At 66.7% G+C, this 54,143-nt stretch carries 57 protein-coding genes, 2 tRNA genes and 1 other RNA gene (2 of these 60 running past the window's edge); 43 read left to right on the top strand and 17 right to left on the bottom strand.

Annotation, left to right across the window (positions count from 1 at the left end; translation table 11 throughout):
• On the bottom strand, nucleotides 1-49 hold the 5' end (the start) of the coding sequence (locus tag PIJ50_RS01740) for an HpcH/HpaI aldolase/citrate lyase family protein (RefSeq protein ID WP_271972150.1). The gene continues 758 nt to the left of window position 1, outside the view; 49 of the gene's 807 nt are visible here — the first part of the coding sequence; its start codon is at nucleotides 47-49; the stop codon falls past the left edge of the window.
• 188 nt (nucleotides 50-237) lie between these two features.
• Here PIJ50_RS01740 and mdh point away from each other — a divergent pair, with 188 nt between their 5' ends.
• The 12 genes from mdh (at nucleotide 238) to PIJ50_RS01680 (ending at nucleotide 13,587) form a co-directional block, all read left to right on the top strand.
• Nucleotides 238-1,200 (top strand): malate dehydrogenase, encoded by a 963-nt coding sequence (gene mdh, locus PIJ50_RS01735; protein WP_271972148.1) that lies wholly within the window; start codon nucleotides 238-240, stop codon nucleotides 1,198-1,200.
• A gap of 269 nt (nucleotides 1,201-1,469) precedes the next feature.
• Nucleotides 1,470-2,663: an ADP-forming succinate--CoA ligase subunit beta gene (gene sucC, locus PIJ50_RS01730; protein ID WP_271972147.1), complete on the top strand. Its 1,194-nt coding sequence runs from the start codon at nucleotides 1,470-1,472 to the stop codon at nucleotides 2,661-2,663.
• Nucleotides 2,664-2,666: 3 nt separating this feature from the next.
• On the top strand, nucleotides 2,667-3,554 hold the full coding sequence (sucD, locus tag PIJ50_RS01725; protein ID WP_271972145.1) for a succinate--CoA ligase subunit alpha: 888 nt from the start codon (nucleotides 2,667-2,669) through the stop codon (nucleotides 3,552-3,554).
• Between the two features lie 52 nt (nucleotides 3,555-3,606).
• Entirely contained in the window at nucleotides 3,607-6,579 is a 2,973-nt protein-coding gene (locus PIJ50_RS01720) for a 2-oxoglutarate dehydrogenase E1 component (protein WP_271972144.1), read from the top strand.
• 1 nt (nucleotide 6,580) lies between these two features.
• Nucleotides 6,581-8,116, top strand: a complete 1,536-nt coding sequence (gene odhB / locus PIJ50_RS01715; protein ID WP_271972142.1) for a 2-oxoglutarate dehydrogenase complex dihydrolipoyllysine-residue succinyltransferase — start codon at nucleotides 6,581-6,583, stop codon at nucleotides 8,114-8,116.
• Between the two features lie 68 nt (nucleotides 8,117-8,184).
• Nucleotides 8,185-8,424, top strand: coding sequence for a hypothetical protein (locus tag PIJ50_RS01710; RefSeq protein ID WP_271972141.1), 240 nt, complete (start codon nucleotides 8,185-8,187; stop codon nucleotides 8,422-8,424).
• A gap of 1 nt (nucleotide 8,425) precedes the next feature.
• Nucleotides 8,426-8,812 (top strand): MAPEG family protein, encoded by a 387-nt coding sequence (locus PIJ50_RS01705; RefSeq protein WP_271972139.1) that lies wholly within the window; start codon nucleotides 8,426-8,428, stop codon nucleotides 8,810-8,812.
• Between the two features lie 21 nt (nucleotides 8,813-8,833).
• Nucleotides 8,834-10,222 carry a dihydrolipoyl dehydrogenase gene (gene lpdA, locus PIJ50_RS01700; RefSeq protein WP_271972137.1) on the top strand — a complete coding sequence of 463 codons (1,389 nt, stop codon included), beginning with the start codon at nucleotides 8,834-8,836 and terminating at the stop codon, nucleotides 10,220-10,222.
• A 35-nt stretch (nucleotides 10,223-10,257) separates the two neighbouring features.
• The gene (locus PIJ50_RS01695) at nucleotides 10,258-11,637 is read left to right on the top strand and encodes a 1-acyl-sn-glycerol-3-phosphate acyltransferase (protein WP_271972135.1); all 1,380 of its coding nucleotides are present in this window, start codon (nucleotides 10,258-10,260) and stop codon (nucleotides 11,635-11,637) included.
• Nucleotides 11,615-11,785: a hypothetical protein gene (locus PIJ50_RS01690; protein WP_271972133.1), complete on the top strand. Its 171-nt coding sequence runs from the start codon at nucleotides 11,615-11,617 to the stop codon at nucleotides 11,783-11,785. Before PIJ50_RS01695 ends, PIJ50_RS01690 begins: the two co-directional genes overlap by 23 nt.
• 36 nt (nucleotides 11,786-11,821) lie before the next feature.
• Nucleotides 11,822-13,354 (top strand): ATP-dependent DNA helicase, encoded by a 1,533-nt coding sequence (locus PIJ50_RS01685; protein WP_271972132.1) that lies wholly within the window; start codon nucleotides 11,822-11,824, stop codon nucleotides 13,352-13,354.
• Nucleotides 13,351-13,587 (top strand): Lrp/AsnC family transcriptional regulator, encoded by a 237-nt coding sequence (locus tag PIJ50_RS01680; RefSeq protein ID WP_271972130.1) that lies wholly within the window; start codon nucleotides 13,351-13,353, stop codon nucleotides 13,585-13,587. Before PIJ50_RS01685 ends, PIJ50_RS01680 begins: the two co-directional genes overlap by 4 nt.
• Here PIJ50_RS01680 and PIJ50_RS01675 read toward each other — a convergent pair.
• Nucleotides 13,584-14,648, bottom strand: coding sequence for a quinone-dependent dihydroorotate dehydrogenase (locus PIJ50_RS01675; RefSeq protein ID WP_271972128.1), 1,065 nt, complete (start codon nucleotides 14,646-14,648; stop codon nucleotides 13,584-13,586). The two genes, PIJ50_RS01680 and PIJ50_RS01675, sit on opposite strands and share 4 nt — an antisense overlap.
• Entirely contained in the window at nucleotides 14,645-14,983 is a 339-nt protein-coding gene (locus PIJ50_RS01670; RefSeq protein WP_271972126.1) for a DUF952 domain-containing protein, read from the bottom strand. Before PIJ50_RS01670 ends, PIJ50_RS01675 begins: the two co-directional genes overlap by 4 nt.
• 97 nt (nucleotides 14,984-15,080) lie before the next feature.
• On the opposite strand from PIJ50_RS01670, the gene PIJ50_RS01665 reads away from it, so the two are divergent.
• The 7 genes from PIJ50_RS01665 (at nucleotide 15,081) to PIJ50_RS01635 (ending at nucleotide 21,970) form a co-directional block, all read left to right on the top strand.
• Nucleotides 15,081-16,640 carry a bifunctional metallophosphatase/5'-nucleotidase gene (locus PIJ50_RS01665; RefSeq protein ID WP_271972124.1) on the top strand — a complete coding sequence of 520 codons (1,560 nt, stop codon included), beginning with the start codon at nucleotides 15,081-15,083 and terminating at the stop codon, nucleotides 16,638-16,640.
• Nucleotides 16,641-16,681: 41 nt separating this feature from the next.
• Nucleotides 16,682-16,755, top strand: a tRNA-Gly gene (locus PIJ50_RS01660).
• Between the two features lie 220 nt (nucleotides 16,756-16,975).
• The gene (locus PIJ50_RS01655) at nucleotides 16,976-18,106 is read left to right on the top strand and encodes an ABC transporter ATP-binding protein (RefSeq protein WP_271972122.1); all 1,131 of its coding nucleotides are present in this window, start codon (nucleotides 16,976-16,978) and stop codon (nucleotides 18,104-18,106) included.
• A complete protein-coding gene (locus PIJ50_RS01650) occupies nucleotides 18,103-19,008 on the top strand; it encodes a carbohydrate ABC transporter permease (RefSeq protein ID WP_271972121.1) in 906 nt (301 codons plus the stop codon). The genes PIJ50_RS01655 and PIJ50_RS01650 overlap by 4 nt, the downstream gene beginning before the upstream one ends.
• Entirely contained in the window at nucleotides 19,008-19,820 is an 813-nt protein-coding gene (locus PIJ50_RS01645) for a carbohydrate ABC transporter permease (protein ID WP_271972120.1), read from the top strand. The genes PIJ50_RS01650 and PIJ50_RS01645 overlap by 1 nt, the downstream gene beginning before the upstream one ends.
• A 20-nt stretch (nucleotides 19,821-19,840) precedes the next feature.
• On the top strand, nucleotides 19,841-21,121 hold the full coding sequence (locus PIJ50_RS01640; RefSeq protein ID WP_271972118.1) for an ABC transporter substrate-binding protein: 1,281 nt from the start codon (nucleotides 19,841-19,843) through the stop codon (nucleotides 21,119-21,121).
• A 48-nt stretch (nucleotides 21,122-21,169) separates the two neighbouring features.
• Nucleotides 21,170-21,970 carry a phosphodiesterase gene (locus PIJ50_RS01635; RefSeq protein ID WP_271972115.1) on the top strand — a complete coding sequence of 267 codons (801 nt, stop codon included), beginning with the start codon at nucleotides 21,170-21,172 and terminating at the stop codon, nucleotides 21,968-21,970.
• A gap of 34 nt (nucleotides 21,971-22,004) precedes the next feature.
• Here the strand turns inward: PIJ50_RS01635 and PIJ50_RS01630 are convergent, their stop codons facing one another.
• Genes PIJ50_RS01630 through fabA form a run of 3 tightly spaced genes read right to left on the bottom strand, consistent with a single transcriptional unit; the run spans nucleotide 22,005 to nucleotide 24,574 of the window.
• Nucleotides 22,005-22,802, bottom strand: coding sequence for an enoyl-ACP reductase FabI (locus PIJ50_RS01630; protein ID WP_271972113.1), 798 nt, complete (start codon nucleotides 22,800-22,802; stop codon nucleotides 22,005-22,007).
• 9 nt (nucleotides 22,803-22,811) lie between these two features.
• Nucleotides 22,812-24,038, bottom strand: coding sequence for a beta-ketoacyl-ACP synthase I (gene fabB / locus PIJ50_RS01625; protein WP_271972111.1), 1,227 nt, complete (start codon nucleotides 24,036-24,038; stop codon nucleotides 22,812-22,814).
• A 26-nt stretch (nucleotides 24,039-24,064) separates the two neighbouring features.
• Nucleotides 24,065-24,574 (bottom strand): bifunctional 3-hydroxydecanoyl-ACP dehydratase/trans-2-decenoyl-ACP isomerase, encoded by a 510-nt coding sequence (fabA, locus tag PIJ50_RS01620; RefSeq protein WP_271972109.1) that lies wholly within the window; start codon nucleotides 24,572-24,574, stop codon nucleotides 24,065-24,067.
• Between the two features lie 126 nt (nucleotides 24,575-24,700).
• Here fabA and irrA point away from each other — a divergent pair, with 126 nt between their 5' ends.
• Both irrA and PIJ50_RS01610 read left to right on the top strand, forming a co-directional pair.
• Nucleotides 24,701-25,117 carry an iron response transcriptional regulator IrrA gene (irrA, locus tag PIJ50_RS01615; RefSeq protein WP_271972107.1) on the top strand — a complete coding sequence of 139 codons (417 nt, stop codon included), beginning with the start codon at nucleotides 24,701-24,703 and terminating at the stop codon, nucleotides 25,115-25,117.
• A gap of 54 nt (nucleotides 25,118-25,171) precedes the next feature.
• Entirely contained in the window at nucleotides 25,172-25,990 is an 819-nt protein-coding gene (locus PIJ50_RS01610; RefSeq protein WP_271972105.1) for a transglutaminase-like domain-containing protein, read from the top strand.
• Here PIJ50_RS01610 and epmA read toward each other — a convergent pair.
• Nucleotides 25,987-27,006 (bottom strand): EF-P lysine aminoacylase EpmA, encoded by a 1,020-nt coding sequence (gene epmA, locus PIJ50_RS01605; RefSeq protein WP_271972104.1) that lies wholly within the window; start codon nucleotides 27,004-27,006, stop codon nucleotides 25,987-25,989. The two genes, PIJ50_RS01610 and epmA, sit on opposite strands and share 4 nt — an antisense overlap.
• An 86-nt stretch (nucleotides 27,007-27,092) precedes the next feature.
• On the opposite strand from epmA, the gene efp reads away from it, so the two are divergent.
• Complete coding sequence (efp, locus tag PIJ50_RS01600; RefSeq protein ID WP_271972103.1) at nucleotides 27,093-27,659, top strand: elongation factor P; 567 nt, start codon at nucleotides 27,093-27,095, stop codon at nucleotides 27,657-27,659.
• A 49-nt stretch (nucleotides 27,660-27,708) separates the two neighbouring features.
• On the opposite strand, the gene PIJ50_RS01595 is transcribed toward efp, so the two are convergent.
• From PIJ50_RS01595 to nudC, 4 genes are all read right to left on the bottom strand, one after another.
• Nucleotides 27,709-28,368 (bottom strand): epoxyqueuosine reductase QueH, encoded by a 660-nt coding sequence (locus PIJ50_RS01595; RefSeq protein WP_271972101.1) that lies wholly within the window; start codon nucleotides 28,366-28,368, stop codon nucleotides 27,709-27,711.
• A 65-nt stretch (nucleotides 28,369-28,433) separates the two neighbouring features.
• A tRNA-Met gene (locus tag PIJ50_RS01590) sits at nucleotides 28,434-28,510 on the bottom strand.
• 56 nt (nucleotides 28,511-28,566) lie between these two features.
• The gene (locus PIJ50_RS01585) at nucleotides 28,567-29,043 is read right to left on the bottom strand and encodes an SRPBCC family protein (RefSeq protein ID WP_271972099.1); all 477 of its coding nucleotides are present in this window, start codon (nucleotides 29,041-29,043) and stop codon (nucleotides 28,567-28,569) included.
• Nucleotides 29,044-29,080: 37 nt separating this feature from the next.
• Nucleotides 29,081-29,929, bottom strand: a complete 849-nt coding sequence (nudC, locus tag PIJ50_RS01580; protein WP_442900696.1) for an NAD(+) diphosphatase — start codon at nucleotides 29,927-29,929, stop codon at nucleotides 29,081-29,083.
• A 230-nt stretch (nucleotides 29,930-30,159) separates the two neighbouring features.
• Between nudC and PIJ50_RS01575 the strand changes: the two genes are divergently transcribed.
• The 9 genes from PIJ50_RS01575 to PIJ50_RS01535 all read left to right on the top strand — a co-directional run bounded on the left by PIJ50_RS01575 (nucleotide 30,160) and on the right by PIJ50_RS01535 (nucleotide 40,214).
• Nucleotides 30,160-31,944: a bifunctional 2',3'-cyclic-nucleotide 2'-phosphodiesterase/3'-nucleotidase gene (locus PIJ50_RS01575; RefSeq protein ID WP_271972096.1), complete on the top strand. Its 1,785-nt coding sequence runs from the start codon at nucleotides 30,160-30,162 to the stop codon at nucleotides 31,942-31,944.
• A gap of 37 nt (nucleotides 31,945-31,981) precedes the next feature.
• Nucleotides 31,982-32,078, top strand: an RNA gene (ffs, locus tag PIJ50_RS01570) — signal recognition particle sRNA small type.
• A gap of 193 nt (nucleotides 32,079-32,271) precedes the next feature.
• On the top strand, nucleotides 32,272-33,702 hold the full coding sequence (locus PIJ50_RS01565) for an amidohydrolase (protein ID WP_271972094.1): 1,431 nt from the start codon (nucleotides 32,272-32,274) through the stop codon (nucleotides 33,700-33,702).
• 45 nt (nucleotides 33,703-33,747) lie between these two features.
• Nucleotides 33,748-35,337: an ABC transporter substrate-binding protein gene (locus tag PIJ50_RS01560; protein ID WP_271972092.1), complete on the top strand. Its 1,590-nt coding sequence runs from the start codon at nucleotides 33,748-33,750 to the stop codon at nucleotides 35,335-35,337.
• Nucleotides 35,334-36,395 (top strand): ABC transporter permease, encoded by a 1,062-nt coding sequence (locus tag PIJ50_RS01555; RefSeq protein WP_271972090.1) that lies wholly within the window; start codon nucleotides 35,334-35,336, stop codon nucleotides 36,393-36,395. Before PIJ50_RS01560 ends, PIJ50_RS01555 begins: the two co-directional genes overlap by 4 nt.
• Nucleotides 36,396-36,404: 9 nt before the next feature.
• Nucleotides 36,405-37,292, top strand: coding sequence for an ABC transporter permease (locus PIJ50_RS01550; RefSeq protein WP_442900695.1), 888 nt, complete (start codon nucleotides 36,405-36,407; stop codon nucleotides 37,290-37,292).
• Entirely contained in the window at nucleotides 37,285-38,133 is an 849-nt protein-coding gene (locus PIJ50_RS01545) for an ABC transporter ATP-binding protein (RefSeq protein WP_271972088.1), read from the top strand. The genes PIJ50_RS01550 and PIJ50_RS01545 overlap by 8 nt, the downstream gene beginning before the upstream one ends.
• Nucleotides 38,130-38,885, top strand: a complete 756-nt coding sequence (locus PIJ50_RS01540; protein ID WP_271972087.1) for an ABC transporter ATP-binding protein — start codon at nucleotides 38,130-38,132, stop codon at nucleotides 38,883-38,885. The genes PIJ50_RS01545 and PIJ50_RS01540 overlap by 4 nt, the downstream gene beginning before the upstream one ends.
• A 9-nt stretch (nucleotides 38,886-38,894) precedes the next feature.
• The gene (locus PIJ50_RS01535; protein ID WP_271972085.1) at nucleotides 38,895-40,214 is read left to right on the top strand and encodes an MmgE/PrpD family protein; all 1,320 of its coding nucleotides are present in this window, start codon (nucleotides 38,895-38,897) and stop codon (nucleotides 40,212-40,214) included.
• A gap of 3 nt (nucleotides 40,215-40,217) precedes the next feature.
• On the opposite strand, the gene PIJ50_RS01530 is transcribed toward PIJ50_RS01535, so the two are convergent.
• Both PIJ50_RS01530 and PIJ50_RS01525 read right to left on the bottom strand, forming a co-directional pair.
• The gene (locus PIJ50_RS01530) at nucleotides 40,218-41,156 is read right to left on the bottom strand and encodes a LysR family transcriptional regulator (RefSeq protein ID WP_271972083.1); all 939 of its coding nucleotides are present in this window, start codon (nucleotides 41,154-41,156) and stop codon (nucleotides 40,218-40,220) included.
• 212 nt (nucleotides 41,157-41,368) lie between these two features.
• Nucleotides 41,369-41,755 (bottom strand): winged helix-turn-helix transcriptional regulator, encoded by a 387-nt coding sequence (locus tag PIJ50_RS01525; RefSeq protein WP_271972082.1) that lies wholly within the window; start codon nucleotides 41,753-41,755, stop codon nucleotides 41,369-41,371.
• Nucleotides 41,756-41,843: 88 nt separating this feature from the next.
• Between PIJ50_RS01525 and PIJ50_RS01520 the strand changes: the two genes are divergently transcribed.
• Nucleotides 41,844-42,911, top strand: a complete 1,068-nt coding sequence (locus PIJ50_RS01520; protein ID WP_271972081.1) for an SDR family oxidoreductase — start codon at nucleotides 41,844-41,846, stop codon at nucleotides 42,909-42,911.
• 101 nt (nucleotides 42,912-43,012) lie between these two features.
• Here the strand turns inward: PIJ50_RS01520 and PIJ50_RS16395 are convergent, their stop codons facing one another.
• Nucleotides 43,013-43,315 (bottom strand): RNA ligase family protein, encoded by a 303-nt coding sequence (locus tag PIJ50_RS16395; RefSeq protein WP_334212712.1) that lies wholly within the window; start codon nucleotides 43,313-43,315, stop codon nucleotides 43,013-43,015.
• A complete protein-coding gene (locus tag PIJ50_RS16390; RefSeq protein WP_334212711.1) occupies nucleotides 43,291-43,731 on the bottom strand; it encodes an RNA ligase family protein in 441 nt (146 codons plus the stop codon). Before PIJ50_RS16390 ends, PIJ50_RS16395 begins: the two co-directional genes overlap by 25 nt.
• Before the next feature lie 65 nt (nucleotides 43,732-43,796).
• Here PIJ50_RS16390 and PIJ50_RS01510 point away from each other — a divergent pair, with 65 nt between their 5' ends.
• The 4 genes from PIJ50_RS01510 to recR all read left to right on the top strand — a co-directional run bounded on the left by PIJ50_RS01510 (nucleotide 43,797) and on the right by recR (nucleotide 47,531).
• Nucleotides 43,797-44,843, top strand: a complete 1,047-nt coding sequence (locus PIJ50_RS01510; RefSeq protein ID WP_271972080.1) for an NAD(P)-dependent alcohol dehydrogenase — start codon at nucleotides 43,797-43,799, stop codon at nucleotides 44,841-44,843.
• A gap of 61 nt (nucleotides 44,844-44,904) precedes the next feature.
• The gene (locus PIJ50_RS01505; protein WP_271972078.1) at nucleotides 44,905-46,590 is read left to right on the top strand and encodes a DNA polymerase III subunit gamma/tau; all 1,686 of its coding nucleotides are present in this window, start codon (nucleotides 44,905-44,907) and stop codon (nucleotides 46,588-46,590) included.
• Between the two features lies 1 nt (nucleotide 46,591).
• On the top strand, nucleotides 46,592-46,933 hold the full coding sequence (locus tag PIJ50_RS01500) for a YbaB/EbfC family nucleoid-associated protein (RefSeq protein WP_271972077.1): 342 nt from the start codon (nucleotides 46,592-46,594) through the stop codon (nucleotides 46,931-46,933).
• 1 nt (nucleotide 46,934) lies between these two features.
• Nucleotides 46,935-47,531, top strand: coding sequence for a recombination mediator RecR (recR, locus tag PIJ50_RS01495; protein ID WP_271972075.1), 597 nt, complete (start codon nucleotides 46,935-46,937; stop codon nucleotides 47,529-47,531).
• On the opposite strand, the gene PIJ50_RS01490 is transcribed toward recR, so the two are convergent.
• The gene (locus tag PIJ50_RS01490; RefSeq protein ID WP_271972074.1) at nucleotides 47,528-48,148 is read right to left on the bottom strand and encodes an exopolysaccharide biosynthesis protein; all 621 of its coding nucleotides are present in this window, start codon (nucleotides 48,146-48,148) and stop codon (nucleotides 47,528-47,530) included. The genes recR and PIJ50_RS01490 overlap by 4 nt on opposite strands.
• A gap of 72 nt (nucleotides 48,149-48,220) precedes the next feature.
• Nucleotides 48,221-49,102 carry a LysR family transcriptional regulator gene (locus PIJ50_RS01485; RefSeq protein WP_271972072.1) on the bottom strand — a complete coding sequence of 294 codons (882 nt, stop codon included), beginning with the start codon at nucleotides 49,100-49,102 and terminating at the stop codon, nucleotides 48,221-48,223.
• Nucleotides 49,103-49,341: 239 nt separating this feature from the next.
• On the opposite strand from PIJ50_RS01485, the gene ffh reads away from it, so the two are divergent.
• The 7 genes in view from ffh to aroA are tightly spaced (at most 46 nt apart) and all read left to right on the top strand, a layout consistent with a single transcriptional unit that may run on beyond the window.
• The gene (ffh, locus tag PIJ50_RS01480) at nucleotides 49,342-50,826 is read left to right on the top strand and encodes a signal recognition particle protein (RefSeq protein ID WP_271972070.1); all 1,485 of its coding nucleotides are present in this window, start codon (nucleotides 49,342-49,344) and stop codon (nucleotides 50,824-50,826) included.
• Entirely contained in the window at nucleotides 50,823-51,356 is a 534-nt protein-coding gene (locus PIJ50_RS01475) for a GNAT family N-acetyltransferase (protein WP_271972068.1), read from the top strand. Before ffh ends, PIJ50_RS01475 begins: the two co-directional genes overlap by 4 nt.
• Nucleotides 51,353-51,649, top strand: coding sequence for a chorismate mutase (locus PIJ50_RS01470; protein WP_271972066.1), 297 nt, complete (start codon nucleotides 51,353-51,355; stop codon nucleotides 51,647-51,649). The genes PIJ50_RS01475 and PIJ50_RS01470 overlap by 4 nt, the downstream gene beginning before the upstream one ends.
• A 37-nt stretch (nucleotides 51,650-51,686) precedes the next feature.
• Complete coding sequence (gene rpsP / locus PIJ50_RS01465) at nucleotides 51,687-52,043, top strand: 30S ribosomal protein S16 (protein ID WP_271972064.1); 357 nt, start codon at nucleotides 51,687-51,689, stop codon at nucleotides 52,041-52,043.
• Nucleotides 52,044-52,089: 46 nt separating this feature from the next.
• A complete protein-coding gene (gene rimM, locus PIJ50_RS01460; protein WP_271972062.1) occupies nucleotides 52,090-52,581 on the top strand; it encodes a ribosome maturation factor RimM in 492 nt (163 codons plus the stop codon).
• Nucleotides 52,578-53,264: a tRNA (guanine(46)-N(7))-methyltransferase TrmB gene (gene trmB, locus PIJ50_RS01455; RefSeq protein ID WP_271972060.1), complete on the top strand. Its 687-nt coding sequence runs from the start codon at nucleotides 52,578-52,580 to the stop codon at nucleotides 53,262-53,264. Before rimM ends, trmB begins: the two co-directional genes overlap by 4 nt.
• 42 nt (nucleotides 53,265-53,306) lie before the next feature.
• Nucleotides 53,307-54,143, top strand: partial view of a 3-phosphoshikimate 1-carboxyvinyltransferase gene (gene aroA / locus PIJ50_RS01450; RefSeq protein ID WP_271972058.1) — the 5' portion only. The gene runs 501 nt beyond the window's last position; only the first 837 of its 1,338 coding nucleotides appear in the window; the start codon lies at nucleotides 53,307-53,309; its stop codon lies beyond the right edge, outside the window.

Genomic DNA, 54,143 nt, shown 5'->3' with positions numbered 1-54,143 from the left:
CGTTCGTGGCCGGAACATACAGCGCCGAACGCAGGGGGCGGATGGGCATGGCGTTCCTCCCTTGAAGGTTGCGGACACTGGACCAGCTTGCCCGACCATCCGCAAGCACTTGCGATGTGAAAGACGGTTGGCTACCAACAACGCCAAGCGGTGGAAGGAGGAGCCCTGCGAACTTGCGCGACCGCAATTCAGGGGCTACCCCATTCAGCGTCAATCCTCATGGACCGGAGACAATTCATGGCCAGACCCAAGATTGCATTGATCGGCGCGGGACAGATCGGCGGCACGCTCGCCCATCTCGCCGCGATCAAGGAACTCGGCGACATCGTTCTGTTCGACATCTCGGAAGGGACGCCGCAGGGCAAGGCGCTGGACATCGCACAATCGGGCCCGTCCGAAGGCTTCGACGCCGTGATGAAGGGCGCCAACAGCTACGAGGACATCGCGGGCGCGGATGTCTGCATCGTCACCGCCGGCGTGCCGCGCAAGCCGGGGATGAGCCGTGACGACCTTCTGGGCATCAACCTGAAGGTCATGAAGGCCGTGGGCGAGGGCATCAAGGCGCACGCGCCGAACGCCTTCGTGATCTGCATCACCAACCCGCTGGACGCGATGGTCTGGGCGCTGCGCGAATTCTCGGGCCTGCCGCACAACAAGGTCGTCGGCATGGCTGGCGTGCTGGATTCGGCGCGCTTCCGTCACTTCCTGTCGCTGGAGTTCAACGTCTCCATGCGCGACGTGACGGCCTTCGTGCTGGGCGGCCACGGCGACACGATGGTGCCGCTGACCCGCTATTCCACCGTGGCCGGCATTCCGCTGCCGGACCTGGTGCAGATGGGCTGGACCACGCAGGAGAAGCTGGACGCGATCGTGCAGCGCACCCGCGACGGCGGGGCCGAGATCGTGGGCCTGCTGAAGACCGGTTCGGCCTTCTACGCGCCCGCCACCTCGGCGATCGAGATGGCCGAAGCCTACCTGAAGGACCAGAAGCGCCTGCTGCCCTGCGCGGCCTATGTCGACGGCGCCTTCGGCCTGAACGGGATGTATGTCGGCGTGCCCACGATCATCGGCAAGGACGGGATCGAGCGGATCGTCGACATCAAGCTGTCGGGTGACGAGCAGGTGATGTTCGACAAGTCGGTGGACGCGGTGAAAGGCCTTGTGGCCGCCTGCATAGAGATCGATCCCTCGCTGGCCTGATCTTCACCAGCCACGATTCTTGGGGCGCGTCCGGTTTTCCGGGCGCGCTTTTTCGTATCAAGCACGCCGCGGTGCGAAAAGCCACGCCGCAGCCACGCCGCGGTGCGAAAAGCCACGCCGCAGCGCAGCGTTTCGTGATCACACATTTTCAGGCTGTGATCACGAAGTGCAGATTCCGGCCATCTTGCGCTCATTCCGCTCGAAATTCGTTTCAACGCGGGCCGGATCCATGTCATCGATGTGACAAATCACCAGCATGGGACATTGCCATGAACATCCATGAATACCAGGCGAAGGCGCTTCTGCGCGAATACGGTGCGCCTGTCTCGGACGGTCGCATCGTGCTCAAGGCAGATGAGGCCAAATCGGCAGCGGGTGAGCTGGGCGGCCCGCTCTGGGTCGTGAAATCGCAGATCCACGCCGGCGGGCGCGGCAAGGGCAAGTTCGTCGAGGCTTCGGCCGGCGAGAAGGGCGGCGTCCGTCTGGCCAAGTCCGTGGCCGAGGCGGAAGAGCTGGCCAAGCAGATGCTGGGCCGCACGCTCGTCACCCACCAGACCGGCCCCGCCGGCAAGCAGGTGAACCGCATCTACATCGAGGACGGTTCGGACATCGAGCGTGAGCTGTATCTCGCGCTGCTGGTGGACCGCGCCACCTCGCGCGTGTCCTTCGTCGTGTCGACCGAAGGCGGCATGGACATTGAGGAAGTGGCCGAGCACACGCCCGAGAAGATCGTCTCCTTCTCCGTCGATCCGGCGTCCGGGCTGTCCGACTTCCACGGCCGCCGCGTCGCCTTCGCTCTGGGTCTGCAAGGCGCGTTGGTCAAGCAATGCGTGTCGCTGGTCAAGCTTCTCTACAAGGCCTTCCTCGAGAAGGACATGGAGATGCTGGAGATCAACCCGCTGATCGTGACGCCCCAAGGCCAGATCAAGGTGCTGGACGCGAAGGTCAGCTTCGACAACAACGCCCTGTACCGCCACCCCGAGATCATGGCGCTGCGCGACGAGACGGAAGAAGACTCCAAAGAGCTGGCCGCCTCCAAGTTCGACCTGAACTACATCGCGCTGGACGGCGAGATCGGCTGCATGGTCAACGGCGCCGGTCTTGCGATGGCCACGATGGACATCATCAAGCTGTACGGCGCGGAGCCGGCCAACTTCCTCGACGTCGGCGGCGGCGCCACGAAGGAGAAGGTGACCGAGGCGTTCAAGATCATCACCTCGGATCCGAACGTCAAAGGCATCCTGGTCAACATCTTCGGCGGCATCATGCGCTGCGACATCATCGCGGAAGGCATCATCGCCGCCGTGAAGGAAGTGGGCCTGCAGGTTCCGCTGGTCGTGCGCCTGGAAGGCACCAACGTCGAACAGGGCAAGGAGATCATCGCGAACTCCGGCCTGAACGTGATCGCGGGCGACAACCTGTCGGACGCGGCGCAGAAAATTGTCAAAGCGGTGAAGGGATAATCCATGGCCGTTCTCGTCAACGAAAACACCAAGGTCATCTGCCAGGGCATCACCGGCTCGCAGGGGACCTTCCACTCGGAACAGGCGATCGCCTACGGCACGAAGATGGTCGGCGGCGTGACGCCCGGCAAGGGCGGTCAGGAGCATCTGGGCCTGCCGGTCTTCGACAGTGTCCATGACGCCATCGCCAAGACCGGCGCGAACGCGTCCGTGATCTACGTCCCGCCGCCCTTCGCGGCCGATTCGATCCTGGAGGCCATCGACGCCGAGATGGAGCTGATCATCTGCATCACCGAAGGCATCCCGGTGCTGGACATGATGAAGGTGAAGCGCGCCCTGCTGAACTCCAAATCGCGCCTGATCGGGCCGAACTGCCCCGGCGTCATCACGCCGGACGCCTGCAAGATCGGCATCATGCCGGGCCACATCCACAAACGTGGCTCCATCGGTGTTGTTTCGCGTTCGGGCACGCTTACCTATGAGGCCGTGAAACAGACATCCGACCTCGGCCTCGGCCAATCCTCGGCGGTTGGCATCGGCGGCGACCCGATCAAGGGCACCGAGCACCTCGAAGTGCTCGACATGTTCCTGTCGGACCCGGAAACGGAAGCCATGATCATGATCGGCGAAATCGGCGGTTCGGCCGAGGAAGAAGCCGCGCAGTTCCTGGCGGACGAGCGTCAGAAGGGCCGCTGGAAGCCGACTGCCGGCTTCATCGCGGGCCGCACGGCCCCCCCCGGCCGCCGCATGGGCCATGCCGGTGCCATCGTGTCCGGTGGCAAGGGCGATGCGGAATCCAAGATCAGCGCCATGAAAGAGGCCGGCATCATCGTCGCCGACAGCCCCGCCCACCTGGGCGAAGCGGTGATGAAGGCGCTCGGTCGCGCATAACCCATAAGCGCCGCCCTTTCGGGGGCGGCGCACCCATTTGTCAGGTGCAGCCATGACGGAACAAAGCCCCAACCAGCAATTCCAAGCCTCCTCCTTCATGGACGGGGCCAACGCCGATTACATCGACCAGCTTCAGGCGCGGTACGCCGCCGATCCTGCGAGCGTCGATCAGCAATGGGCCGAGTTCTTCGCCGCGCTTGGCGAAAGCGACCAGGATGTGAAGCGCGCCGCCGCAGGTCCCAGCTGGGCCCGCGCCGACTGGCCGCCGCAGCCGGTCGACGATCTGACCGCCGCCCTGACGGGCGAATGGCCGATGCTGCCCGCCGCCGATGCCAAGGCCGCCGCGAAGAAAATCGCGGGCAAGGCCGCCGAGGCGGGCGTTCCGGTCTCCGCCGACCAGATTCAGCGCGCCGTGCTGGATTCGATCCGCGCCATCATGCTGATCCGCGCCTACCGGATCCGCGGCCATTTCGCCGCCGATCTGGACCCGCTGGGGATGCGCGACATCAGCACCGCCAACCATCCGGAGCTGGACCCGAAAAGCTACGGCTTCACCGACGCCGACTATGACCGTCCGATCTTCCTCGACAACGTGCTGGGGATGCAGGTGGGCAGCCTCCGCCAGATCCTCGACATGGTGAAGCGCGTCTATTGCGGCACCTTCGCGCTGCAATACATGCACATCTCCGACCCCGAGCAGTCGGCCTGGCTGAAAGAGCGGATCGAGGGTTACGGCAAGGAGATCGCCTTCACCCGCGAAGGCCGTCGCGCTATCCTGAACAAGCTGGTCGAGGCCGAGGGCTTCGAGAAGTTCCTGCATGTGAAATACATGGGGACCAAGCGCTTCGGTCTGGACGGCGGTGAGTCCCTGATCCCCGCGATGGAGCAGATCATCAAGCGCGGCGGCCAGCTGGGCGTGAAGGAGGTCATCGTCGGCATGCCGCACCGCGGCCGCCTGTCGGTCCTCGCCAACGTGATGCAGAAGCCCTACCGCGCGATCTTCAACGAATTCCAGGGCGGAAGCTTCAAGCCGGACGACGTGGACGGTTCGGGTGACGTGAAGTATCACCTCGGCGCCTCGGCCGACCGGTCCTTCGACGGCAATTCGGTCCACCTGTCGCTGACGGCCAACCCGTCGCATCTTGAGGCCGTGAACCCAGTGGTGCTGGGCAAGGTCCGCGCCAAGCAGGACCAGTACAACGACACCGAAAGCCGAATGGCGGTCCTGCCGATCCTGCTGCACGGCGACGCGGCCTTTGCGGGTCAGGGCGTCGTGGCGGAATGCTTCGGCCTGTCGGGCCTGCGCGGTCACCGCACCGGCGGCACGATCCACATCGTGGTGAACAACCAGATCGGCTTCACGACCGCACCGTCGTTCAGCCGTTCGTCGCCCTATCCGACCGACATCGCCCTGATGGTGGAAGCGCCGATCTTCCACGTGAACGGCGATGATCCGGAGGCCGTGGTGCACGCCGCACGCGTCGCGATCGAATACCGCCAGAAGTTCCACAAGGATGTCGTGATCGACATCTTCTGCTACCGCCGGTTCGGACACAACGAGGGCGACGAGCCCATGTTCACGAACCCCGCGATGTATCAGAAGATCCGCAAGCAGAAGACGACGCTGCAACTGTACACCGACCGTCTGGTCGCCGACGGGCTGATCCCGGAAGGCGAGATCGAGGACATGAAGGCGCAGTTCCAGTCTATGCTGAACGGCGAGTTCGAGGCCTCCAAGGACTACAAGCCGAACAAGGCCGACTGGCTGGACGGCCGCTGGAAGAACCTGTCCCGCGAGGGCGAGGAGTATCAGGCCGGCCAAACCGCGATTTCCGCCGACACCATGGCCGAGGTCGGGAAGGCGCTGACCGCCGCCCCGGAAGGGTTCGAGCTGCACAAGACCGTGGCGCGCCTTCTGGAAGCCAAGGGCAAGATGTTCGAGACGGGCAAGGGCTTCGACTGGGCCACGGCCGAGGCGCTGGCCTTCGGATCGCTGGCGGTCGAGGGCTTCCCCGTCCGCCTGTCGGGCCAGGATTCGACCCGCGGCACGTTCAGCCAGCGGCACTCGGCCTTCGTCAACCAGTCCACGGAAGAGCGGTACTATCCGCTGAACAACATCCGCCAAGGCCAGTCGCGTTACGAGGTCATCGACTCGATGCTTTCGGAATACGCGGTGCTGGGCTTCGAATACGGCTATTCGCTGGCCGAACCGAACGCCCTGGTGATGTGGGAAGCCCAGTTCGGCGATTTCGCCAACGGCGCGCAGATCATGTTCGACCAGTTCATCAACTCGGGCGAATCGAAGTGGCTGCGGATGTCGGGCCTGACGATGCTGCTGCCGCACGGCTATGAAGGGCAGGGGCCGGAGCATTCCTCCGCCCGTCTGGAACGCTTCCTGCAGATGTCGGCGAACGACAACTGGATCGTGGCCAACGTCTCGACGCCGGCGAACTACTTCCACATCCTGCGCCGCCAGATGCACCGGACCTTCCGCAAGCCGCTGGTGCTGATGACGCCGAAATCGCTGCTGCGCCATCCGATGTGCATTTCGGACGCGGCTGACTTCACGGACGGATCCACCTTCCACCGCATCCTGTGGGATGACGCGGAACGTGGCCATTCCGAAATGACGCTGCGCCCGGATGCCGAGATCAAGCGCGTCGTCATCTCCTCGGGCAAGGTCTATTACGACCTGCTGGCGGAGCGCGACAAGCGTGGCGCCGACGACGTCTACCTGCTGCGGCTGGAGCAGTTCTATCCCTTCCCGGCGCTGTCGCTGGTCAAGGAACTGGAACGCTTCAAGGACGCCGAGATCGTCTGGTGCCAGGAAGAGCCCAAGAACCAGGGCGGCTGGACCTTCGTGGAGCCGAACCTGGAATGGGTGCTGACGCGCATCGGCGCCAAGCACAGCCGTGCGGTCTATGCCGGGCGCGCGGCCTCGGCCTCGCCCGCGACAGGTCTTGCCTCGCGCCACAAGGCCGAGCAGGACGCGCTTGTGAACGAAGCTTTGACGGTAGGGGGCTGATATGGCGACCGAAGTACGTGTTCCGACACTGGGTGAAAGCGTCTCCGAGGCGACGGTGGCCACCTGGTTCAAGAAGGTGGGCGACAGCGTCGCGGTCGACGAGATGCTGTGCGAGCTGGAAACCGACAAGGTGACGGTGGAAGTGCCGTCGCCCGTCGCCGGCACGCTGACCGAGATCGTGGCGGCGGAAGGCGAAACGGTGGCGGCGAATGCCCTGCTGGCACAGATCGGCGAGGGCGCGGCGAAACCCGCCGCCCCGGCCAAGACGGAGGAGCCCGGCGCGAAGGCCGGTTCGAACGAGGCGAAGATGGTCGATGTGATGGTGCCCGCTCTGGGCGAAAGCGTGTCCGAGGCAACGGTGGCGACCTGGTTCAAGAAACCGGGTGACACGGTCGCGCAGGACGAGATGCTGTGCGAACTGGAAACCGACAAGGTGTCGGTCGAGGTTCCGTCCCCCGCCGCGGGCGTGCTGGGCGAGATCATCGCTAAGGAAGGCGACACTGTTCCGGCCGGCGCCAAGCTGGCCGTGATCCAGGCAGGCGAGGGTGCGGCACCTGCCGCGTCCACTGGCTCCGCCCCGGCCGCCGGTGCACCGGCTCCGGCCTCTTACGGCGCGTCGGCCGAACCGGCCGCCGCCGCGGGCGCTGGGAAATCGGGTGAGGATGCGCCGTCCGCCAAGAAGGCCATGGCCGAAGCCGGTCTGAGCGCCGATCAGGTTCAGGGTACGGGCCGTGACGGCCGCATCATGAAGGAAGACGTGCTGAAGGCGATGAACGCGCCCAAAGCCGCCCTTGCCGCCGCCCCCGCGCCCCGCGCGCCGGTCGCGGCCGACGACGCGTCGCGCGAAGAGCGTGTGAAGATGACGCGCCTGCGTCAGACCATCGCCCGCCGCCTGAAGGAAGCGCAGAACACCGCCGCCATGCTGACCACCTATAACGAGGTGGACATGTCGGGCATCATGGGCCTGCGTAACGAATACAAGGACGTGTTCGAGAAGAAGCACAAGGTGAAGCTCGGCTTCATGTCCTTCTTCGTGAAGGCCTGCTGCCACGCGCTGAAGGAAGTGCCCGACGTCAACGCCGAAATCGATGGCACCGACGTCATCTACAAGAACTACGTCCACATGGGCGTGGCCGTGGGCACGCCCTCGGGCTTGGTGGTTCCGGTTGTCCGCGACGCCGACCAGATGAGCTTCGCCGCGATCGAGAAGAAGATCGCCGAACTGGGCGCGCGCGGCCGTGACGGCAAGCTCTCCATGGCCGAGATGCAGGGCGGTTCGTTCACCATCTCCAACGGTGGCGTCTACGGCTCGCTCATGTCCTCGCCGATCCTGAACCCGCCGCAGTCGGGGATCCTCGGGATGCACAAGATCCAGGAACGCCCCGTGGTCGTGAACGGGCAGATCGTCATCCGTCCGATGATGTATCTGGCGCTGTCCTACGATCACCGCATCGTCGACGGCAAGGGCGCGGTGACCTTCCTTGTCCGCGTCAAGGAGGCGCTGGAAGATCCCCGTCGCCTGCTGATGGACCTGTAAGCGCGGTTCACGGTTGATCCCGAAAGGGCGCGCGATCCCCGCGCGCCCGTCATGGGAAAGGCACCACGATGCAGCTGCTTCTTCAGATCGACACGCCGGACTATGAAGGCTGGAAAGCCGCTTGGGACGACGGCGCGGAAGACCGCGCCAATTCCGGGCTGACCCAGCTGCAGCTGTGGCGGGCCGTGGACCATGGCGCGGCCTTCGCGCTGATGGAGGTCCACAATCCGGCCAACGCCAAGGCGTGGCTTGAAAAGGAAACCGCCTTTGGCGGCGCGACCACCGCAACCTTCCTGAGGACCGCATAACATGGCCGAGATCATCGTTCTTTGTCTGTCGGCGCTGCTGTATGTCGCCATCATGCTGTTCACGTCCCGTCTTCAGGACCGCGACATGGGGCACGAATACAACCTCAGCCCCCGCGATGCGGAGCCGAGCTATGCGACCGACACCGGTCGCATGCAGCGCGCCATGCGCAACCACCTCGACAACTTCGTGCTGTTCTCGGCGGCGGCGCTGGCGGTGTATGTCACCGACAGCGACTTCTGGCTGACGGACCTGTGCGCCTGGATCTACCTTCTGGCCCGGCTCGCCTATGTTCCGGCCTATTATCTGGGTCTGGCGCCCTGGCGCTCGATCTTCTTCATGTGCGGCCTCGTGGCGACGCTCGTCCTCTTCCTCGCGGCCCTTTTCTGATATCTCTCAAGGAGTGACTTCATGGCCAGTTTTGATGTGATCGTGATCGGCGGTGGCCCGGGCGGATATGTCTGCGCCATCCATTGCGCGCAGCTTGGCCTGAAGGTCGCATGCGTCGAGGGGCGGGACACGCTGGGCGGCACCTGCCTGAACGTGGGCTGCATCCCGTCCAAGGCGCTTCTGAACTCCACCCACCACCTGCACGAGGTTCACGAGAACTTCGAGAAGATGGGCCTGATGGGCGCCAACGTGACCGTCGACTGGGCCAAGATGCAGGCCTACAAGCAGGACGTCGTCGACGGCAACACCAAGGGGATCGAGTTCCTGTTCAAGAAGAACAAGGTCACCTGGCTGAAGGGCTGGGGTTCGATCCCCGAAGCGGGCAAGGTCAAGGTCGGCGAGGAGGTGCACGAGGCGAAGAACATCGTCATCGCCACCGGATCCGTCGCCACGACGCTGCCGGGCGTCGAGGCGGACGAGAAGAAGGTCGTCACCTCCACCGGGGCGCTTGCGCTGGACAAGATCCCGGAATCGCTGGTCGTGATCGGTGCGGGCGTCATCGGGCTGGAGATGGGCTCGGTCTACAAGCGTCTGGGGTCCAAGGTCACGGTGGTGGAGTTCCAGGACAAGATCCTGCCGGGCACCGACGCGGACACCGTGAAGGCCTTCCACAAGATCCTGACCAAGCAGGGGTTCGAGTTCATCCTGGGCGCCGCCGTTCAGGGGACCGAGGTTTCCGGCGACAAGGTCACGGTCAGGTACAAGCTGAACAAGGACGGGTCCGAGGCGACGATCGAGGCGGACACGGTTCTCGTCTCCACCGGTCGCAAGCCCTACACCGAAGGTCTGGGTCTGGAAGCGCTTGGGGTGGAGATGCTGCCCCGCGGCGTCGTGAAGGTGGACGACCACTTCCAGACCAACGTGAAGGGCGTCTACGCCATCGGCGACGCGATCCCCGGCGCGATGCTGGCCCACAAGGCCGAGGATGAAGGCATGGCCGTGGCCGAGATCCTGGCCGGCAAGCATGGCCATGTGAACTACGGCGTGATCCCCGGCGTGATCTACACCACGCCCGAGGTCGCCTCGGTCGGCATGACGGAAGAAGCGCTGAAGGAAGCGGGTCGCAAGTACAAGGCCGGCAAGTTCCCCTTCATGGGCAACGCCCGCGCCAAGGCCATCTTCCAGGCCGACGGCTTCGTAAAGCTGCTGGTGGATGCGGAAACCGACCGCATCCTTGGCTGCCACATCATCGGCCCGATGGCGGGCGACCTGATCCACGAAGTGTGCGTGGCGATGGAATTCGGCGCCTCGGCCCAGGATCTGGCGCTGACCTGCCACGCGCATCCCACCTTCTCGGAGGCCGTGCGCGAGGCGGCGCTGGCCTGCGGCGATGGCGCCATCCACGCCTGATTGCCGGACCCTGCGGGCACCATTAAGGTGCCCGCATGACCGCGACCATTGAACTTCCCGTATGGCTGCTTGTTCTGGTTCTGGCCTTCGCCCTTGTGGCGGCGCTGGACCGTATCCTTGTTCCGTCCGCTCGCTGGTATCTGCGGCGGCGCATGGAACGGGTGGTGGCCCGGCTGAACCTACGGCTGGAACGCCCGATCGAGCCGTTCAAGCTGATGCGCCGTCAGGACATGATCCTGCGGCTGGCCCATGACCCGGACGTCAGCGCCGCCGTCGCCCGCCACGCCCGCAGCACCAATACGCGCGAGGATGTGGTCTTCGAACGCGCCCGCGTCTATGCGCGCGAGATCGTGCCCGCCTTTTCCGCCACCGTGTATTTCGGCTTCGCCACGCGCTTTGCCCGCAAGTTCAGCCGCGCCTTTTACGATGTGAAGATCGCGGCGTCGGCCCCGAAGGGGGAACTGGTCAACCGCGACGCCACCGTGGTCTTCGTGATGAACCACCGGTCGAACATGGATTACGTGCTGGTGACCTGGCTTGTCGCGCAACGGTCCGCCCTGTCTTATGCGGTGGGGGAATGGGCGCGCATCTGGCCATTGTCGTCCCTGATCCGGGCAATGGGGGCCTATTTCATCCGACGCAACGCGCGCAGCCCGCTGTATCGCCGGGTGCTGGCCCGCTATGTCCAGATGTCGACCGAAGCCGGGGTGACGCAGGCCTTCTTTCCCGAAGGGGGCCTCAGCCTTGACGGCCGCATTGGGGCGCCGAAGGTGGGCCTTTTCAGCTATCTGATGGCGGCCGAGGGGCGGGATCTTCTGTTCGTGCCCGTGGGCATCGCCTATGACCGCGTGCTGGAGGACCGCATCCTGACCGAGGCCGACCGGGTGGGCGAACGCCGCTTCCGGGCGGGGCCGGTGCAGTTCGTGGGCTTTCTTCTGCGCAACCTGTGGCGGCTGGTGCGGGGCCGGTTTCCGGGCTTCGGTGCGGCGGGCGTGGCGTTCGGAACGCCCGTCTCGCTTCAGGCGTGGAAAGCAAGCCATGCGGGGGATCCGGGACCCGACGCGCTGGCCCGCGACCTGATGGACGAGATTGGACGCAACGTTCCCGTCCTGCCGGTGCCGCTGGTGGCGGCGGCCCTGTCCCGCGGGTCGGTCAGCCGCCGTGGTCTGCCGGCGGCGGTGGCGCAGCTACGCGCCGAACTGGCGCGGGTGGGGGCGGTGACGCTGTTGCCCGAGGATCCGGTGGCGGAGGGACTTCGCGCTTTGGAAAAACGCGATATCGTGATTGAACAGGGGGGCCGGCTGATCCCCGCCGCCGGCAAGGCACGCCTGCTTGCGTTCTATGCCGCAAGCGTGCTGCAACGTCTGGACCGTGGCACCGAAGGAAGACCGGATGGAACCGAAGTTGGCGCATGACTGGATCCTGGACGTGCTTCGGGATCTGCAAAGCTATGCGATGCAGAACGGCCTGACCGAACTGGCCGAACGTGTGGACGCGCTGCTTCCTGTGGCCGAGGCGGAGATCACGGCCCGCGCGATGGACCCCGACACGCCCGTCCACTGACTGGCGCCGGGGGCGCGGGGCGGCTATGGTCGCGGCATGAACGCGCCCGCCATCACCTTTTCCGAAGACCAGGCCGAAGCCTGGGACCGTTTGTCCGAACAGCTGCGGGGCATGGGGGTCGATCTGGAAAACGGATCCCACCAGCCGGCGGTGGAGGGGAAGTCCACGGTTCTTGCCGTCATCGGTAAGGCAGGGTCGGGCAAGACGCTGCTTCTAGCGCAGCTGACCAAGGCCATGCGCGAGGCGGGGGTGGACATCGTCTCGGCCGACTGGGAGGGCAAGAAGCGCAAGGAGCGGCGCACGCTGGCGATCCTGGCCCCGACGAACAAGGCGGCCTCCGTCCTGCGGATGCGCGGGGTGCCGGCGACGACCATTCACCGCATCCTCTACACCCCCGTCTATGATCCGCATTACGAGGCGCTGGCCGAATGGCTGGCCGGCACCGGCAAGCGGCCTGTGGACGTCGAAGGCATGACGGAGGCCGCGCTGGACCGCGCCAAGGCCTTCTACGACACCGTGCCGTCGATCCCCGGCGCGCTGGCGGCGGCGGGGCTGCGCGGGTCGGACTTCATCCGCGGCTGGAAGCGGCGGGAGGAGCCGCTGGACGTGGGCTTCGTCGACGAATCCTCCATGCTGGACGAACGCCAGTTCGACGACCTGCGCGAGATCTTCCCGACGCTGGTCCTGTTCGGCGATCCGGCGCAGCTAGCCCCCGTGAACCAGTCCGGGCAGATGGTGTTCGAACGGCTGGGCGAACCGCGCAAGCTGATCCTGAACCGCATCCACCGCCAGTCCGAGGACAACCCGATCCTGGATCTGGCCCATGCGCTGGCCGATCCCGATATCGATTTCCACCGGTTCGAGCGGATGGTGGAAGACGCCGCCGCGCGCGACGAACGCGTGGTCTGGGCGCAGCGCGTGGACAGCGACCTGATGGCGCGATCGCCCGTGCTGGTCTGGCGCAACGCCACGCGCATCCGGCTGATCACGGCCTTCCGGGGGGCGCATGGCGCGCCGGGGGATGCGCTGCTGCCGGGGGAGCCCCTTGTCTGCGACGGGATCGAACTGCCGCTGAAGCACCGCAAGAAGCGCATTGACCTGGAGGCGCGGGGCCTGATCAAGGGTGCGCAGGTCATATATCTGGGCCCCGGCACACGCGACGGCTTTGCCCGCCTGCACGTGGTGGGCGCGGAGGATCCCCAGATCTCGGCCGCGTCGATCATCAAGATCGAGAAGCCGGACGAGGAAGAGCCCTTCATCCCCGCCGCCGCCCGGATGGGCGCCGCCTTCCTGCACGGGGCCGCCGTGACGATCCACAAGGCGCAGGGGTCGCAATGGGACCAGGTGCAGGTCTTCGCCCCCGACCTTTACGCCGCAGCCCAGGCCGGCCGAATGGAGGCGGGCGTTCCCCTGTGGAAGCGTCTGGCCTATGTCGCGATCACGCGGGCGGAAAACCGGCTGTTGTGGATCGTCCGCAACCGTCTGGCCCGTCCGCAGCAGAGCTTGGGCATCGACGACCTGCCCAAGCCCACCCCCCGCCTGAAACTCCAACCCGAGGAGACCCCATGATCTGCGTGTTCGTCCAGTTCCGCTGCGCCCCCGGCAAGACCTATGAGGTGGCGGACGCCATCTATGACCGCGAGGTGGTGTCGGAACTCTATTCCACCTCGGGCGAATGGGACCTGATGGCGAAGGTCTACATTCCCGAAGGGTCGGATGTGGGGCACTGGCTGTCGGAACGCCTGTTCGACATTCCGCACATCCAGCGGACCCTGACGACGATGACGTTCAAGGCGTTCTAAAGCCAGCGGTCGCGGTCCGTCCCCACGGCCTCGGCCACGTTGGCGAAGCCGTCGCGCGCCAGCAGCGCGTCCAGGTCGCGCGCGATCCGGGGGATGAGGGACAGCCCTTCATACACCATGGCGCTGTAGACCTGCACGGACGAGGCGCCGGCGCGGATCTTGGCATAGGCCTGTTCGCCCGATCCCACGCCGCCCACGCCGATCAGCGGCAGGCGCCCCGCCACCCGCTGCGACAGCTGCGCCAGCACGCGGGTGGAGCGTTCGAAGAGCGGCGCACCCGACAGCCCGCCCGCCTGTTCGCGCTGGGCGTCGGACAGCCCGTCGCGCGACAGGGTGGTGTTGGTGGCGATGATGCCCGACAGGCCGGAGGCGACGGCCACCTCGGCGATGTCGTCCAGATCCGCTTCGGTCAGGTCGGGCGCGATCTTCAGGAAGACGGGGATGGGCCGGGCCAGCGTCGCGCGCACGTCCATCACGCCGCCCAGAAGCGCGGCCAGCGCCTCGCGCCCCTGAAGGTCCCGCAGCCGTTCGGTGTTGGGCGAGGACACGTTCACCGTCACGAAATCCGCGTGAAGCCCGCAGCAGGCCAGCACGGCCGCGAAATCGGCCGCCCGGTCGGCGCTGTCCTTGTTCGCGCCCAGGTTCAGGCCCACCGGCACCGCGCCCTTGGGGCGCATCGCCAGACGGGCGGCGATGGCGGCGGCCCCTTCGTTGTTGAAGCCGAAGCGGTTGATGACCGCGCGATCCTTCGACAGGCGGAACAGCCGGGGCTTGGCATTGCCCGATTGGGGCCGGGGGGTGGCGGCGCCCACCTCAAGAAAGCCGAAGCCCGCGCGCATCAGGGGCGCCACGGCAACGGCGTTCTTGTCGAAGCCCGCCGCAAGGCCGATGGGGTTGGCCAGCGGCAACCCGGCCACCGTCGTGGCCAGCCGCGCGCCCGTAACAGGCCCGCCATGCAGCGGCGCCAGACCCGCGCGCAGGGCGTTCAGCGACCAGTGATGGGCGGTTTCCGGGTCCATCCGGTGCAGAAGGCCCAGACCGGCACGTTCCAAGGCTGTCATATCACGCCCTCGGGGAAAATGTGGCCGCTGGCGCCCAGCGGCAGGGACTTGTCCCACACCACGTCGTCCAGCGTCAGATCACGATACAGATGCGGGAAAAGTTGGCCGCCGCGCGACGGTTCCCAGTGAAGGGCGGGCCCCAGAGCCGCGTCGTCCAGCGCGACCAGAACCAGATCGGCCTCGGCCCCGAAATGCTTGGCGGCCGTTTCGGCCACCTGTTCCCGGGTGGAAATGTGGATGTAGCCGTCCGCCAGATCGACCGGGGCACCGGCCGTCTTGCCCGAAGCGCGGAACGCGTCCCATTCCGGACGCCGGAAGATCTTGTAAATCAGCATGATGTCTCATGCGCCCAATCGGGCTGTCGGTCAATCCCGCTTTGACATGGGACGCGGGCCCACGCAGTCTGGACGCGCATGGCACATGGAGCTTTCGATGCGGACAATCCTTCTGGCCACGGCCGGCGCGCTGGCGCTGAGCGCGGGCGCGGCGCAGGCCGACTTCACCCTGACGATCCTGCACACCAACGACGTGCACGACCGGTTCGAGCCGATCACGGCCACCGGATCGACCTGCGCGGCCGAGGATGACGCGGCGGGCAAGTGCTTTGGCGGGATGGCGCGGCTGGTGACGGCCGTGACGCAGGCGAAGGACCGCGCAGTCAACCCGCTGCTGCTGGACGCGGGCGACTGGTATCAGGGTACGCTGTTCTACACCCAGTACAAGCACGAGGCGGCGGCGGAGTTCATCGGCAAGCTGGGTTATGGCGCCATGGCGGTGGGCAATCACGAATTCGACGACGGCCCGGCCGAACTGGCCGCGCTGGCTGACGCCGTGGACGTGCCGATCCTGGCCGCCAACATGGACGCCACGAGTGAACCGCTTCTGGCGGACAAGATCGCCCCGCACGCGGTGGTGGAGGTAGGGGGCCAGAAGGTCGGCATCATCGGCCTGACGCCCGAATCCAACCCCGAGCTGTCCAGCCCCGGTCCGAATGTCCACTTCCAGGCGCCCATCGCGGTCGTGCAGGCGCAGATCGATGCGCTGACCGGACAGGGGATCGACAAGATCATCCTGTTGTCGCATTCGGGCTATCTGCTGGACCAGCAGATCGCGGACCACACCTCCGGTCTGGACGTGATCGTGGGCGGGCACAGCCACACGCTTCTGTCCAACATCGATCCGGCGGCAGCGGGGCCCTACCCGACGCGGGCGAACGGCGTGCCGATCGTGACGGCCGAATCCTACACCAAGTATCTGGGCGAACTGGTCGTGACCTTCGACGATCAGGGGCGTGTCACCAAGGCGGAAGGCGCGCCGATCCTGCTGGACGCCAGCGTTGCGCCCGATCCGGCCACGGTTGAACGCGTAGCGGCCCTTGCCGCCCCGCTGGCGGCGATCCGGGCCGAGGTGGTGGGCCAGACCCGTGCCCCCATCGACGGCAGCCGCGAAACGTGCCGCGTGCGCGAATGCACGATGGGCAACCTCGTGGCCGACGCGCAGCTGGCCCGCGTGGCGGACCAGGGCGTGCAGATCGCGCTGGTGAACGGCGGCGGGCTTCGCGCCTCCATCGACCAGGGGGAGGTGTCGATGGGCGACGTGCTGACGGTTCTGCCCTTCCTCAACACCCTGTCCACGTTCGAGGTGACGGGCGCCGACCTGCTGGCGGCGCTGGAAAACGGCGTCAGCCAGATGGAGGAGGGCGGCGGCCGCTTCCCGCAGGTCGCGGGCTTCCGCTACACGGTCGATCCCGCGGCTCCGGTGGGCAGCCGCATTTCAGACGCCGTGATCGGCGACGCGCCGCTGGATCCGGCGGCGATCTATCTGGCGGTGTCGAACAACTACGTCCGCAACGGCGGCGACGGATATGCGATGTTCAATGACGCGCGCAACGCCTACGATTACGGGCCGGATCTGGCGCAGGTGGTGGCGGACTACCTGCGGGCCCATCCCGACTACGCCCCCTACATCGACGGGCGCATCACGGTGAAATGAGGTTGCGCCCTCGGTCCCGAGGGCGTATATCCACCCCCAGCGCGGGCGTTGTGTAATGGTAAGACCTTAGCCTTCCAAGCTAAAGACGCGGGTTCGATTCCCGCCGCCCGCTCCAATCCTCTCATTGATGTTCACGCAGCCTTTGGCCTCGGGTGTCGTCTTTCCGTCGTCCCCGTGTCATCACGCATTTGCGAAAGTGGCCGGTTTTTCTTGGTTGCAGACGTTTTCGAGGAATTCGGACCAGAATAACGGGTCTGTCACAAAACGATCTTATTCCCGCCATCTCTCTGTCGTGTGAATGAGGGAAAGCGCTCCGCAAGGCAAAGGAGCGCAGAATGACGCCACAATCCGTCGACCTCACCGGCATCGGCAAGGGGTTCGGGGGGACCGAGGTCCTGAAGAACATCGACCTGTCGGTGCGACCGGGGGAGTTCCTGTCCCTTGTCGGCATGTCGGGCTGCGGGAAATCGACCCTGCTGCGCATCCTTGCCGGGCTGGAGGCGGCCGATCGTGGCACAGTGTCCATCGGCGGGCGCGATGTGACGGGGATGGATCCCAGCGACCGCAACCTTGCCATGGTGTTCCAGTCCTACGCCTTGTATCCGCACATGACGGTGCGCCAGAACATCGCGACGCCGCTGCGCATGCGCCGGCTGCCCTTGTCGGCGCGGCTTCCGCTGGTGGGGCGCATGATGCCCGGCCATGCCCCAGCGCGCGCCGCCATCGGTGCCGCCGTCCTTCAGGCGGCCGAGACGTTGCAGATCGCCCATTTGCTGGACCGCAAGCCCGCCCAGCTTTCGGGCGGTCAGCGGCAGCGTGTGGCCTTGGCGCGGGCGCTGGTGCGTGATCCGGCGGCCTTCCTGATGGACGAGCCGCTGTCGAACCTTGACGCCAAGCTGCGCGCCCACATGCGCGAGGAGCTGTCGAACCTGCACCGCCGTCTGGGCGCGACCTTCATCTACGTCACCCATGACCAGGTCGAGGCGATGACCATGTCCGACCGGATCGCCCTGATGGTGGAGGGCCGGATCGAGCAGCTGGGCACCCCGGATGAGCTCTACTGCGCGCCCGCCTCGCTGACCGTGGCGCGCTTCATCGGATCGCCCACGATCAACCTGCTTCCGGCCGAGATCGCGGGGGGCCGCGTCGTGGCCTTCGGGGTCGACACCGGCCTGCGCGCGGCGGGGCAGGGGCCGGTGACGCTGGGCGTCCGGGCCGAGGATCTGGCGCTGGCTGATCACGGCCTCGCCTTGCGAGTGGACCGGGCCGAGGCGCATGGCGCCGACCGGTTCCTGAGCGGTTCTCTGGTGGCCGACGCCACCCTGCGCGTCACAGTGCGGCAGCCCGCTTCGCAGCCGGTGGGGGAAGGGGTGGTGCATCTAGCCTTCGCGCCCGAACGCGCGCATCTTTTCGGCGCGGATGGGCTGCGGATGGCGAACACCGCCGACGACCGAGTGGCCGCATGACCGCCGCCGCACTGACGCAGGGGCCGGCAATACGGCGTGGCCGCAGCCGGGCAGCCCGCGGGATGATGTTCGCGGCCCCCGCGGCGTTCCTGCTGCTGGCAATCTACATCCTTCCGATCGTGGTGCTGGGCGTGTTCTCCGTCACGGATTACCAGCTGGGCGCCTTGTCCTTCGGCTTCGTGGGGCTGGACAACTTCCGCGCCGCTTTTGCCGATCCGGTCTTCCTGCGGGCCTTGTGGAACACCGCGCTGTACGCGCTGATCGTCATCCCTTTCGGCGTGTTCGGGGCGCTGGGGATCGCGCTTCTGGTGCACGGCCGCACCCGCAGCCGCGCTTTCTGGGAGGTGGCCTATTTCCTGCCCGTCACCGCCACGCTGGTGGCCATGGCGACCGTGTGGCAGTTCCTGCTGCACCCCACGCTGGGGCCGGTCAACAGCGTCATCACCTGGTTGGGCTTCGATCCCGTATCCTTCCTTGGCACGCCGTCGCTCCTGATCCCGACCATGGCGCTGATGGGGGTGTGGCAGATCCTCGGCTTCAACATGGTCCTGTTCCTGGCCGGCCTGACCGCCATCCCGAAGGACCTGCACGAGGCCGCGCGTCTGGACGGCGCCCGGAACCCCTTGGACCGGTTCCTGACCGTGACTTGGCCGATGCTGGGCCCGACGACGATGTTCGTGGTGGTCACCACGTCGATCAGCGCCTTCAAGGTGTTCGAAACGGTGGCCGTCGTCACCAAGGGGCGCGCGGGGGCCGAGACGCTGCTGTTCGCGCTGTATCTGGAAGGCTTCGAATATTCCAACACCGGATACGCCGCCGCCCTGACCCTGATCTTCCTTGCGATCGTGCTGGTCCTGTCCATCGGCCAGACGGTCCACATGGACCGGAAGGTGCATTACTGATGCGTCGTTTCCTTCCCCACATCGTTCTGGCGCTGGGTGCGGGCGTCATGCTGCTGCCCTTCTACTGGATGGTGTTGACCTCCATCCGCTCCCCGTCCGAGATCTTCGACGTCTCGCTCTGGCCCGTCCCAAAGCAGTTCGACGCGGCCGAGAACTACGCCCGCGCGGCGGGGCAGGTGCCGATGGCGCGGTTCATGCTGAACGGCGTGATCGTCTGCGCGGGCATCCTGATCGTGCAGGTGCTGACGGCGGTGCCGGCGGCCTATGCCATCGCCAAGCTGCGCTTTCCCGGGCGGCGCCTGCTGCTGACGCTGGTGATCGCGGCCCTGTGCGTGCCGATCCAAGCGCTGGCCCTGCCTCTGTTCGTGGGGCTGGCGAAGGCCGGGCTTCTGAACACCTATTTCGCGATGATGGCGCCCTTCTTCCTGTCCGTCTTCGCCATCTTCCTGTTCCACCAGTCCTTCCGCTCCTACCCCGACGAGATCATCGAGGCCGCCCGCATGGACGGCTTTTCCGAGATGGAGATCTGCTGGGGCCTCGTGCTGCGCGGCTCTCTGCCCTCGCTCGCGGCGTTCTCGGTCTTCTCGGTCGTGGCGCACTGGAACGACCTCTACTGGCCCATGATCGTGGTGTCGGACACCGCGCTCGCCCCGCCGCCGCTGGGCATGCTCTTCTTCTCGGACGTGGAGACGGGGGCGAATTACGGCGCGCTGATGGCAGGGGCCACCCTGATCACGGCCCCGATGGTCGTCTGCTTCCTGCTGGCACGACGGCACTTCATCGCGGGCATCACCATGACCGGGGTCAAGTGACCCCCCATCCGGAGACGACGATGACCCTGACCCGACGCTTCGCCCTTGGTGCCCTGGCGCTGCTGGCGACCCCCGCCGCCACACTGGCGCAGGACGTGACGCTGAACGTCCTCTACAACCTGCCGGGCTTCACGAAATTCCACCAGCCGCTGGCGGAGGAGTTCATGAAGAACAACCCGGACGTGAAGATCAACTTCCTGGCCCCAGCCGCCGGCTACAACGAAGGCCAGCAGCAGGTGCTGCGGTCGGCCGTGACGGGCGATCTGCCGGACATCTACTTCTCGGGCTACAACCTGACGGGGGAGCTGGTGCACACGTTGGCGCCCCGCGAGCAGATCACCGACCTAGGCCCGTTCATCGAGGCCGAGGGTGGCCAAGCCTTCCTCGACGCCAACTTCACCCCGAACATGGTAGCGCTGGGCAATGTCGACGGCACGCAATACGGCCTGCCGGTCAACGCCTCTTCGCCCATCATGTACATCAACGCCGATCTGGTGCGTTCGGTGGGCGCCGATCCGGAGAACATGCCCACCACCTTCCCCGAACTGATCGAGATCGCGAAGAAGATCCACGAGGCCGATCCCAAGGTCGCGGGCATGGCCTATGACATCGCGGGCTGGGCCGACGACTGGCTGTGGCAGGCGATGATCACCCAGCAGGGCGGCACGCTGGTCGATCCCGCCACGGGCAAGGTCGCCTTCGACAACGAGATCGGGTTGAACAGCCTGCGCCTCATCCGCCAGATGGCGGCGGAGGCCGGGGCGCCCGTCATGGACTGGGACCAGGCGCGCCAGCAGTTCGGCGCCGGAATGACGGGCTTCATGTTCTCCACCCCCGCGCATGTCCAGACGATCGAGGGGCTGGTCGGCGACCGCTTCCCGCTGATGACGACGACCTTCCCGCTGCAGGACAAGGAAAAGGGCGGCGTGCCGACGGGCGGAAACTCCGTCGTGATGCTGACGCAGGACGCGGCGAAGCAGAAGGCGGCCTGGAACTACATCAAGTGGATCACGGGACCCGAGGCGCAGAACGTGATCGTTCGCATCACCGGATATCTGCCGACGAACATCCGCGCGACGGGCGAAGACTATCTGGCGCCCTATTACGCCGAGCATCCGAACGTCGCGACGGCGGCCAAGCAGGCCACCCGCTCGCTGCCTTGGGCTGGCTATCCGGGCGGCGATTCAGTCCGCATCTGGCGCACGCAGCGCGACATCATCGGCACCGTGATGCGCGGCGAGGTCACGCCCGAGGACGGTCTGGCGCAGATCGTCGAAGCGACCAACGCGCTGATGAAGTGATCGGACGCGGCGCGGGATCCGTCCCGCGCCCCCTACTGGAGACGAGTCTTGAAGATCATCCAGATCACCGACACGCATCTTGTGCCCTCGGGCCGGATCGTGAACGGCGTGGACCCGGAGGCGCAGCTGCGCGCCGCCGTCGCCGACATCCTGACGCGTCATCCCGACGCGGACCTGCTGACCCTGACCGGCGACCTGTGCAACGACGGAGAGCCGGAGGCCTACGCGCTGCTGCGCGACATCCTTGCGCCCGTGCCGTTCCCGGTCCGCCTGATGCTGGGCAACCACGACCGCCGTCCGGCCTTTGCCGAAGCGTTCCCCGACCATCCCCGCGACGCCACCGGTTTCATCCAGTCCCACATGGACACGGCGTTCGGCCGCCTGCTGTTCCTTGATACGCATGAGGCGGGGGTGATCGGCGGCATCTACGGGCCGGATCGGCTGGCCTGGCTGGACGAAGCGCTGGCGGGGGCAGGGGAGGCACCGGTGACGGTGTTCCTGCACCATCCGCCCATGGCCGACGGGCTGGCGCATTTCGAACATATCGGGCTGCACGATGAAGGCGCGCTTCTGCAACGGCTGGAGGCGCATCGTCCCGGCATCCGCCATGTCGTCTTCGGCCATATCCACGTGCCGCTGGTGGGCGTGACGGCGGGCGGGGTGGCCTTCAGCTCGGGTCAGGCCTGCTCGCACCGCTTCATCACGGATCTGGCGGATCCGACGCCGTGGTGGACGGGCGGCAACCCCTGCTACCGCATCCTGACGCTGGGATCGTTCGGCCTGCGCGCCTATGGGGCCGAGGTGGGGCAGGTGGCCACGCACCGGGCCATGGCCTGCGCCGGCCCCTGAAACGCAAACGGCGCCCGCGAAGGGCGCCGTTTCGTCAATGTCCGTTCATGTGTTCGGGCTGCGGCATGCCCAACACGTGGTAGCCGCCATCGACGCGGATGATCTCTCCGGACGTCATGGCGCCGTAATCCGACGCAAGATAGACGGCCGTGCCGCCGATCGTTTCCAGCGTCGCGTTCGCGCGAAGGGGCGCGTTCGTTTCGGTGTGGCGGAAGGTGGCACGGGCGCCTGCGATGGCAGAGCCGGCCAGCGTTTTCATCGGCCCGGGCGAAATGGCGTTCACGCGGATCCGCTGCGGACCCAGATCGTTCGCCAGATAGCGGACGGACGATTCCAGCGCCGCCTTGGCCACACCCATCACGTTGTAATAGGGGGTGACCGCGTTCGAGCCCTGATAGGTCAGCGTCAGGATGGTGCCACCCTCGGGCATCAGATCCGCCGCACGCTTGGCCACGTCGATGAAGCTGTAGCAGGAGATCGTCAGCGAGTTGCGGAAGTTCTCGCGCGAGGTGTTGATGAAGCGGCCCGCCAGCTCGTTCTTGTCCGAATAGGCGATGGCGTGGACGATGAAGTCGATCGTGCCCCATTCGTCCTTCAGCCTGGCAAAGGCCGTGTCGAGGCTTTCGTCCCGCATCACGTCCACGTCCAGCAGGATCGAGGAGCCGACCGAGGCCGCCAGCGGCGCCAGCCGCTTGCCGAACGCGTCCCCCTGATAGGTGAAGGCCAGTTCCGCACCTTCGGCCGCCATGGCCTTCGCGATGCCCCACGCGATGGAGCGGTCGTTCGCGACGCCCATCACGACCCCGCGTTTTCCCTTCAAAAGCTCGGCCATTGGCGTTCCTTACAGATATTTGCTCATGACAAGCGTGGCGTTCGTGCCGCCGAAGCCGAAGCTGTTGGACAGGACAGAATCGAGTGTGACGTTTTCGCGCAGGGTTGTCACGATTTCCCCCTCGCGCAGTTCGGGATCGGGCGTCGTGACGTTGGCCGAGGCCGCGATGAAGTTGCCGTTCATCATCAGAAGCGAATAGATCGCCTCGTGCACGCCGGTCGCGCCCAGCGAATGGCCGGTCAGCGATTTGGTCGACGCGATGGGCGGGGTGGAGCCTTCGCCGAATACGCGACGGATGGCCTTCACCTCGGTGATGTCGCCCACGCCGGTAGAGGTTCCGTGGCTGTTGATGTAGTCGATCCGGCGGCCCTCGGGCAGCGTGGCCAGCGCCACGCGCATCGACCGCTCCCCGCCCTCGCCCGAGGGGGCGACCATGTCGTAGCCGTCGGACGTCGCGCCGTAGCCCGTCACCTCGCCATAGATCTTCGCGCCGCGGGCCAAGGCGTGCTCCAGCTCCTCCAGCACGACCACGCCGCCGCCGCCCGCGATGACGAAGCCGTCGCGCGTCGCGTCATAGGGGCGGGAGGCGGTGGCCGGCGTGTCGTTGTATTTCGACGACATCGCGCCCATCGCGTCGAACAGGCAGGACAGGGTCCAGTCCAGTTCCTCGCCGCCGCCGGCGAAGACGATGTCCTGCTTGCCCAACTGGATCTGTTCGACCCCGTTGCCGATGCAATGCGCCGAGGTGGAGCAGGCGGAGGTGATGGAGTAGTTCACGCCCTTGATCTTGAACGGCGTGGCCAGCGTGGCCGAGTTGGTCGAGGACATGCAGCGCGTGACCATGAACGGCCCCATGCGCTTGGGCGCGCCCTTTTCGATCACCGTGTTGTGGGCTAGGAAGAAGTTGGAGGTTGACGGACCGCCCGAGCCCATGATCAGGCCCGTGCGCTCGTTCGACACCTCGTTCGGTTCCAGCCCTGAATCCTTGATCGCCTGTTCCATGGCGATGAAGTTGTAGGCCGCCCCCGGACCCATGAAGCGCAGGTCGCGCTTGTCGATGTGATCTTCCAGCACGATCTGCGGCATGCCGTGGACCTGGCTACGGAAGCCGTGTTCGGTGTATTGCGGGGCGGCGACGATGCCCGAACGGCCCGCGCGCAGCGAGGCTTCCACCTCGGCTGCATCGTTGCCGATGGGAGAGACGATGCCGAGGCCGGTGATGACGACGCGACGCATGGACGATGTTCCTTTCGGTTCCCGGATCAGCTCTCGGAAAGAGCGACCTTCATGTCCTTGACCTGATAGATGACTTCGCCATCCGCCTCGACGCGGCCATCGGCCACGCCCATGGTCAGACGACGGGTCTGCACGGCTTTGGTGAAATCCACGAAATAGCGCAGCATCTTGCGCTCGGGGCGGACCATGCCGGTCAGCTTGACCTCGCCCACGCCCAGGGCGTAGCCGCGGCCCTGCCAGCCACGCCAGCCCAGGTTGAAGCCCGTCAGCTGCCACAGCCCGTCAAGGCCAAGGCAGCCGGGCATGATCGGGTTGCCGGGGAAGTGGCAGGCAAAGAACCACAGGTCCGGGTGGATGTCGAATTCGGCCACGACATGACCCTTGCCATGCGCACCGCCATCCGCGGAAATCTCCGTGATGCGGTCCATCATCAGCATCGGCGGTTCGGGAAGCTGGGCATTGCCGGGGCCGAACAGTTCGCCGCGCGCGCAGGCCAGAAGTGCTTCCTTGTCGAAACTCGTCGGATAGTCCGCCATAAAGGCTCCCCATAGATATTCCGCCCCCCTGTATCACCGCAGCCGAACATGTGGCAAGGGCAGGGGGATTCCGTTTGAATCCCGGCGGGCCGTCACGATATAGGGAGACGGAAAGGTGACGCAACAATGACCCAGACGGCAATTGAACGCGGAACACATTGGCTGGCCTCGGCCGGACTGCGTCCGACACGGCAGCGACTGGCCTTGGCGAGCCTGTTGGTCGGGGACGGCCAGCATCGGCATGTCACGGCCGAAAGCCTGTTCGCCGCCAGCACCGACACCGGAGAGAAGGTGAGCCTTGCCACCGTCTACAACACCCTGCGCGCCTTCTGTCAGGCCGGCCTGATGCGCGAGGTGGTGATCGACGGCGCGAAAAGCTATTTCGACACTCGCATGGACGATCACCCGCATTTCTTCTGGGAAGACACGGCCGAGATCGTCGACGCCCCCGCCGACCAGTTCCGCATCGCGCAGTTGCCGAAACTGCCCAAGGGCGCCACGCTCAGCAAGGTCGATGTGGTCATCCGTCTGAAGCGCGGCTGACCGGAACCGGCAGGGCCCTGCCGCGTTCTTCCTCCGGTCCAGAGGAAGAGTGTCATGTTTATCAGGTTCGGCTACGACATCACCGTGGCCTGCGCGCAGCCCACCCATTTCGTCAGCCGCATGGCGCTGCGCCCCGAACGTCGTGGCGATCTGGTTCAGGACGAGGTGATCGAGCTGTCCGAAGGCATTCAGGCGCACCCCTTCCTAGACGGGTTCGGCAACCATTGCCTGCGCTTCACCGCCCCGGTGGGCGAGACGCGCATCAAGGCCACCGGGCTGGTGCGCGACAGCGGGAAACCGGACGACGTAGCCCCCGGTGCGGGCGAAACCCCGTTCGAGCAGCTTCCGGACGACGTCCTGCCCTTCCTGCTGCCCAGCCGGTATTGCGAAAGCGACAGCCTGATGAACATCGCCTGGGAAATGTTCGGCCATCTGCCCCGCGGCTGGGCCCGCGTTCAGGCGGTCTGCGACCATGTGCATGGCCGCATCAAGTTCGACTATCAGAAGGCCAGCGCCACCCGCACCGCGCAGGGCGCGCTGTCGGACGGTTACGGCGTGTGCCGCGATTACGCGCATACCGCGATCGCCCTGTGCCGCGCCCTGTCCATCCCCGCGCGCTACGTCAACGGCTATCTGGGCGACATCGGCGTGCCCTATGCCGGCGCCATGGACTTTTCGGCCTGGTTCGAGGTGTGGCTGGACGGGCGCTGGTATGCCTTCGACGCGCGCCACAACGTGCCGCGCATCGGGCGGGTGAACATCGCCGTGGGGCGCGATGCGGCGGATGTGGCCATGCTGCACAGCTTCGGCCGCCACGACCTGCCGATCTTCACCGTGGTCTGCGAAGAGGAAGAGGCCGACAGCGTGGCCTAGCCCACGGGCGTCCACATCACTGCGTCGATGTCGGGCGCGCCGGTGGCCAGCATCACCAGCCGGTCGAAGCCGAGGGCGATCCCGCTGGCCGGTGGCATGATCGCCAGCGCGGCCAGCAGATCCTCGTCCAGCGGATAGCGTTCGCCATAGATGCGGGCCTTCTCGTCCATCTCCGCCCCGAAACGGCGGCGCTGTTCGACGGGATCCGTCAACTCGCCAAAGCCATTGGCCAGTTCCACCCCGCAGGCGTACAGCTCGAACCGTTCGGCCACGCGGGGATCATCGGCGGGCCGCGCCAGGGCCGCCTCGGCCACGGGGTAGCGGTCGAGGATCGTGGGGCGGTCAAGGCCCAGCGTCGGCTCCACCTTTTCCGACAGGATGCGGGAAAAGATGTCGGACCAAGTGTCGTCCCCCGCCACGCGCACGGGCGACAGGCGGGCAAGGGCGTCGCGGTCTGTGCCCTCCGGCGTCAGGGTGGACATCAGGTCGACCCCCGCGCGGGCGAAGGCGTCGGCTACTGACAGGCGTTCGGGCGCGGCGAAGGGGTCGCAGGTCCGGCCGCGGTGACGAAACTCCCGCACTCCCGCCGCTTCGGCCGCCATGCGCATCAGGGCGGCGCAATCGTCCATCAGGACGGTGTAGTCCTGTCCGACGCGGTACCATTCCAGCATTGTGAATTCGGGACTATGGCGTGCCCCGCGTTCACGGTTGCGCCAGACATGCGCAAAGGCCGCGATACGCGTTTCGCCCGCCGCCAGCAGCTTCTTCATCGCGAATTCGGGGGAGGTGTGCAGATACATCGTGCGTGGTTCGCCGTCGTTGCCGATGGCCGTGGTGGCGAAAGCGTGCAGATGCGTCTCGTTTCCCGGGCTGACCTGAAGCGCGGCGGGATTGACCTCCAGGAATCCCTCCTCGTCCAGCCAGCGGCGGATGGCCGATTGCAGGCGGGCCCGGGCCAGAAGGGCGGGGCGGCGGTCGGCGTGGCGGTCGGGATGCCACCAGGGGCTGTCTGTCATGTCTCGGGGCTTCCGATTTGCGGTGATATGCGTTAGATCACGCGGGATTTCCCGCGCGTCGGGACCCGCATATCAAGGACATCTTCGTGAAAGTCATCGCATCCTCGCTCCGCAAGGGCAACGTCGTCGACATGGACGGCCGTCTTTATGTCGTTCTGAAGTCGGAGAACTTCCACCCCGGCAAGGGCACGCCAACGACGTCGGTCGACATGCGCCGCATCTCGGACGGGGTGAAGGTGTCGGAACGCTGGCGCACGACCGAAATGGTGGAAAAGGCCACCGTGGACGAACGGGAATACGACTTCCTGTACGAGGATGGCGAAGGCTACCACTTCATGGAGCCCGCGACCTACGAACAGCTGGCCGTGTCCCCCGACGTGGTGGGCGAGGACAAGTGGTTCCTGACCGAAGGCTCCAAGGTCTATCTGCAGACGTTCGAGGGCGTGGCCATCGCCATGACCCTGCCGCAGCGCGCCGTGGTGGAGATCGCGGAGACCGAGCCGGTCGTGAAGGGTCAGACGGCGTCGTCGTCCTACAAGCCCGCCATGTGCACGAACGGCCTGCGCGTCATGGTGCCGCCGCACATCGGCGCCGGCACGAAGATCGTCATCAACACCGAAGACAAGACCTATGTGGAGCGTTCGAAGGAGTGATCCTTCGCGCCGCCGCAACGCGAAAGGCCCCCGGAAACGGGGGCCTTCGTCATTCGGGGGTGTCGTCCTTGCCGTAGAACATGGTGCCGATCTTGATCTTCTCGCGCCCCCTGGACAGGCGGAAGTCGTTCGTGTCGCGCAGCGAATAGATGCAGCCGCAATATTCCTGCATGTAGAACTCCTCCCGCTTGGAGATGTCGATCATGCGGGACGATCCGCCGCCCTTGCGCCAGTTGAACTCCCAGTACTTCACGCCGTCATAGGGCTTGGCCGCCCGCACGCCACAGTCGTTGATCTGCGTCATGTTCTTCCAGCGCGAGATGCCGAGGCTGGAGGTGATGACCGGAAAGCCGTTTTCGTAGGCATACAGCGCGGTGCGTTCGAATCGCATGTCGAAGCACATGGTGCAGCGGATGCCGCGCTCGGGCTCCCACTCCATCCCCTTGGCGCGCTGGAACCAGTTGTCCGCGTCGTAATCGGCATCGACGAAGGGCACGTCGTGCTTTTCGGCAAAGCGGATGTTCTCGTCCTTGCGCAGAAGGTATTCCTTCTTCGGGTGGATGTTCGGATTGTAGAAGAAGATGGTGTAGTCGATGCCGGACGCGGTCATCGCCTCCATCACCTCGCCCGAACAAGGGGCGCAGCAGGAATGGAGCAGGACCTTCGTCTTGCCGTCGGGCGGGGTCAGTATGGGGCGTTCCACGGTCATGATGCCATCCTAATCCGGTCGCGCGATAACGAAAAGGCCCGCGACAAGCGCGGGCCGTTTCGTGATGGTAGCGGAGGAGGGATTTGAACCCCCGACCTAAGGATTATGATTCCTCCGCTCTAACCAGCTGAGCTACTCCGCCATCGGGGCGGACAATTATGCGACCTCGCCGGGGGCGTCAAGCGGCTTTTTGCGAAATCATCCCGGCTTTGCCGCGTGCTGCATCTTGTACTGCTGCGCGACGTTGCGCGCCCATTGATCGACACGCTGGTCCAGCTGGTTCTGCACCTTGCCCTTGGCCAGCCGCAGCGACTGGATCAGCAGGCGTGCGGTCAGGTTGCGGGGCCGCAGTTCCAGCGACACCGCGATGCGCGACCGCTGGGGCGCCAGTTCCACCAGATCCGCGATGATGTCCACGTCCAGCGAGGTGTCGGCCAGCGTCGCGTGCACCTGCCGGCCCGGGGTTTCCGACAGCAGCGTCAGCAGCATGTCACGGTCGCGCCCCTTCAGCCGGAACTTCGTGTTCCAGGTGGTGCCGGGGCGGATGGGGCCGGGGCCGCGGACAAGGGTCGTGTTGCGCTTGGCAATCGCGCGCTCCCACCCCTCGTAATCCGACATGCGCGCGAAGACGAAATCCGGGGGCGCCCCGATGTCGCTTTTGCTCGTGATCTTCATGCAGCCTCCCCCAACGATCGTCGGGCGGAGTGTGCGGTCAATCCAGATCGTCCGCAAGCCAGCGCGTGATCAGGTGGCGGGCGATGGTGCCCGGTTGCGGCAGAACCAGATCGGGGTGACGGCCGATGACGGCCTCCATCACCTCGTGCTTGTCGGCCCAGCGCGCGGCCTCGATCTCCACCGGGTCGATCGTCAACTCGGTGCTTTCGGCCTGCGCCACGCAGCCCAGCATCAGAGAGGCCGGGAAGGGCCAGGGCTGGCTGGTCAGGTAGCGGACGGCGCCGACGCGCACGCCCGTCTCCTCCATCGCCTCGCGCCGCACGGCGGTTTCGGGCGTTTCCCCGGGTTCCATGAAGCCCGCAAGGCAGGAATGCATCCCCGCCGCCCAGCCCGGGGACCGGCCGAGGAGCAGGCGTTCGCCCCGCAGGATCAGCATGATCACCACCGAATCCGTGCGCGGGAAGTGGGACGTGCCGCAGGCCGGGCACAGGCGCTGCCAGCCGCCCTGCACCATGTCCGAGGGGTGACCGCAGGCCGAACAGAAGCGGTGGCTGCGGTGCCAGTGGATCAGAGCGCGTGCGGTCGCGGCACGTTCCGCCTCGGCCGGCGAAAGTTGCGTCATCATGTCGCGCAGGTTGCGCAGCCCTTCGGCCGGCCATTCGGCAACGTCGCGGGCGTGAAGGGGGACGTCCCCGTCCAGCCCCAGAAAGATGTCCCCGCCCGGCGGAAGGGCGTCAGGCGGAAGCCAAGTCAATCCCTCGGCGCCGGCCGACACTTGTCCGCCGCACAGGATCAGGAGGCGGCGGGGCGAGGGCGGCGCTGCGCGCAGATGGGCCGCGCGATCCATTCCGGTTGTTCCGAAGGCCAGAACCCTGTTCATCGCCACATCCCTTGCTGATACGGCTTCAGCATCGCAGGATCGGCGGGCAAGTCAAATCACACAACCCCTAGTGGAAATTGAATTTTTTCGCGCAAAATGCGTGGGTTGGGGTATCTTTTGCCCGCCATCTCAGCAAGACTCACGTCGGCGTGACATGCGGGTGAGGCGGAATGCAGGGCGATTGGGACGGCAGGATCCAAGGCAAACGGGCCGGGGGCAGGGCAAGCCTTCCGCCGGTGCCCGCCGCCCGGCCGGATCTGGTTCACCTGCGCCTTCTGGCCACCAGCGACGTGCATGGCTGGCTGGCGCCCTGGGATTACCATGCCGCGCAGCCCTTGCCCGACGCGGGCCTCGCCCGCACCGCCCGCCTGATCGATGAGGCGCGGGCCGCCTCCGACACCCTTCTGTTCGACAATGGCGATTTCCTGCAGGGCAACCCGCTCAGCGACCGCCGCATGGCCGAGGGGGAGGCCCATCCCGTGATCGCCGCCATGAACCAGTTGAACTACGACGCGGTCACGCTGGGCAACCACGAGTTCAACTTCGGTCTCCCGGCGCTGAGGGAGGCGCTGGACGCGGCGCGCTTCCCGGTCGTGTCGGCCAATATCTCGGACATGAAGGGTGGGGAGATCGTGCCCCGTTCCGTGGTTCTGGTGCGGCCGGTCACGGACGGGGCGGGCGGGCGGCATGATCTGCGCGTGGGTGTGATCGGCTTTCTGCCGGTGCAGGTGATGATCTGGGACCGGGCCCATCTGGAGGGCCGGGTGACGGTGGAACCGATCTTGGCCGCCGCCCGTGCGCAGATCGGGGCCCTGCGCGCGCGGTGCGATCTGGTCGTGGCCCTGTGCCATGCCGGCATCGGCGCGCCGACGGTGGCCTGCGACAGCGAGGATGCCTCCACCGCCCTGGCCGGGCTGGAGGGGATCGACGTCGTGGTGACGGGGCACAGCCACCTCGTCTTCCCCTCGGCCCGGTTCGAGGGGATGGAGGGGGTGGATGCCCGGCGCGGCACATTGCAGGGCAAGCCCGCCGTCATGCCCGGATCGCGCGGGTCGCATCTGGGGGTGATCGACCTTCAAATGCGCGTCGGGGACTGGCGGATCGTGTCCTCCTCCAGCCATGCGGTTCCGGTGGCGCATGTTCCGGCGGCCCCGGCGGTGGTGCAGACCGTCGCCGCCGCGCATGAGGCGACGCTGAGGGAGATAGAGCGCCCCTTGGGCCATACCGACCGGCCGCTGAACAGCTTCTTTGCCATGGTCGCGCCGTCGCCCGCCGCCTCGCTGATCGCCGAGGCTTCGGCCGCCCATATCCGCAATCAGCTGGAAACGGATGAGGTGCCGGTTCTGGGCACGGGCCAGCCCTTCCGCTGCGGTGGCCGCGGCGGGCCGCGCCATTACACCGACATCCCGGCGGGGCCCCTGACCCTGCGGCACGCCAGCGACATCTACAGCTATCCCAACACGGTGGCCGCCCTGCGCCTGACGGGCGGGGACGTGCATCGCTGGCTGGAACGGGCGGCGCGGGTGTTCCGTCGTCTGCGCCCCGGAGCGGAGGACCAGCCGCTGCTGGATCCCGAGGTTCCGTCCTACAACTTCGACCTGATTCATGGCCTGAGCTTCGTGGTGGATCTGGAGCGTCCCGCGATGTTCGCCGCCGATGGCCGGGTGGTGGGGGACGGCCGCATCCGCGAGCTGACCTATAAGGGAAAGCCCCTTGATCCGGAGGCGGAGTTCATCGTGGCCACCAGCAGCTATCGTGCTGGCGGGGCCGGGGGCTTTGCACCGCATCCGCCCATGTATGCCGGCACTCGGCGGATGCGCGACGTGCTGTCCGATCATCTGGCCCGGCGGCCCGTTCCGCCAACCGCGCCGTTCTGGAGCTTCGCCCCGATGCCGGGCACGACGGCGGTCTTCCCAACCTCACCCCGTGCGGCCGACCACTTGGACGAGGTGCCGCATCTGAGCCTCACCCCCTTGGCCGAGGATGACGCGGGCTTTCTGACCCTCCGTCTCAGCCTTTGACTTGCACGCCCGGCGCATTGCTTCTATATCGGGCGCCGAGAGGTTGGCGCGGGCAGGCGCCTCGCCAACCCGGTCAGGTCCGGAAGGAAGCAGCCGTAACGATCCCCGTCTGGGTCGCTGTCCAGCCTCTCACCTTTCCCTCTGAAGCATTTCTCTGAACGAAGCCGCCTTTCTCGCCGGGGCTCCAAGGGTTCCGCCTTGCGAATGGGCCATGCCGGACCAACGGCATCGGGGCTCATTCCGTTCAGGACTGATCTTAACCCATCTTGTCATTGGACAGACCGGACGTCGTTGACCGACCCTTGTGAAAATATACAGGGGATGACGATGCAGAACAGCGACCCGATCTGGGATCACGTGGAAACGCACCGGGCCGACCTGATCGGGTTGAGCGACCGCGTCTGGGGCATGCCGGAACTGCTCTATGGGGAATACCGCTCTTGTGCGGAGCATGTCGCGGTGCTGCGCGACAAGGGGTTCATCGTGCAGGAGGAGGTGGCCGGGATTCCGACCGCCGTCATGGGCGAGGCGGGGACGGGCGGCCCGGTCATCGCGATCCTGGGCGAATATGACGCGTTGCCGGGGCTGAGCCAGGTGGCCGGGATCGCGGAACCGCAGGCGGAAGAGGCGGGTGGGGCCGGCCATGGCTGCGGGCACAACCTGCTGGGATCGGCGGCCCTTCTGGCGGCCTGCGCGCTAAAGGACTGGCTGGCCGAGACGGGAACCCCCGGCCGCGTCCGTTATTACGGCTGTCCCGCCGAGGAAGGCGGCGCGGCCAAGGCCTTCATGGTGCGCGACGGTGCCTTCGATGACGTGGATGCCGCAATCACGTGGCATCCCGCCACCATGACCAAGGTGGATGAGGCGCAGTCCCTTGCCAACACTCGCATGGACTTCGTCTTCACGGGCCGCGCCAGCCACGCCGCTGCCGCTCCCCATCTGGGCCGATCGGCGCTGGACGCGGCGGAACTGATGGCTGTCGGCGTGAACTACCTGCGCGAGCATGTGCCGCAGGAAAGCCGCATCCACTACGCCTATCTGGACGCGGGCGGCACCGCGCCCAATGTGGTGCAGGCACGGACGAAGGTGCGCTACGCCATCCGCTCCACCACCCTGGCCGGAATGCTGGCCCTGAACGAGCGGGTGAAGAAGGTTGCGCAAGGCGCGGCGATGATGACGGAGACGCAGGTTGACATCTCCATCATGTCGGCCGTGTCGAACATGCTGGGCAACACCCCGCTGGAGGAGGCGATGCAGGCGGCGATGGACGAGCTGGGCGGCGTGCCTTTCGACGACGCCGACCGGGCCTATGCCGCCGAGATCCAGAAGACGCTGACGCCCGAGGACATCGCCGCCTCCTATCGCGGCAATGGCATGGAAGTGCGTGAAGGCGAACCTTTGTGCGACTACGTCGTCCCGCGCACGGCGCCGGGGTCGAAGATGATGGGCTCCACCGACGTGGCTGACGTGTCGTGGAAGGTGCCGCTGGTGCAGGCGCGGGTGTCTACGGTGGCGATCGGCACGCCGGGGCACAGCTGGCAGATCACCGCACAGGGCAAGTCCCCTGCCGCGCACAAGGGCATGACCTATGCCGCCAAGGTCATGGGCGTTGTCGGCCGCATGCTGATGACCGACGAGGTGCTGCTGGCCCGCGCCAAGAAGGACCATGCCGAGCGGCTGGCGCGCGAGCCCTACATCTGCCCGATCCCAGAGGATGTGCGCCCGCCGCTCGTCCCCCGTCCTGTCGCCGCCGAATAAACGCGCGCCGGATCAACCGGCCGCACCATCAACAGGGAATCCGCCATGAACCTCCGCACCCGCCTTCTGGCCGGCGCGGCCTGCCTTGCCGCAGCGCCGAGCCTGGCCGCCACCCCCGACAACGCCCTTGTCATGGCGTGGAACATCGACGCCATCTCCACCTTCGATCCCGCTCAGATAGGCGAGGTCGTGACGAGCGAGCTGATGGACAACATCTGCGACCCGCTCGTGAACTTCGCCCCCGAGGAGGAAAGCCGCGTCATCCCCGGCTTCGCCGAAAGCTGGGACGTGTCGGAGGATGGCAAGACGCTGACCTTCCACCTGCATCAGAGGGCGACCTTCCCCTCGGGCAACCCGGTCACGGCAGAGGACACAGTCTGGTCGCTGAAACGGGCGATCTCCCTCGGCTTCGGCAACGCCTCGGCCCTAACGGATTACGGCTTCACGACGGAAAACATGGACACGCGCATCACCGCGCCCGACGACCATACCGTGGTCCTGACCTTCGAGACGGCTTATCCGACTAACCTGCTGCTTCAGGCCGTCGGCGCCGACGGCATCTCGGCCACGCTGGACCGCAAAACGATCCTCGCAAACGAGATGAACGGCGATCTCGGCAACGCCTGGCTCAACGCGCATACGGCCTGTGTCGGTCCCTACAGCCTTGTGCAGTGGAACCAGGGTGAGGGTGTCGTGCTGCAGGCCAACAAGGAATACTACGGCGACGCCCCGAAGATCCCGCGCATCCTGATCCGCCACGTGGCCGAGACGGGAACGCAGCGCCTGCTGGTCGAACAGGGCGACGTCGACGTGGCGCGCGACCTGACGCCCGACGATCTGGCGGCACTGGACGACACCGTCGGGATCGAGATCGTCTCGGCCCTGAAGCCGCAGCTGATCTTCAACACCATGAACCTGTCCCGCCCGCCCTTCGACAACGAAAAGGTGCGGCTGGCGATGAAATACCTCATCGACTACCAAGGCCTTGGTGACACGGTGATGCAGTATCTGGGCAAGCCCTGGAACAGCTTCGCGCAGTCCGGCGCATGGGGTGCGCTGGAAGGGGAGGAGGGCACGCCCTTCACCCTTGATCTGGAAAAGGCCAAGGCGCTGATCACCGAAGCCGGCTATCCTGATGGGTTCGAAACCACGCTGCTGATCGGCTCGCTTCCCTGGTCCTCCCCCCTTGGCCAGCACCTCCAGCAGAACGCGGCCAAGATCGGCATCACGCTGAACATCGAGCAGATGGCGAACGCCCAGCTTTTCGCCCGCGCCCGGGCCCGCGATTTCGACAGCATCATCATGGCGTGGCAGACGAACATTCCCGACGCGCATGGCAACGCTTCGCGGCTGGTGATGAACCCCGACAACTCGGACGAAGCGAAGCTGACGCAATATCCCGCTTGGCGCGCCCATTACCAGGATGTCGGTTACAACGAGCGTGTGGAGGCCGCCGTATCCGAAACCGATGAAGCGAAGCGCCGCGAGATGTATCGCACCCTGCAGCAGGACTGGATGCAGACGGGCGAGATGGCCGTCATGTTCCAGACCTACAACGTGGCCGCGATCCGCGACACGGTGAAGGACTGGACGTGGAACGGCTTCCGCACCTACTACCCGATGGTCTCCAAATGACGGTCGCGCTCGCCACACCCGGGCGGCGTCGCAAGCGGGGCAGGGCGCCGTCGAAGGCGCTGGCCGTCCTGTCGCGGGCGGGCTCCGTCCTCGTGACCCTGCTGGGGCTGGCGGCGCTGACCTTCATGATCGGGCGGCTCCTGCCGCTCGATCCCGTGCTGGCGGTGCTGGGCGACAATGCCACGCCCGAGGCCTATGACCGCATGGTCGTGCAGATGGGTCTGGACCAGCCACTGATCGTGCAGTTCGGGAACTACCTTTGGGATCTGGCGCGGCTGGACTTCGGGAACTCGCTTCTGTCGGGCCGCCCGGTGGGCGAGGAGATCGCCCGCGTCTTTCCCGCCACGCTGGAACTTGCCACGGTGGCGATGATCCTTGGCACCGGCATCGGCGTGCCGCTGGGCGTCGTGGCCGCCGTCTACCGCAACCGCTGGATCGACCATCTGGCTCGCATCCTGTCGCTGGTGGGCTATTCCGCGCCGAACTTCTGGCTGGGGCTGATGGGCCTCGTGCTGTTCTATGCCACGTTGGGCTGGGTCGGCGGGCCGGGGCGGATCGACTTCATCTATGAATTTGACCTGCAACCCGTGACCGGCTTCTTCCTGATTGACGCGCTTTTGTCCGGAAACCTCGCGCTGTTCGGCAACGTCTTCAGCCACATCATCCTGCCCGCCTCGATCCTCGCGCTGTCGTCGCTGGCCTATATCAGCCGCATGACCCGGTCCTTCATGATCGAGCAGTTGGAGCAGGAATACGTCGTCACCGCCCGCGCCAAGGGCCTCGGCTTGTGGCGGATCGTCTGGCTGCACGTGTTTCGCAACATCGCCGTGCAGGTCATCACCGTGGTGGCCCTTTCCTACGCCTTCCTGCTGGAGGGGGCGGTGCTGACGGAAACCGTCTTCGCCTGGCCCGGCTTCGGCCGCTACATGACGAACGCGCTGTTGTCGGGCGACATGAACTCCGTCGTCGGCTGCACGCTGCTGATCGGCGTGATCTTCGTGGCGCTGAACCTGATCTGCGATCTTCTCTATCGCATCCTCGACCCCCGCACGCGCTGAGAGGTGACCATGACCGCAATTCCCGCCACCCTTGGACCCCGCACCCCGGCCGAGGCCCGGATGCAGCAGTTGCGCATCACCGTCTCAAAGCTGCGCCGGAACGGGTCGGCCATGCTGGGGCTGATCCTGCTGGTGATCATCTTCGGCGCGGCGATCTTCGCCCCGTGGCTGTCCACCCACGACATCTACGCGCAGGACCTGACGAACCGCCTCGCCCGCCCCTCCGCCGCGAACTGGCTGGGCACGGACGAGCTGGGCCGCGACATTTATTCGCGCCTGCTGCATGGCGGTCGCATCACGCTTTACATCGCCTGCCTGACGGCGGTGATCTCCGCGCCCATCGGGCTGGTGGTGGGGATGGTGTCGGGCTGGTTCGGCGGCTGGGTCGACGTCGTGCTGATGCGCGTGACGGAAATCTTCCTCGCCTTCCCATCGCTGATCCTGGCGCTGGCCTTCGTCGCGGCGCTGGGCCCCAGCATCGAGAATGCGATCATCGCCATCTCACTTGCCACTTGGCCACCCATCGCGCGGCTCGCGCGGGCCGAGACGATGATGGTTCGCCGGTCGGACTACATCGCGGCCGTGCGTCTTCAGGGGGCAAGCGCGTGGCGGATCATGGTGGGGCACATCGCGCCGATGTGCGTGCCTTCGGTCATCGCGCGGGTGACGCTGAACATGGCCTCGATCATCCTGTCGGCGGCCGGTCTCGGCTTCCTTGGCCTCGGGGCGCAACCGCCCAGCCCGGAATGGGGGGCGATGCTGTCCTCGGCCCGGCAGTTCATCCTGTCGAACGGGCATGTGGCGGCGGCACCGGGCATCGCGATCCTGATCACCTCCATTGCCTTCAACCTCGTGGGCGACGGCCTGCGCGACGTATTGGACCCGCGCCATGACTGATCCCGTCCTGACGGTCGAAAACCTGAACATCCACTTCCACGGATCCGCTCGTACCACCCATGCCGTGCGGGGCGTCAGCTTCACGCTGGGGCATGAAAAGCTGGGCATCGTGGGCGAAAGCGGCTCGGGAAAAAGCCAGACAGGCCGGGCGATCATGCGCCTGTCGCCGCCTTCGGCCCGGATCACGGCGGATGCGCTGCGCTTTGGTCGGACCAACCTACTGGCCGCGTCCGAAAAGCAGATGCGCGCCATCCGCGGGTCGGAGATCGCGATGATCCTGCAGGACCCGAAGTTCAGCCTGAACCCGCTGATGACCGTGGGCAAGCAGATCGCCGAAGCCTATCGCACCCACCACCGCGTGTCGAAGGCCGAGGCGAAGGAGCGGGCGCTGGCCATGCTGGAAAGCGTCCACATCCGCGACCCGAAGCGCGTCTACGACATCCTCCCGCACGAGGTGTCGGGCGGGATGGGGCAGCGCATCATGATCGCGATGATGCTGATCCCCGAACCCAAGCTGATCATCGCGGACGAGCCGACCTCGGCGCTGGACGTGACGGTCCGTCGGCAGGTGCTTTCGGTTCTGGACGAACTGGTGGACCGCACGGGCGCGAGCCTGATCTTCATCAGCCACGACCTGAACCTCGTGGCCGATTTCTGCGACCGCGTGCTGGTGATGTATGCGGGTCGGGTGATGGAGGATCTGCCCGCCCGCGACCTGGGCCGCGCCAATCATCCCTACACCCGCGCGCTGCTGGAAAGCCTGCCAAGGCTGGATCAGCCGCGCGCCGAACTGCCGGTGATCCGGCGCGACGACACATGGCGGACGGGAGCATTGGCATGAGGGACACGGTTCTGGAGGCGGTCGATCTGACCATCAGCTTCAACGACGGCGCCGTGACCGCCGTGAAAGGGGCAAAGTTCCGCATCGAACGCGGCGAATCCTATGGCCTGATCGGGGAGTCCGGCTGCGGCAAGTCCACCATCCTGCGGGCGGTGGCGGGGCTGAACACCGACTATGACGGTTCGATCCTGTTCGAGGGGCGCGAGCTGCCCGAACGCCGTCGGAAGGAGCATTTCCGCGCCATGCAGATGGTGTTCCAGGACCCCTACGGCTCGCTCCATCCGCGCAAGATGGTGCAGGCCGTGCTGGCCGAACCCGTGCGCCTTATGGGGCTGGGGGACGAGCAGCGGCGCATCGACGAGGTGCTGCGGAACGTGGGCCTCGGCCCCGAATTCCGCTTCCGCTATCCGCATGAGTTGTCGGGCGGGCAGCGCCAGCGCATCGCCATCGCCCGCGCCCTGATCGTGGAGCCGAAGGTGCTGCTGCTGGACGAACCCACCAGCGCGCTGGACGTGAGCGTTCAGGCAGAGATCCTGAACCTGCTGACCCGCCTGCGCCGCGAGCTGGGGCTGACCTATCTGATGGTCAGCCACGACATCGCCGTCATCGCCCACATGTGCGACCGCGTGGCGATCATGCAGCACGGCCGCATTCTGGAAGAGATCACCGCGCCGGACGTCCGCGCGGGCCGGGTGGCCGAGGATTACACCCGCGAGTTCCTCGCAGCCTCCGCCCCCGCCATCACCGCCTGAGGGAAAGACATGACCGTTCTGGAACAGATCGCCGCCCGTGTGACGGGCGGATGCCGGATCACGCCCGCCAACCGTCGCGCGGCGGTGGATGCGATCCTCGACACCGTCGCCTGCATCGTCGCAGGGCGCGATGACATGGCAACCCGTGCTGTTGTTGCCGCCCGCACACCGACAGGCGGGTCCTGCGACACGCCGCACGGCCGGACCACCGCCGCTGAGGCGGCGCTGCTGAACGGCGTCGCGGCCCATGCGCTGGATTTCGACGACAACTTCGGACCGGGGATGAGCCACGCTTCGGCCGTGATGGTGCCCGCGCTGATCGCGGTGGGGCAGGCTGTGGGGGCCACAGGGCGGCAGCTGGTCGACGCCTATCTGGCGGGGTTGGAGGCGCAGGCGCTGGTGGGGCAGGGCGTGCGACCGCACCACTACACCGCCGGATGGCATGGAACGTCCACCGTGGCGCCCATTGGTTCCGCCGCGGGGGCGGCGCTGCTGGCGGGCGCGGATGTGGTGCAGGCGATGTCGCTCGCCACCTCCACGGCCTGCGGCCTGAAGGGGCAGTTCGGGACCTCCGCCAAGCCGTTCCATGCGGGCGTTGCCGCACGCAACGCGACCGAGGCCGCGCTGTTCTCCAAGGCCGGCCTGCAGGGCCGGGCGGACATCCTGGAACGCCCGCAGGGGTTCGGTGAGCTGTTCGGCGCGGGCGTTCCTGCGACATGGAGCATCGAGGATGGGCCGCATGTCATCGGGGTCGAAGGGCTGTCGCCGAAGCTGCATCCCTGCTGCGGGTCCACCCACAACGCGATCGACATGATCCACGACCTGCGGCACACGCACGGCTTCGGCTCCGAGGATGTGGAGCATGTGGAGGTCGCGGTGGCGCTTGCGAACTACCGCAACCTTGCCTTCCCGGATCCGCAGGACGAGATGGAGGCGCGGTTCTCCATGCAATACTGCCTTGCCCGGGCCTTGCATCAGGATGTGCTGTCCCTGGCCGACTTCACGCCCGAGGCGACACAGGCCCCGCACATCCGCGCCCTTCTGCCCCGCATCGCGATGGTCCTGTTGCCGGAGGAGGAACAGAAGGCCGCGCTAAAGGCCGCACATCGCATGACCGTGCGGCTGAAGGACGGACGGCGGTTGGAGGCGTCGCGCAGCCATGCCCGCGGCACCCTCCTCGACCCGCTGACCGAGGCCCAGCGCCGGGCGAAGTTCGCGGACTGCACCGGCCGCGCAGAGGACTACGACCGCCTTATGTCGCTGGACGATCTTCCCGACCTGTCCCTGATCGGCGGCATCATCAATGCGCGGGCGTTGCAGCCGGCCTGACGCTTACCCACGGCGACGCAGGGGGGTGACGTTGGCGGATTCCTCGGCCAGAAGGCCTTGCGCCGCCTGCCAGACCCGCTCCGTCACCGGCCGCTTGGTGCGGCGGTGACGGAAGAGCCTCACCTCCAGCTCCAGCACCCATTCGGGACCGCCGGCAAGCACCAGTTCGCCGGATCGCAGGTCGGGAAGGGCCAGCGACTCGGGGATCCAGGCAAGGCCGCATCCCACCTTGGCCAGTGATTGCAGCCCCACGCTCATCGCATTGGTGGCGGCGACGTTCAGCGCCCTGGGCCGCTCGCTCAGCAGCGGGGCCAAAGCGCGTGCGAAGAACGACGAGGTGCCGTAGCTCAGGAAATTGACGACGCCTCCGCTATCCAGCTGGTGCAGCGGCCGCCCGTCCGTTCCGGGTGCGGAAACGGGCAACAGGCGGTCCTGCCCAAGAAGGCAGGATTCAAACTCTTCCGAACATAGGCCGTTCGCGACCGAGTCGTGGGTGTATGTCAGCAGAAGGTCCGTCTCTCCATTCCGGAACTGGCGAAGCGTCTGGGCGTAGGCGGCGAAGGAGCCGGTGCTCTCGATCACAAGGGGGCCGGTCGCCGCCTCAATCCTTTGGCGCCATTCGGGCAGGAACGCCACGCGCAGCGTGTGCAGCGCGGCCAGCCGGATGCAGTTGCGCCCCGGCGTGGCAAAGGCCCGGATGCCCGAGCGCATGCCCAGAAACGTGGCCACCAATTCGCGCGCCTGCGGGACCATGGCCGCCCCTTCCGGCGTCAGCTCGATCGGATAGGAGGAGCGGTCGACCAGCGTCGCACCCACCCAGTGTTCCAAGGTTCGGATGCGCTTGGACAGCGCCGACTGGGTGACGTTGCGCGCTTCCGCCGCGCGGGAAAAGTTGCGCGTGTCGTTCAGACAAAGAAAATCCTCAAGGAGCTTGAGTTCCATGACGTGCCTCCGGCGCAGGGTTGATCCCGTCAGGAGGCGACCCGGGGCCAGCCGGGGTCAATGGCCGACTGGCGCCACACGGACGCCAGACCGGCTTTGGGCAATCACTGAGCAGGATTGGTCCCCCGTTGGCCGCGAACAGGGCGGGCAGCAGGCGGCCAAGCCGTGCGTGCTGATCGTCCGCTGATGCCCACTGGTGAACGATCCGCCTGTCAGCCTCCCCTCCGCCGCGAGGTTGCGCGTTCCTGAAGCTGGTCCAGCGCGTCGGCGTTCGTGCGGCCCCAGTCGTAGACCAGATCCACCAGACCCACGAAACGCCGGCCCAGCGGGGTCAGGCGGTATTCGACGGCGGGGGGCACAGTGCTTTCCACGTGGCGTGTCAGCAGGCCGCTTTCCTCCATCTCGCGCAGGGTCTGGACCAGCATCTTCTTCGAGATGCCGGGCAGGCTGCGGTGCAGGACGCCGTTGCGCGCGGCCCCGTCGTGGCGGGCCGACAGGGTGTGCAGGATCATGCTGGTCCACTTCGTGGCGAACACCTCCATCACCCGGCGCGGCGCGCAATCCTCACGCCATTCATGATCCTCGCTGCCTACTTTCATGGTTACCTCTTGGTGCCTACGTCCCGTTTTGGTGCCGTCTGGCATGGATCGCGGACGGACACTAGGTCTGTCGGCAAAGGAGATCCACATGAACAAGACCGCACTTATCGCCGGCGTTACGGGCATTCAGGGCAGCGCCATCGCCGCGCAACTGGTGGAACAGGGCTGGACCGTCCTGGGCTTGGCCCGCTCGCCGCAAGACATGCCGGGCGTCACCCCCGTCGCCGCCGACCTGCTGGACCCGGCCAGCCTGGCCACGGCGCTGGAAGGGCTGCGCCCGACGCACCTGTTCCTGACCACTTGGATGCGCATGCCGACCGAGGCGGAGAACATCCGCGTCAACGCCGCCATGGTGCGCAACCTTCTTGACGCGCTGCGCCCGGCGGGCAGCCTGCGGCACGCGGCGCTGGTGACGGGCCTGAAGCACTACCTCGGCCCGTTCGAGGCTTATGGCAAGGGCACCCTCCCGAAGACCCCGTTCCGCGAGGATCAGGGGCGGCTGGATGTCGACAACTTCTACTATGCGCAGGAGGACGAGCTGTTCGCCGCCGCCGCCCGGGACGGGTTCGGGTGGAGCGTGCACCGCCCCCACACCGTTATCGGCAAGGCGCTGGGCAACGCGATGAACATGGGCACGACGCTGGCCGTCTATGCCACGATCTGCCGCGACACGGGCCGCCCCTTCCGTTTCCCCGGATCCGAGGCGCAGTGGAACGGGCTGACCGACATGACCGACGCGCGCCAACTGGCCGCACAGGCGATCTGGGCGTCGGAAACACCTGCCGCGCGCGATCAGGCGTTCAACATCGTCAACGGCGACGTCTTCCGGTGGAGCTGGATGTGGCACCGACTGGCCGACGCCTTCGGGATCAAGGCCGAGGAATTCGACGGCACCCCGCACCCGCTGGAGGAGCAGATGAAGGACGACGCCCCGATCTGGGCGAAGATCGCCGATCGTCACGGGCTGGCCGAGCGCGACCTGTCGCGTCTGGCCTCCCCTTGGCACACCGACGCCGACCTCGGCCGTCCGATCGAGGTGGTGACCGACATGTCGAAAAGCCGCGCGCTGGGCTTCACCGGCTATCAGGCGACGGACCAGTCGTTCCTCGACCTCTTCGCGCGGCTGCGGACGGACCGGATCCTTCCGGAGATGTGAGGGCTGCGCTTGTTTTCGGAAGGGGCGGCGGCACGCCTGCGTGATCAACGCGCGCGGCATCGTGGTGAAGGGGGCAACATTGCCACCCTTCCCCCGCACGCCTATCGGAAGCCTTGGACGGGGGGGTGGTCAGCCTCCCAGACGTTGGGGACAAGGGGCGCCTTCATCCAGTGAACCTCCGACTGGACATGCCCCGGCCGGACGTATTTTCCCATCCGTTCCGGCATGGCCGTTTCGGGAAAGGCGCCGGCGATCCGGACCACGAAGCCTTCCTGCCGGTTCAGGTCGAGCGGGCTCGCCAGATCCTCGAACAGGCCGGGCCGGTAGGGGCCGCGATACAGCGTGGGGACCGCAGGGATGCCCAGCTCTTCGAACCGCGTCAGCGTCCGGTCCCAGGCCTGCACCTCGTCCCCCACGATCCAGGCGAAGCGAGGAAGTAGGAGGGCAGGGCGTCATAGGGGATGGAATGGCGGGCGTAGAAATTCTCGCCCACGATCCGCTCACCCTCGCTCAGACGCGGCGAGATCCCGGCGGCGAAGGCCTTCAGCCAGTCGCGGGACGGGTGATGGCGGCTGTCGGGGCTGCGGGCGTGGGAGCCGCCCCGGTGGATCGTGGTGTTTTCGCCGTCTATCTTCTCGGTTACGATCAGGTCGTCGACCATCAGCCCCTTCAACGAAGACATGATCTTGTCATCGCTCGTCGCGCCGGGGGAGGAGGGCAGGTGAAAGGTGCGGCCATACTTCTTCATGCCGGAACGCTGGCACGCCGACTTGTGCTGCGGCCATGGGTCTGGAACCTCCGCGCCAATTGATAGGGGCATGGCCTTGTCCTGCACGCCCTTCCGGCTAGGATTCACGCCAACCCCGCACATGGAAGGACACCATCATGCAGACGCTCGGATACGGTGCGAAAACCAGCGACGGCGCATTGGAGCCCATGGCCTTCGAACGGCGCGACCTGCGGCCCGAGGATGTCGCGATCGAGATCCTGTATTGCGGGGTCTGCCATTCCGACCTGCACACCGTCCGGAACGATTGGGGCTTTTCCAGCTATCCCGTCGTGCCGGGGCACGAGATCATCGGCCGCGTGACCGAGGTGGGCTCGGCCGTGACCGACTTCCTGGTGGGCGATCAGGTGGGCGTGGGCTGCATGGTGGACAGCTGCCAGCACTGCGACCAGTGCCATGGCGGCGAGGAGCAGTATTGCCGCGAGGGCATGACCCAGACCTATGGCAGCCCCGACCGCATCACCGGCGACATCACCAAGGGCGGCTATTCCAGGCATGTCGTGGTGCGTCAGGAATTCGTGCTGAACATCCCCGAAGGGCTGGACCTGTCGCGCGCGGCCCCGCTGCTGTGCGCCGGGATCACCACCTATTCGCCGCTGCGCACCTTCGGTGTCGGCCCCGGCAGCCGGGTGGGCGTAGTGGGCATGGGCGGTCTTGGCCACATGGCGATCAAGCTCGCGGTGGCGCTGGGCGCGCATGTGACGGTCATCTCCCGCTCCGCCTCCAAGCAGGGCGATGCGGAGGAACTGGGCGCGCACGCGTTCCTGATCTCGGCCGACGAGGCGGCCATGGGCGAGGCCGCGAACGGCTTCGACGTCATCATCGACACGGTGCCGGTGAAGCACGACATCAACCCCTACATGCCGCTTCTGGACATCGACGGCACGCTGTGCCTGGTCGGGCAGGTCGGTCCGCTGGACGAACCGATGACCGTGCCGATGATCATGGGCCGCCGCCGCGTGGCGGGGTCGCTGATCGGCGGCATCACCGAAACGCAGGAAATGCTGGATTTCTGTGGCCGCATGGACATCCTGCCAGAATGCGAGATGATCCGCATGGACGAGATCAACGAGGCGTTCGAGCGGATGGAGAAGTCCGACGTGCGCTATCGTTTCGTGATCGACATGGCCTCCCTGTCCGCGTGACGGGTGGACGAAGGCGCGCCGGGTCCTTACCTTGGGGCGACGATCAAATCGGGACCCACGAATGACCGACGCCTCCGCCACCGCCTATCAGGTGCTGGCCCGCAAGTACCGCCCCGAAACCTTCGCCGACCTGGTCGGGCAGGAGGCGATGGTGCGCACGCTGAAGAACGCCTTCGCCGCCGACCGGATCGCGCATGCCTTCATCATGACGGGCATCCGCGGCACGGGAAAGACCACCACGGCGCGGATCATCGCGAAGGGGCTGAACTGCACGGGGCCGGACGGAAACGGCGGCCCCACCACCGACCCCTGCGGCACCTGCGACGCCTGCCGCGCCATCGCCGAAGGCCGCCATGTCGACGTGATGGAGATGGACGCGGCGTCCCGCACCGGCGTGGGCGACATCCGCGAGATCACGGAATCGGTGCATTACCGGGCGGCCTCGGCCCGCTACAAGATCTACATCATCGACGAGGTTCACATGCTGTCCACCAGCGCGTTCAACGCGCTGCTGAAGACGCTGGAGGAACCGCCCGCCCATGTGAAGTTCATCTTCGCCACAACGGAAATCCGCAAGGTGCCGGTCACCGTCCTGTCCCGCTGCCAGCGGTTCGATTTGAAGCGGATCGAGCCGGAGGTGATGATCGGCCTTCTGCAGCGCATCGCGGGGAACGAGGGCGCGCAGATCACCGACGACGCGCTGGCCCTGATCACGCGCGCCGCCGAAGGGTCCGCCCGCGACGCGACCAGCCTTCTGGATCAGGCCATCAGCCATGGGGCCGGGGAGACGACGGCCGATCAGGTCCGCGCCATGCTGGGGCTGGCGGACCGGGGCCGCGTGCTCGACCTGTTCGATCTGGTGATGAAGGGCGACGCGGCGGGCGCGCTGTCGGAGCTTGCGGGCCAGTATGCCGACGGGGCCGATCCGATTGCCGTGCTGCGCGACCTGGCCGAGATCACGCACTGGATCTCCGTCATCAAGATCACGCCGGAGGCGGCGGACGATCCCACCACCTCCCCCGACGAACGCAGCCGGGGGCTGGAGATGGCCGGCAACCTGCCGATGCGGGTACTCACCCGCGCTTGGCAGATGCTGCTGAAGGCGCTGGAGGAGGTGGCCGCCGCGCCGAATGCCATGATGGCGGCCGAGATGGCGATCATCCGGCTGACGCATGTGGCCGACCTGCCGGATCCCGAACAGTTGATCCGCCGCATCCAGTCCCTGCCGCAGCCCACGCACGCGCCGGCCCCGGCCGCGCCGCAGGGCGGGGGCGGCGGGACGCGCATGGCCCGCGCGGTGGGCGGCGGCACGGTGGCCAACGCCTTGCCGGCCACGTTCGACTCTGTCGTGGGCCTGATCCGCGACAAGCGCGACATGACCCTGCTGTACGAGGTTGAGAACAACCTTCGCCTTGTCAGCTACCAGCCCGGCCGGATCGAGTTCGAACCGGGCCCCACCGCCCCCCGCGATCTGGCCTCGCGGCTGGCGCAGCGGTTGCAGGGCTGGACCGGGCAACGCTGGGGCGTGTCCGTGGTCGGTTCGGGCGGCCAGCCCACCATCGCCGAACAGCAGGCGGTGGAACAGGACGAGGCGAAGGCGCAGGCGATGGACCTGCCCCTCGTGCAGGCGATCCTCGCGGCCTTTCCGGGCGCGCAGATCGCCGAGATCCGGGCGCCGGTGGCCGATGCCGCCGCCGAGGCGCTGCCGGAAGTGGAAGATGAATGGGACCCCTTCGAGGAGGAATGAGATGTTCGGGTTGAACGGTTTGGGCGACATGTCCAAGATGATGAAGCAGGCGCAGGATCTTCAGGTGAAGATGACCGAGCTTCAGGAAGAGCTGGGCCGCACCATCGTGACGGGCGAGGCCGGGGCCGGTCTGGTCAAGGCGCGCTGCACGGTGAAGGGCGACCTGACAGGGCTGGACATCGATCCGTCCATCTTCGTCGCGTCGGAAAAGGAAGTGGCGGAGGATCTGATCCTGGCCGCCATCAAGGACGCGCAGAAGGCCGCCGCCGACCGTCATCAGGCCGAGATGGCGAAGATGACCGAAAGCCTGGGCCTGCCCGCCGGCATGAAGCTGCCCTTCTGACATGGGCGAGGCACCGGGCGACATCCAGACGCTGATCGACCTGATGGCCCGGCTGCCTGGCCTTGGGCCGCGATCGGCGCGTCGTGCGGTGCTGACCATGCTGAAGAAGCGGGGGCAGGTGATGGCCCCGCTGGCGCAGTCCATGGCGCAGGTCGCCCTGTCGGCCCGCGACTGCGTGCGCTGCGGCAACATCGGCGATTCCGACCTGTGCCACATTTGCCGCGACGACCGCCGCGCCAACGGCGAGATCTGCGTGGTGGAGGACGTGGCCGATCTTTGGGCCATGGAGCGGGGCCGCGCCTTTCGCGGCCGCTATCACGTGCTGGGCGGCACCCTGTCCGCCCTGGACGCGATCGGTCCCGACGAACTCCGCATCCCGGCCCTGATCGAACGCGTGGGGGATGAAGGGGCGACCGAGGTGATCCTGGCCCTGAACGCCACCGTCGACGGCCAGACCACCGCCCATTACATCGCGGAACGTCTGGAAGGGCGGGTGCGCGTCACCTCGCTGGCGCAGGGCGTTCCCGTCGGCGGGGAACTGGACCATCTGGACGACGGCACCATCGGCGCCGCCTTGCGGGCCCGTCGCAGGGTCTAGAACGCGTTCTGGATCAGGAACACGGCGCCGGCGACCAGCGCCCAGATCACGCCCCAGACGATCACCAGCGATACCACGCCCAGCACCAGCCCGATGATGACCCACAGCCCGTCACGCTCCAGCACGCCAAGCGAGATGATCGTCATGGCCAGCGCCGGAAGCATGTTGCCCAGGGGGATCGGCAGGGCCAGCACCAGCGCCAGGATCAGCAGCGCCGCCCCCAGAAACCGCTGGGAGAGGGGGGAGATCATGAAGGCCAGCCGCGGCACCAGCAGCTTTTCCGCCCGGCCCAGGATCGGGGTCATCTTGCCCACCAGCGTGGCGAAGGACGCACGCTCCATCGACCGTGTGGCGATGAAGGCGGGCAGCCACGGCGTCTTGCCCAGCATCAGTTGCGCGGCCAGGAACACCAGCGGCAGCCCCAGGATGCCCGAGGTTCCGGGCGGCGTCGGCAGCACGTTGGGCAGTGCGAAGATCAGCAGCAACGCTCCGAAGGCCCGCCCGGCCATCGCGTCGATCAGGTCGGAGATGGACACGCGGGTCCGGGCCGGGTCGTGCGCGATCTCTTCCAGCACCTCCGACAGGCGGCGGCGTTTCAGCTGGGGGTCATCGGTCATGGCTTGGTCCCGGGGGTCTGGCATGACGGCCACTGTGGCCAGTCCCGCCGCCCGGCGCAAGCGGACAAACGGTCACGTCCAGGTGCGCGCCGCGTCCTTCAGATGGGCCAGGAAGGTCTGCACCTTCAGCGTGCGGTGCAGGTCCACATGGGTCACGACCCACAGGGGCGCGTCCCATTCGGGGCGGGGGGGCACCACCTCCACCAGATCGTCGCGGCCGGCGGCTTGGAAGGTCGACAGAAAGCCGATGCCGGCCCCGCTGGTCACCGCCGCTTCCAGCGCCCGGCTTTCCGAGGCGCGGACCATGATCCGTTCGGGGGGAATGACCTCCACCAGCCAGCGGTGGAAGGGCGCGCGCGCGATCGGGCCTTCGGCGGTGATGAAGCGGTGGCGGTTCAGGTCCGTCAGCCCCTGCGGCATCCCGTAGCGTTCGACATAGCCTTGCGAGGCGTAAAGCCCGCTGCGCATCCGGGGCAGGGGCTGGGCCACGTTGTCCGGCTCCTCCGGCGCGGCGCCGGCGCGGATGGCGACATGCGCCTCGCCATAGTCCAGGCGGAAAACGCGCATGTCGGACAGAAAGCGCACGACCAGCGCCGGGTGCAGGGCCTGGAAATCGGCCAGCACCGGCATCAGCCGTTCGGCAACACCGGTGATGGAGGTGACGACCAGTTCCCCCGCCACCTTTTCCCCCTGACCGCGGATGCGGGACGCGAGCTGACCGAACTGCTCCTCGGTCGTCTGGGCGACGGACAGGAGGTCGCGCCCGGCTTCCGTTGGGGTGTAGCCGCGGGCGTGGCGCTGGAACAGCTTCGTGCCCAGACGCTTTTCCAGGGCGTCGATGTGGCGGATCACGGTGGCGTGGTGCACGCCCAGCGCCTCGGCCGCGCCGGACACAGTGCCCATGCGCGCGACCTGAAAGGCCGTCCGCACCTCGTCCCAGTTGTCAAAGCCCACGCGATCCCCCGGCTGTGCATCCGTGAACACCATACCGCCCCGGGGTGCAGATGCAACGCCGCGCTTGACTCCGGGCACGGGGCGACGTAAACGCACCCTGATTTTTCCGGAGTTCCAATGACTCCGGTCCCTCGCCGATCGGGGGATCGCCATCCACCAGCGCGTTGCGCCCGTGGGTGCCGTTGGTGTTTGGAGCGTTCCGGCCTATGTCGGGGCAGGTAATTTGGAAAGGGATGCCGATGTTCGAGAATCTGTCTGAACGGCTTGGCGGCGTCTTCGATCGCCTGACCCGTCAGGGCGCGCTGACCGACGAGGATGTGGCCACCGCCCTGCGCGAAGTGCGCACCGCCCTGCTGGAAGCCGACGTGTCGCTGCCCGTGGCGCGCGACTTCGTCAAGCGGGTGCAGGCCAAGGCCGCGGGCCAGCATGTCACGAAATCCGTGACGCCGGGCCAGCAGGTCGTGAAGATCGTCCATGACGAACTGGTGGCCGTGCTGTCGGGCGACGGTCCGGCCGACGCTCTGAAGATCGACAACCCGCCGACCGCGATCCTGATGGTGGGTCTGCAAGGTTCGGGCAAGACGACGACGACAGCCAAGATCGCCCGCCGCCTCAAGGAACGCGAAGGCAAGCGCATCCTGCTCGCCTCGCTGGACACCAACCGCCCCGCCGCAATGGAGCAGCTGGCGATTCTGGCCGGCCAGATCGGCGTGGACAGCCTGCCGATCATCCTGGGCCAGTCGGCCGTGGACATCGCCAAACGTGCGAAGACGCAGGCCGCAATGGGCGGCTACGACGTCGTGATGCTGGACACCGCCGGCCGCCTGCACATCGACGAAGTCCTGATGTCCGAGGTTCAGGCCGTCCGCGACATCGCCCAGCCGCGCGAAACGCTGCTGGTGGTCGATGGCCTGACGGGGCAGGACGCGGTGAACGTGGCGACGCAGTTCGACGGGCAGGTCGGCATCTCGGGCGTGGTCCTGACGCGGATGGACGGCGACGGGCGCGGCGGTGCGGCGCTGTCGATGCGCCACATCACCGGCAAGCCGATCCGCTTCGTGGGCCTGGGCGAAAAGATGGACGCGCTGGAGGCTTTCGAGCCCGAGCGCGTGGCCGGCCGCATCCTTGGCATGGGCGACATCGTGGCGCTGGTCGAAAAGGCGCGCGAAACGTTCGAGGCCGAGCAGGCCGAACGCATGGCACGCCGCTTCTCCAAAGGTTTGTTCAACATGAACGACCTGAAGAACCAGCTGGACCAGATGCTGAAGATGGGCGGCATGCAGGGCGTCATGGGCATGCTTCCGGGCATGGGCAAGATGCAGAAGGCCGCGGCCGAGGCCGGCATGGACGACCGCATGCTGCGCCGCCAGATCGCGCTGATCAATTCCATGACGAAGAAGGAACGGGCCAATCCCGACCTTCTGCAGGCGTCGCGCAAGAAGCGCATCGCCGCCGGGGCGGGGCTTGAGGTTGCCGAGCTGAACAAGCTTCTGAAGCAGCACCGCCAGATGGCGGACATGATGAAGAAGATGGGCAAGGGCGGCGCCATGAAGCAGGCCCTGAAGGGCATGATGGGCGGCAAGACGCCGGATCTTGCCAACATGGACCCGGCCGAGCTGGAGGCCGCCGCCAAGGCGATGAAGGGCGGGCTGCCCGGCGGCATGGGCCTGCCCCGCGGCATGACGCTGCCCGCCGGCCTGTCGGGGATGATGCGCAAGAAATGATCGCGCTGTCGAACACTCCGGTTCTGGAAACGGAACGCCTGATCCTGCGCGCGCCTGTCGCCACGGACTACCCGGTCTATGCCGCCTTCATGGCGGGCGACCGGTGCCGCTGGGTCGGCGGTCCGCAGGCGGAACGGGAAAGCTTCCGCAGCTTCGCCGCGATCATGGGGCACTGGATCCTGCGCGGCTTCGGCCAGTTCGTCATCACCGACCGCCGTTCGGGCGCGGTGCTGGGGCAGGCGGGGGCGTGGTTCCCGGCTGCAAAGCCCGAGCAGGAGATCGGCTGGCACATCTGGGCGCCCGAGGCCGAAGGCCAGGGCATCGCCTACGAGGCGGCCCTAGCCGCGCGCGAGTATGTCTTCGGCCCCTTGGGCTGGACCACCGCCGTCAGCTACATCGCCACCGACAACACCCGGTCGGCGGCGCTGGCCGCGCGCATGGGCGCCGTCATCGACCGTGACGCCACCCCGATGGAGGCACCGTTCCCCATCGACGTCTGGCGCCACCCCAACCCGAGGAGCCTTGCATGACCGATAGCGCCCAACGCGCCGAAGCGCTGCTGAAGGAACATCGCGCCAGCATCGACCGGCTGGATGCGATCCTCGTCTACACCTTGGCCGAGCGCTTCAACCAGACGCAGGCCGTGGGCCGGCTGAAGGCGGAATACGACCTGCCCCCCGCCGATCCCTCGCGCGAGGCGCGGCAGATCGAACGGCTGGAATGGCTGAGCCGCGAAGCCGACCTCGACCCCGAGTTTGCTAAGAAATTCCTGAACTTCATCATCGCCGAAGTCATCAGGCATCACGAACAACACCAGAAATGACCTTCTTCGGTCCATGCCATCTTAAAGGAGAAACCCAATGGCCATGAAAATCCGTCTCGCCCGTGGTGGTTCGAAAAAACGCCCTCACTATTCCATCGTCGCCACCGACACGCGCATGCCGCGCGACGGCCGCTTCCTGGAGAAGCTGGGCACCTACAACCCGCTGCTGGCCAAGGACGACGAAAGCCGCATCGTCATGAACGTGGAGCGTGTGCAGTACTGGCTGGGCCAGGGCGCGCAGCCGACCGACCGCGTGGCCCGCTTCCTGGAAGCCGCCGGCCTGAAAGCCAAGACCGAGCGCAACAACCCCAAATCCGCCGTTCCGGGCAAGAAGGCCGCCGATCTGGCCGCCAAGAAAGCCGCCCGCAACGCCGCACCGGCCGAAGCCGAGTGATGGGACCGGGGGGCCGCGTGCCCCCCGTCTTTTTCCGGAGAGGGTGATGGACAAGATCTGCGTGGGCGCCATTGCCGGGTCGTTCGGTGTCCGGGGGGAAGTGCGGCTGAAAAGCTTCTGCGCGGAACCGGCGGCCATCGCCGATTACGGCCCCCTGACGACCGAGGACGGGCGCAGCTTCGGCGTGACCCTGACCCGCCCGGTGGCGGGCGGCCTTGGCGCGCGCCTGACCGGCGTGACCACGAAGGAAGCCGCGGACGCCCTGAAGGGCACGCAGCTGTTCGTGGGGCGCGACCGTCTGCCCGCCCTGGGCGATGATGAATTCTATCACAGCGACCTGATCGGGCTGGAGGTGCGCGACACCGGCGGCCAGCTTCTGGGGCGTGTCAGCGGCGTGCACAACCACGGCGCCGACGACATCCTGGAAGTGCAGGGCAAGGGCGAAAGCCTGCTGTTCCCCTTTACCCGCATCGTGGTGCCCACGGTGGACCTGACCGTCGGCCGCATCGTGGTCGACCCGCCCGAGGTGTCGGAATGAACGATCTTCACCCCGAACGCCGCAACTTCTATGGCCGCATCCACGGCAAGACCCTTCGGCAGAGCCAGAAGGGCTATCTGGCCGAGGATCTGGACAGCCTGCGCCCGCGCGGCATCACGTGGGACGAGAATCCCGAACGAACGCCCCTCGACCCGTCCGCCCTGTTCGGAGGCAAGGAGGTCTGGCTGGAGGTCGGTTTCGGCGGGGGCGAACACATGGTCGCCATGGCGGCCGCCAATCGCGACATCGGCATCATCGGCTGCGAACCCTATGTCAACGGCGTTGCCATGCTGCTGGGCAAGATCCGCGCGGCAGAGGTGACGAACGTCGCCGTCCATCCCGGCGATGCGCGGGACCTGATGGACGTGCTGCCCGAGGCGTCTATCGCGAAGGCCTTCCTGAACTATCCCGATCCCTGGCCCAAGGCGCGGCACCACCGCCGCCGCTTCGTGACGCCGGATCACCTGATCCCGCTGCACCGCGTGATGAAGCCGGGGGCAGAGTTCCGCGTCGCCTCAGACATCCCCGACTACATCCGCCAGACGCTGGAAGAGGGGCCGAAGGCCGGCTTCACGCTGGTGCAGGAAGGTCCCGACGCGTGGGACGACTGGCATTCCACCCGGTATGAACAGAAGGCGCTGCGCGAAGGCCGCGCGCCCCATTACGTGACCTTCCGTCGTTAGGCCAATCGTGCTACGGGCGTTTCCAGCAAGAGGAGACGCCCCATGTCCGGCCACGGCACGCCCAAACCCATGACCGCCCAACGCTCCGGGCCCCTGACGGGCACGGCCGAGGTTCCGGGCGACAAGTCCATCAGCCACCGGTCGCTGATCCTGGGCGCGATGGCCGTGGGGGAAACAAAGGTCACCGGGCTTCTGGAAGGGCAGGACGTGCTGGACACGGCCGCCGCCATGCGCGCCTTCGGGGCCGAGGTGATCCGCCACGGGCAGGGCAGCTGGTCGGTCTTCGGCGTGGGCGTCGGCGGCTTTCGTGAGCCGGAGCAGGTTCTGGACTGCGGCAATTCTGGCACCGGGGTGCGGCTCATCATGGGGGCCATGGCCACGTCGGACATGACGGTGACGTTCACGGGCGACGCGTCGCTGCGCAAGCGCCCGATGGCGCGGGTGACGGATCCCCTGGCGTTGTTCGGCACGCAGGCTTACGGGCGCAAGGGCGGGCGGCTGCCGATGACGCTGGTGGGTGCGGCCCGTCCGGTGCCCGTGCGCTACGAGGTGCCCGTCCCTTCGGCGCAGGTGAAATCGGCCGTGCTGCTGGCCGGCCTGAACGCGCCCGGAGAAACGGTCGTGATCGAGCGCGAAGCGACGCGCGACCATTCCGAACGGATGCTGGCGGGCTTCGGCGCGCAGGTGCATGTGGAAAAGACGGCGCAGGGCAACGTCATCACCCTGACCGGCCAGCCCGAGCTGCGCCCGCAAGAGGTGGCGGTGCCGCGCGATCCGTCCTCGGCCGCGTTCCCGGTCTGCGCGGCGCTGATCGTCGAAGGCTCCGACATCTTCGTGCCGGGCGTCAGCCAGAACCTGACGCGCAACGGCCTTTATCCC

This window comes from Falsirhodobacter sp. 20TX0035, from assembly GCF_028307215.1.
Lineage (GTDB): Bacteria > Pseudomonadota > Alphaproteobacteria > Rhodobacterales > Rhodobacteraceae > Falsirhodobacter.
This window is presented reverse-complemented; position numbering and strand designations above follow the sequence as displayed.

What these genes read in the sequence shown, in the direction of transcription:
- PIJ50_RS01540 (WP_271972087.1), top strand. Translation starts at nt 38,130, where the DNA reads ATGAGGGACACGGTTCTGGAGGCGGTCGATCTGACCATCAGCTTCAAC.
- PIJ50_RS01550 (WP_442900695.1), top strand. Translation starts at nt 36,405, where the DNA reads ATGACCGCAATTCCCGCCACCCTTGGACCCCGCACCCCGGCCGAGGCC.
- PIJ50_RS01695 (WP_271972135.1), top strand. Translation starts at nt 10,258, where the DNA reads ATGACCGCGACCATTGAACTTCCCGTATGGCTGCTTGTTCTGGTTCTG.
- sucD (WP_271972145.1), top strand. Translation starts at nt 2,667, where the DNA reads ATGGCCGTTCTCGTCAACGAAAACACCAAGGTCATCTGCCAGGGCATC.
- lpdA (WP_271972137.1), top strand. Translation starts at nt 8,834, where the DNA reads ATGGCCAGTTTTGATGTGATCGTGATCGGCGGTGGCCCGGGCGGATAT.
- PIJ50_RS01710 (WP_271972141.1), top strand. Translation starts at nt 8,185, where the DNA reads ATGCAGCTGCTTCTTCAGATCGACACGCCGGACTATGAAGGCTGGAAA.
- PIJ50_RS01685 (WP_271972132.1), top strand. Translation starts at nt 11,822, where the DNA reads ATGAACGCGCCCGCCATCACCTTTTCCGAAGACCAGGCCGAAGCCTGG.
- PIJ50_RS01525 (WP_271972082.1), bottom strand. Translation starts at nt 41,755, where the DNA reads ATGAAAGTAGGCAGCGAGGATCATGAATGGCGTGAGGATTGCGCGCCG.
- PIJ50_RS01505 (WP_271972078.1), top strand. Translation starts at nt 44,905, where the DNA reads ATGACCGACGCCTCCGCCACCGCCTATCAGGTGCTGGCCCGCAAGTAC.
- PIJ50_RS16390 (WP_334212711.1), bottom strand. Translation starts at nt 43,731, where the DNA reads ATGCCCCTATCAATTGGCGCGGAGGTTCCAGACCCATGGCCGCAGCAC.
- rpsP (WP_271972064.1), top strand. Translation starts at nt 51,687, where the DNA reads ATGGCCATGAAAATCCGTCTCGCCCGTGGTGGTTCGAAAAAACGCCCT.
- PIJ50_RS01565 (WP_271972094.1), top strand. Translation starts at nt 32,272, where the DNA reads ATGCAGAACAGCGACCCGATCTGGGATCACGTGGAAACGCACCGGGCC.
- PIJ50_RS01500 (WP_271972077.1), top strand. Translation starts at nt 46,592, where the DNA reads ATGTTCGGGTTGAACGGTTTGGGCGACATGTCCAAGATGATGAAGCAG.
- PIJ50_RS01545 (WP_271972088.1), top strand. Translation starts at nt 37,285, where the DNA reads ATGACTGATCCCGTCCTGACGGTCGAAAACCTGAACATCCACTTCCAC.
- PIJ50_RS01705 (WP_271972139.1), top strand. Translation starts at nt 8,426, where the DNA reads ATGGCCGAGATCATCGTTCTTTGTCTGTCGGCGCTGCTGTATGTCGCC.
- PIJ50_RS01470 (WP_271972066.1), top strand. Translation starts at nt 51,353, where the DNA reads ATGACCGATAGCGCCCAACGCGCCGAAGCGCTGCTGAAGGAACATCGC.
- PIJ50_RS01720 (WP_271972144.1), top strand. Translation starts at nt 3,607, where the DNA reads ATGACGGAACAAAGCCCCAACCAGCAATTCCAAGCCTCCTCCTTCATG.
- PIJ50_RS01510 (WP_271972080.1), top strand. Translation starts at nt 43,797, where the DNA reads ATGCAGACGCTCGGATACGGTGCGAAAACCAGCGACGGCGCATTGGAG.
- sucC (WP_271972147.1), top strand. Translation starts at nt 1,470, where the DNA reads ATGAACATCCATGAATACCAGGCGAAGGCGCTTCTGCGCGAATACGGT.
- PIJ50_RS01595 (WP_271972101.1), bottom strand. Translation starts at nt 28,368, where the DNA reads ATGACCGTGGAACGCCCCATACTGACCCCGCCCGACGGCAAGACGAAG.
- PIJ50_RS01555 (WP_271972090.1), top strand. Translation starts at nt 35,334, where the DNA reads ATGACGGTCGCGCTCGCCACACCCGGGCGGCGTCGCAAGCGGGGCAGG.
- epmA (WP_271972104.1), bottom strand. Translation starts at nt 27,006, where the DNA reads ATGACAGACAGCCCCTGGTGGCATCCCGACCGCCACGCCGACCGCCGC.
- PIJ50_RS01675 (WP_271972128.1), bottom strand. Translation starts at nt 14,648, where the DNA reads ATGACAGCCTTGGAACGTGCCGGTCTGGGCCTTCTGCACCGGATGGAC.
- PIJ50_RS01650 (WP_271972121.1), top strand. Translation starts at nt 18,103, where the DNA reads ATGACCGCCGCCGCACTGACGCAGGGGCCGGCAATACGGCGTGGCCGC.
- PIJ50_RS01490 (WP_271972074.1), bottom strand. Translation starts at nt 48,148, where the DNA reads ATGACCGATGACCCCCAGCTGAAACGCCGCCGCCTGTCGGAGGTGCTG.
- recR (WP_271972075.1), top strand. Translation starts at nt 46,935, where the DNA reads ATGGGCGAGGCACCGGGCGACATCCAGACGCTGATCGACCTGATGGCC.
- PIJ50_RS01680 (WP_271972130.1), top strand. Translation starts at nt 13,351, where the DNA reads ATGATCTGCGTGTTCGTCCAGTTCCGCTGCGCCCCCGGCAAGACCTAT.
- fabA (WP_271972109.1), bottom strand. Translation starts at nt 24,574, where the DNA reads ATGGCGGACTATCCGACGAGTTTCGACAAGGAAGCACTTCTGGCCTGC.
- fabB (WP_271972111.1), bottom strand. Translation starts at nt 24,038, where the DNA reads ATGCGTCGCGTCGTCATCACCGGCCTCGGCATCGTCTCTCCCATCGGC.
- PIJ50_RS01640 (WP_271972118.1), top strand. Translation starts at nt 19,841, where the DNA reads ATGACCCTGACCCGACGCTTCGCCCTTGGTGCCCTGGCGCTGCTGGCG.
- PIJ50_RS01535 (WP_271972085.1), top strand. Translation starts at nt 38,895, where the DNA reads ATGACCGTTCTGGAACAGATCGCCGCCCGTGTGACGGGCGGATGCCGG.
- PIJ50_RS01530 (WP_271972083.1), bottom strand. Translation starts at nt 41,156, where the DNA reads ATGGAACTCAAGCTCCTTGAGGATTTTCTTTGTCTGAACGACACGCGC.
- odhB (WP_271972142.1), top strand. Translation starts at nt 6,581, where the DNA reads ATGGCGACCGAAGTACGTGTTCCGACACTGGGTGAAAGCGTCTCCGAG.
- PIJ50_RS01610 (WP_271972105.1), top strand. Translation starts at nt 25,172, where the DNA reads ATGTTTATCAGGTTCGGCTACGACATCACCGTGGCCTGCGCGCAGCCC.
- PIJ50_RS01645 (WP_271972120.1), top strand. Translation starts at nt 19,008, where the DNA reads ATGCGTCGTTTCCTTCCCCACATCGTTCTGGCGCTGGGTGCGGGCGTC.
- PIJ50_RS01585 (WP_271972099.1), bottom strand. Translation starts at nt 29,043, where the DNA reads ATGAAGATCACGAGCAAAAGCGACATCGGGGCGCCCCCGGATTTCGTC.
- ffh (WP_271972070.1), top strand. Translation starts at nt 49,342, where the DNA reads ATGTTCGAGAATCTGTCTGAACGGCTTGGCGGCGTCTTCGATCGCCTG.
- PIJ50_RS01670 (WP_271972126.1), bottom strand. Translation starts at nt 14,983, where the DNA reads ATGCTGATTTACAAGATCTTCCGGCGTCCGGAATGGGACGCGTTCCGC.
- mdh (WP_271972148.1), top strand. Translation starts at nt 238, where the DNA reads ATGGCCAGACCCAAGATTGCATTGATCGGCGCGGGACAGATCGGCGGC.
- PIJ50_RS01665 (WP_271972124.1), top strand. Translation starts at nt 15,081, where the DNA reads ATGCGGACAATCCTTCTGGCCACGGCCGGCGCGCTGGCGCTGAGCGCG.
- PIJ50_RS01475 (WP_271972068.1), top strand. Translation starts at nt 50,823, where the DNA reads ATGATCGCGCTGTCGAACACTCCGGTTCTGGAAACGGAACGCCTGATC.
- PIJ50_RS01630 (WP_271972113.1), bottom strand. Translation starts at nt 22,802, where the DNA reads ATGGCCGAGCTTTTGAAGGGAAAACGCGGGGTCGTGATGGGCGTCGCG.
- PIJ50_RS01520 (WP_271972081.1), top strand. Translation starts at nt 41,844, where the DNA reads ATGAACAAGACCGCACTTATCGCCGGCGTTACGGGCATTCAGGGCAGC.
- PIJ50_RS01690 (WP_271972133.1), top strand. Translation starts at nt 11,615, where the DNA reads ATGGAACCGAAGTTGGCGCATGACTGGATCCTGGACGTGCTTCGGGAT.
- PIJ50_RS01560 (WP_271972092.1), top strand. Translation starts at nt 33,748, where the DNA reads ATGAACCTCCGCACCCGCCTTCTGGCCGGCGCGGCCTGCCTTGCCGCA.
- trmB (WP_271972060.1), top strand. Translation starts at nt 52,578, where the DNA reads ATGAACGATCTTCACCCCGAACGCCGCAACTTCTATGGCCGCATCCAC.
- rimM (WP_271972062.1), top strand. Translation starts at nt 52,090, where the DNA reads ATGGACAAGATCTGCGTGGGCGCCATTGCCGGGTCGTTCGGTGTCCGG.
- irrA (WP_271972107.1), top strand. Translation starts at nt 24,701, where the DNA reads ATGACCCAGACGGCAATTGAACGCGGAACACATTGGCTGGCCTCGGCC.
- PIJ50_RS01655 (WP_271972122.1), top strand. Translation starts at nt 16,976, where the DNA reads ATGACGCCACAATCCGTCGACCTCACCGGCATCGGCAAGGGGTTCGGG.